At 47.3% G+C, this 43776-nt stretch carries 37 protein-coding genes and 1 riboswitch; of the genes, 30 read left to right on the top strand and 7 right to left on the bottom strand.

All coding sequences use genetic code 11. The features are described from left to right. Window positions 1–137: 137 nt before the first annotated feature. A complete protein-coding gene (locus P5G61_RS31020) occupies window positions 138–719 on the bottom strand; it encodes an NADPH-dependent FMN reductase (RefSeq protein ID WP_301249972.1) in 582 nt (193 codons plus the stop codon). Window positions 720–1014: 295 nt separating this feature from the next. Here P5G61_RS31020 and P5G61_RS31015 point away from each other — a divergent pair, with 295 nt between their 5' ends. Continuing rightward, window positions 1015–2025 (top strand): ketoacyl-ACP synthase III, encoded by a 1011-nt coding sequence (locus P5G61_RS31015; protein WP_301249971.1) that lies wholly within the window; start codon window positions 1015–1017, stop codon window positions 2023–2025. Between the two features lie 238 nt (window positions 2026–2263). Here the strand turns inward: P5G61_RS31015 and P5G61_RS31010 are convergent, their stop codons facing one another. Further along, a complete protein-coding gene (locus tag P5G61_RS31010; protein ID WP_301249970.1) occupies window positions 2264–4201 on the bottom strand; it encodes an amidase family protein in 1938 nt (645 codons plus the stop codon). Window positions 4202–4585: 384 nt separating this feature from the next. On the opposite strand from P5G61_RS31010, the gene P5G61_RS31005 reads away from it, so the two are divergent. The 12 genes from P5G61_RS31005 (at window position 4586) to purF (ending at window position 18059) form a co-directional block, all read left to right on the top strand. Then, window positions 4586–6715, top strand: coding sequence for a DNA topoisomerase III (locus tag P5G61_RS31005; RefSeq protein WP_301249969.1), 2130 nt, complete (start codon window positions 4586–4588; stop codon window positions 6713–6715). Between the two features lie 149 nt (window positions 6716–6864). Further along, entirely contained in the window at window positions 6865–7002 is a 138-nt protein-coding gene (locus P5G61_RS31000; RefSeq protein WP_173405256.1) for a hypothetical protein, read from the top strand. 130 nt (window positions 7003–7132) lie between these two features. Then, window positions 7133–7396, top strand: a complete 264-nt coding sequence (locus tag P5G61_RS30995) for a DUF1294 domain-containing protein (protein WP_024633550.1) — start codon at window positions 7133–7135, stop codon at window positions 7394–7396. 190 nt (window positions 7397–7586) lie between these two features. Further along, a complete protein-coding gene (locus P5G61_RS30990; protein WP_024633549.1) occupies window positions 7587–8021 on the top strand; it encodes a universal stress protein in 435 nt (144 codons plus the stop codon). 271 nt (window positions 8022–8292) lie between these two features. Continuing rightward, window positions 8293–8394, top strand: a riboswitch (purine riboswitch). 187 nt (window positions 8395–8581) lie between these two features. Then, on the top strand, window positions 8582–9067 hold the full coding sequence (purE, locus tag P5G61_RS30985) for a 5-(carboxyamino)imidazole ribonucleotide mutase (RefSeq protein ID WP_285080832.1): 486 nt from the start codon (window positions 8582–8584) through the stop codon (window positions 9065–9067). Beyond that, complete coding sequence (gene purK, locus P5G61_RS30980) at window positions 9064–10266, top strand: 5-(carboxyamino)imidazole ribonucleotide synthase (protein ID WP_301249968.1); 1203 nt, start codon at window positions 9064–9066, stop codon at window positions 10264–10266. The genes purE and purK overlap by 4 nt, the downstream gene beginning before the upstream one ends. Then, window positions 10263–11561: an adenylosuccinate lyase gene (purB, locus tag P5G61_RS30975; protein WP_301249967.1), complete on the top strand. Its 1299-nt coding sequence runs from the start codon at window positions 10263–10265 to the stop codon at window positions 11559–11561. Before purK ends, purB begins: the two co-directional genes overlap by 4 nt. Window positions 11562–11794: 233 nt before the next feature. Beyond that, window positions 11795–12670 carry a phosphoribosylaminoimidazolesuccinocarboxamide synthase gene (locus tag P5G61_RS30970; RefSeq protein WP_301249966.1) on the top strand — a complete coding sequence of 292 codons (876 nt, stop codon included), beginning with the start codon at window positions 11795–11797 and terminating at the stop codon, window positions 12668–12670. A gap of 765 nt (window positions 12671–13435) precedes the next feature. Next, window positions 13436–13681, top strand: coding sequence for a phosphoribosylformylglycinamidine synthase subunit PurS (gene purS / locus P5G61_RS30965; protein ID WP_017690695.1), 246 nt, complete (start codon window positions 13436–13438; stop codon window positions 13679–13681). Between the two features lie 4 nt (window positions 13682–13685). Next, window positions 13686–14375 carry a phosphoribosylformylglycinamidine synthase subunit PurQ gene (gene purQ, locus P5G61_RS30960; protein WP_062329968.1) on the top strand — a complete coding sequence of 230 codons (690 nt, stop codon included), beginning with the start codon at window positions 13686–13688 and terminating at the stop codon, window positions 14373–14375. After that, entirely contained in the window at window positions 14353–16596 is a 2244-nt protein-coding gene (gene purL / locus P5G61_RS30955) for a phosphoribosylformylglycinamidine synthase subunit PurL (RefSeq protein WP_301249964.1), read from the top strand. The genes purQ and purL overlap by 23 nt, the downstream gene beginning before the upstream one ends. Continuing rightward, window positions 16581–18059, top strand: a complete 1479-nt coding sequence (purF, locus tag P5G61_RS30950) for an amidophosphoribosyltransferase (protein WP_301249963.1) — start codon at window positions 16581–16583, stop codon at window positions 18057–18059. Before purL ends, purF begins: the two co-directional genes overlap by 16 nt. On the opposite strand, the gene P5G61_RS30945 is transcribed toward purF, so the two are convergent. Next, a complete protein-coding gene (locus P5G61_RS30945; protein WP_301249962.1) occupies window positions 18056–18259 on the bottom strand; it encodes a hypothetical protein in 204 nt (67 codons plus the stop codon). The genes purF and P5G61_RS30945 overlap by 4 nt on opposite strands. A gap of 142 nt (window positions 18260–18401) precedes the next feature. Between P5G61_RS30945 and purM the strand changes: the two genes are divergently transcribed. The 10 genes from purM to P5G61_RS30895 all read left to right on the top strand — a co-directional run bounded on the left by purM (window position 18402) and on the right by P5G61_RS30895 (window position 30723). Further along, complete coding sequence (purM, locus tag P5G61_RS30940; protein ID WP_301249961.1) at window positions 18402–19442, top strand: phosphoribosylformylglycinamidine cyclo-ligase; 1041 nt, start codon at window positions 18402–18404, stop codon at window positions 19440–19442. Then, the gene (purN, locus tag P5G61_RS30935; RefSeq protein ID WP_301249960.1) at window positions 19442–20059 is read left to right on the top strand and encodes a phosphoribosylglycinamide formyltransferase; all 618 of its coding nucleotides are present in this window, start codon (window positions 19442–19444) and stop codon (window positions 20057–20059) included. The genes purM and purN overlap by 1 nt, the downstream gene beginning before the upstream one ends. A gap of 332 nt (window positions 20060–20391) precedes the next feature. After that, window positions 20392–21939 carry a bifunctional phosphoribosylaminoimidazolecarboxamide formyltransferase/IMP cyclohydrolase gene (purH, locus tag P5G61_RS30930; protein WP_301249959.1) on the top strand — a complete coding sequence of 516 codons (1548 nt, stop codon included), beginning with the start codon at window positions 20392–20394 and terminating at the stop codon, window positions 21937–21939. Window positions 21940–22058: 119 nt separating this feature from the next. Beyond that, on the top strand, window positions 22059–23330 hold the full coding sequence (gene purD / locus P5G61_RS30925) for a phosphoribosylamine--glycine ligase (RefSeq protein WP_301249958.1): 1272 nt from the start codon (window positions 22059–22061) through the stop codon (window positions 23328–23330). Between the two features lie 659 nt (window positions 23331–23989). Beyond that, window positions 23990–25327 (top strand): hemolysin family protein, encoded by a 1338-nt coding sequence (locus P5G61_RS30920; RefSeq protein ID WP_301249956.1) that lies wholly within the window; start codon window positions 23990–23992, stop codon window positions 25325–25327. Between the two features lie 83 nt (window positions 25328–25410). Further along, a complete protein-coding gene (locus P5G61_RS30915) occupies window positions 25411–26493 on the top strand; it encodes a hemolysin family protein (RefSeq protein ID WP_301249955.1) in 1083 nt (360 codons plus the stop codon). 297 nt (window positions 26494–26790) lie between these two features. Then, entirely contained in the window at window positions 26791–27741 is a 951-nt protein-coding gene (locus P5G61_RS30910; protein ID WP_301249954.1) for a ring-cleaving dioxygenase, read from the top strand. Between the two features lie 14 nt (window positions 27742–27755). Continuing rightward, a complete protein-coding gene (locus P5G61_RS30905; protein ID WP_301249973.1) occupies window positions 27756–28361 on the top strand; it encodes an alpha/beta hydrolase in 606 nt (201 codons plus the stop codon). A 467-nt stretch (window positions 28362–28828) separates the two neighbouring features. Then, window positions 28829–30121, top strand: coding sequence for a threonine ammonia-lyase IlvA (ilvA, locus tag P5G61_RS30900; protein ID WP_301249952.1), 1293 nt, complete (start codon window positions 28829–28831; stop codon window positions 30119–30121). After that, window positions 30121–30723, top strand: coding sequence for a GNAT family N-acetyltransferase (locus tag P5G61_RS30895; RefSeq protein ID WP_301249951.1), 603 nt, complete (start codon window positions 30121–30123; stop codon window positions 30721–30723). Before ilvA ends, P5G61_RS30895 begins: the two co-directional genes overlap by 1 nt. Window positions 30724–30846: 123 nt before the next feature. Here the strand turns inward: P5G61_RS30895 and P5G61_RS30890 are convergent, their stop codons facing one another. Next, a complete protein-coding gene (locus tag P5G61_RS30890) occupies window positions 30847–31818 on the bottom strand; it encodes a hypothetical protein (protein WP_301249950.1) in 972 nt (323 codons plus the stop codon). Window positions 31819–32111: 293 nt separating this feature from the next. Here P5G61_RS30890 and P5G61_RS30885 point away from each other — a divergent pair, with 293 nt between their 5' ends. After that, the gene (locus P5G61_RS30885; RefSeq protein ID WP_301249948.1) at window positions 32112–35309 is read left to right on the top strand and encodes a copper amine oxidase N-terminal domain-containing protein; all 3198 of its coding nucleotides are present in this window, start codon (window positions 32112–32114) and stop codon (window positions 35307–35309) included. A gap of 295 nt (window positions 35310–35604) precedes the next feature. Here P5G61_RS30885 and P5G61_RS30880 read toward each other — a convergent pair whose 3' ends face one another. Further along, window positions 35605–36441, bottom strand: a complete 837-nt coding sequence (locus P5G61_RS30880; protein WP_301249946.1) for a DUF1129 family protein — start codon at window positions 36439–36441, stop codon at window positions 35605–35607. A gap of 413 nt (window positions 36442–36854) precedes the next feature. Between P5G61_RS30880 and P5G61_RS30875 the strand changes: the two genes are divergently transcribed. From P5G61_RS30875 to P5G61_RS30865, 3 genes are all read left to right on the top strand, one after another. Then, window positions 36855–37091 carry a hypothetical protein gene (locus P5G61_RS30875; protein WP_301249944.1) on the top strand — a complete coding sequence of 79 codons (237 nt, stop codon included), beginning with the start codon at window positions 36855–36857 and terminating at the stop codon, window positions 37089–37091. 238 nt (window positions 37092–37329) lie between these two features. Next, entirely contained in the window at window positions 37330–38160 is an 831-nt protein-coding gene (locus P5G61_RS30870) for an alpha/beta hydrolase (RefSeq protein WP_301249942.1), read from the top strand. A 180-nt stretch (window positions 38161–38340) separates the two neighbouring features. Continuing rightward, window positions 38341–39126: a DODA-type extradiol aromatic ring-opening family dioxygenase gene (locus tag P5G61_RS30865; RefSeq protein WP_301249941.1), complete on the top strand. Its 786-nt coding sequence runs from the start codon at window positions 38341–38343 to the stop codon at window positions 39124–39126. 186 nt (window positions 39127–39312) lie between these two features. Here the strand turns inward: P5G61_RS30865 and P5G61_RS30860 are convergent, their stop codons facing one another. Continuing rightward, a complete protein-coding gene (locus tag P5G61_RS30860; RefSeq protein WP_301249939.1) occupies window positions 39313–39525 on the bottom strand; it encodes a hypothetical protein in 213 nt (70 codons plus the stop codon). Window positions 39526–39697: 172 nt separating this feature from the next. Then, window positions 39698–40237 carry a DoxX family protein gene (locus tag P5G61_RS30855; protein ID WP_301249938.1) on the bottom strand — a complete coding sequence of 180 codons (540 nt, stop codon included), beginning with the start codon at window positions 40235–40237 and terminating at the stop codon, window positions 39698–39700. Between the two features lie 339 nt (window positions 40238–40576). On the opposite strand from P5G61_RS30855, the gene P5G61_RS30850 reads away from it, so the two are divergent. From P5G61_RS30850 to P5G61_RS30840, 3 genes are all read left to right on the top strand, one after another. Beyond that, window positions 40577–41644: a DUF3048 domain-containing protein gene (locus P5G61_RS30850; protein ID WP_301249937.1), complete on the top strand. Its 1068-nt coding sequence runs from the start codon at window positions 40577–40579 to the stop codon at window positions 41642–41644. A gap of 216 nt (window positions 41645–41860) precedes the next feature. Continuing rightward, window positions 41861–42478 carry a DUF47 domain-containing protein gene (locus P5G61_RS30845; RefSeq protein WP_062327047.1) on the top strand — a complete coding sequence of 206 codons (618 nt, stop codon included), beginning with the start codon at window positions 41861–41863 and terminating at the stop codon, window positions 42476–42478. Window positions 42479–42492: 14 nt separating this feature from the next. Next, complete coding sequence (locus P5G61_RS30840) at window positions 42493–43482, top strand: inorganic phosphate transporter (protein ID WP_091000889.1); 990 nt, start codon at window positions 42493–42495, stop codon at window positions 43480–43482. Window positions 43483–43776 lie beyond the last annotated feature (294 nt).

Below are 43776 nucleotides of genomic sequence, written 5' to 3'. Positions count from 1 at the left end.
GCGTCTTTAGGCGCAGTTTGGCAACAGGGGGTTATACCCCAAGAGCAAACCACCCGTTGGACGGGTGGTCATGATTTTATTTCAATTTACGTGAGTGTGTTAAATCTGTTTATGCTGTTCCTTTCTCTATAGTCAGTTTAATGAAGCAGCCTCTGTCTTGTGTATTCATTCATTGCTTGCATGCATGCATTCTCTAGGTGTAAAAGGGAACTCTCCAGTGCATGCTGCGTCTCTGAATCAATGACGACACCTTGTTTGTTCATTTTCAATGTAATATGAGGAATGGTTAAGGAAGCCTCACGTAAGATTTGTGCATTAATCATGTTTAATGTCAGCAATAGTGAAGCATGGGCCTTGTCACCGCCCATGGGGCTTGGAGAAGCAGCGATGGCGACGGTGGGTTTATTGAGCCATTCTCCAGACGAGACGATCCAATCTAATGCGTTTTTCAAGGCACCCGGTACCCCATTCCCATATTCCGGCGTGCAGATCAAAACTCCATCTGACTGCTGCAGCTGAGCTCTGAGATTCTGCACGGCCAAAGGACCTTCCTGGATATCGAGGTCAGGGTTAAAATGCGGTAGGTCATTTAATCCATCGTATACTTCAAACTTAAGGTTAGCAGGGGCCAGCTTCATCATGGCGTGCATTAGTAACGTATTGGAGGACTGGTTGCGCAGACTTCCGGAAATGGCAAGGATATTTAGTTCTTTCTTCAACGTAGCATCATCTCTATTCTTTAATAATGTAGGCGATTTGTTTATTTTCCTCCTGTAGGACTAGACTGTCTATAGAGAACGGTTTTAATTAAGGCATTCTTCATGTTAAACAGGAGATATCCACCATTCTTCATCAATACTACATGCGAGCTTGTATGACTCTGGGTAAAAGGATGAAGAGATCACTAATGATAACAACAACTGACAATGAAGATCATAAATATTTTTAAAAATTAGTACCAAGTACTAATACTTAGTGCTATAATGATAAAAAACAAACGAGGTGATTACCGGTATGAATCAATCAATGGCAACCATTACCGCAATGGGTACGTATGTACCGGATCGAATATTAAGTAATGCTGATTTGGAGAAGCTGGTCGATACGAGTGATGAATGGATTGTACAGCGTACAGGGATGAGAGAACGGCGCATTGCTGCTACTGATCAGTTTGTGTCTGATCTGGCTACGAAGGCTGTAGAAGATATGATGCATCGTTATAATGTTAGCGTAGAAGATGTGGATATGATTTTGGTTGCTACCAGCACACCTGAATATGCATTTCCCAGCACAGCATCCAGAGTACAGGCGAATCTTAACATTCCACATACGGGAGTGCTTGATTTGAATGCGGCATGTGCAGGGTTTACGTATGGATTGCAGCTGGCTGACAGCCTGGTAACGAGTGGCATGTATCATAAAGTGCTGGTTATTGGAGCGGAGACGTTGTCCAAGATTACCGATTACACAGACCGTACGACATGCGTATTGTTTGGAGACGGGGCAGGAGCATTTTTGGTAGAGAGAGCTGCCGGAAAAGGCGATTTTATAGCAGCAATCTCAGGTACGAGTGGAGAAGGTGGTATTCATCTCTATAAGAGTGGCCTATCTTCGGAGATGAATGGCGTACCTCTGCAGGGTGAGGGATGCCTTGTCCAGAATGGGAGAGAGATCTATAAGTGGGCAGTACGCACGATTCCAGAACAGTTAGGCAAGCTTATAGCCAAAGCTGAACTTGAACCAGAGCAGATCGATTGGTTTGTTCCGCATAGTGCAAATCTAAGAATGATTGAAGCGGTATGTGAACGTGGTCCCATTCCGTTGGAACGTACTTTAACAAGTGTGGAGTACCGAGGAAATACATCTGCGGCTTCCATTCCTCTTGCTTTACAGCTTGCAGTAGACGAAGGGAAATTGAAGCACGGGCAACAGGTGGCCCTGTTTGGTTTTGGGGGTGGCCTGACTTACGCTGGTCTGGTGCTAAGATGGGGCGTACCAGATACCATTTTAACGTTTGAATATTAAGCCATTCTTCTTGAACTGAGATACCATCCCAAAAAGTACACCCCTTTCATGAACTCATGAAAGGGGTGTACTTTTAATGTGAGCAGATCGATTAAATTCAATAAGCTATGCAATTCGAAAGTGATTAGCTTGGCAAGGGGAATACCTGATAACCCGCATAGAGTTAGATATTTATTATGATTACAGTAAGCAAGGTGGGGTTATTTTGATCAACAGCTTAATTAACCTCATTTAAGATTTATGGCGTGAGCTTAGGTGCTTGGCGATGATGAGTTCCTTGCTCGTAGCTGTACGCCAGCTTAATCAGGGTTCCTTCGTCAAAGGCGCGTCCCAGGAATTCCATGCCTACAGGCAAACCGTCGGTAGTGAAACCGGCAGGAACCGTGATGGCCGGGAAGCCGGAGAACGGACTCAATCGGTTGTTACCACCAGAGTTCTGGCCTTCGCCAATGACACCAGCGGCTTGCGTCGATGTAGGATAGATGATGGCATCCAGATTGTTGTCGGCCATGACCTTCAACAGGGACTCACGTGTAACTTGGGTACGTTTCAGTACAATATCTTTGTACTCGGTTGTCTCCAGTGTTTCTCTTGCATCACGCGTCTTCATGGATTGTTCCTGTGATTTGTCAAACTGTCCGGACGCGATAATCTCCGACAGGCTGTGATATGGAGCATCTTCTCCCAAGGAATCGAGGTAGTCATTCAGTTGGAATTTGAACTCGTATCCACTTAAGCTCGGATATTTATTGATTTCCGCCAGGTTTGGAATGCTGATTGGAACTGCCGTAGCTCCTAACGTTTTGAGTTCTTCTACCGCGTTGTTAATCACGTCAGCGACAGCTTTTTCCTCAGCTTTGGTACTTGGGATGAGTTCGGTGGCCACACCGATCCGTGCACCTTTCAGTCCGTTTACATCCAGGAAGTCTGTGTAACTGGAAGGGATTTTGCCTACGGCATAGGCTGTAGCAACATCATTTTTATCATAACCTGCTGTAGCGTCCAACATGATAGCTGCGTCACTCACGGTACGAGCCATCGGGCCGCCGACATCCTGGGTCAAAGCGAGAGGGATAATTCCTTCACGGCTGGACAGTCCGATCGTTGGACGAATACCCACAAGACTGTTGAAGCTGGATGGAATGCGGATCGATCCGCCCGTGTCTGTGCCCAAGCCTGCAGCTGCAAAGTTTGAGGCGATGGCGGCACCTGTGCCACCACTTGACCCGCCTGGATAGTGATCCAGCGCATAAGGGTTGAGCGTTTGTCCACCCAATGAGCTGGAAGTGGTGATGCCGAATGCGAATTCATGCAGATTGGTTTTGCCCAAAATAATGGCCCCTGCTGCTTTGAGCTTCTTCACTTGTTCAGCATCATGAGCAGGAACAGAATCCTTGAGGCAGATACAGCCTGCGGTTGTAGGCATATCGTTAGTATCAAAGTTGTCTTTGACCAAAACTGGAATGCCGTGCAAAGGTCCACGGGGTCCTTGAGCTGCACGTTCTTCGTCCAAAGTTTCAGCGATTTTGAGTGCTTCCGGGTTCAGTGTAAGGACTGCATTAATACTCACACCTTGATCATCGTATTTTTCAATACGATCCAGATACTTCTGCACCAACTCTTTGGATGTCAGTTTTCCTTGCGTCATGGCAGCCTGGAGTTCGGTAATGGTGGCTTCCTCCAGAACAAATGGTTTTATGTAGTTATAAATGCGGTCTTTCAGTATGGCGACATCATTTTGTGTAAGGACAGCATGAGGAAGGAAGAGAGAGTCCGTGTATCCTTTCATCAATCCGGCGGTGTTCAGAGCACCAATGGCACCGGCAAAGCTGGCCTGATCCGGAACATCCTTGAAGGACTCGACAGTAGACTCCAGCTTCAACCATGTTTGCAGGGCTACAACAGCATCTTTACGCTGTACTGTTGTTGTACCGGAAAGCTTGTCCATGGAAAAAGGAACACCTGCAAGTGTAGCCGCTTCTTCCATGGCTTGAACAAATGCCGTTGCAGTGACAGGAGCCTTACCAGCTGTTACGGCTGCAACCGTAGTTTTGCTCGAAGGCGTTGCCGTTGCGGCTGACGCCAATGGTACAGTTCCTCCCCATGTTGTGGCGATAACAGCCCCTGCCAGCAACAAGGCCCCACTTTTTTTCAATACAGATCCATGATAAGTCATGCATCCACGCTCCCTTCCTGTGTATCAATGATGTGTGTTAGCGAATCTGGTATAGTTGCTTTTGTCACATTCTAAATAGATGTAAGGTATTATTACAACACTCATATATATCCAATAAAACGTATACATCCTATATATTCGCTATACATACTTCCAGATGCTTCTCATTCCATGCGTGGAAGAAACTTGTCGAAGAATATTGTGTTAAGTAATCTAACATATAGGGAGCGGTTAAGTATTATTTCATGAAATAAATCGCTTTTGAAAGCTAAAGCAAACCAATACCATGAAATGATATAATAAAAGGATAGAAGTAGAAGAATGCTCATAATCAACGATAGAAGCAAGAGAGTCGTAGGTTCCATTAAGAAAGGAAGAGATTGAGTGAAAACATTGGTACTCGCAGAAAAACCATCTGTGGCACGTGAAATTGCCAGAGTCATGGGTGCGCGTGATAAACATAAAAGTTATATGGAAGGCCCGAAATATATCGTGACTTGGGCGCTAGGACATCTTGTTGGGCTGGCTGAGCCGGAGGATTATGACAAAAAGTATGCAACGTGGAATTTGGAGGATCTGCCGATTCTGCCGGAGCGTACCAAGCTGAAGGTGCTCAAAGAGACAAACCATCAATACAAAGCGGTTGCACAGCTGATGAAACGCCAGGATGTTGGTGAACTGGTTATTGCTACGGATGCGGCGCGAGAAGGAGAGCTGCTGGCCCGTTGGATTATGCAGATGGCCCAGTGGAAGAAACCGTTCAAGCGACTATGGATATCATCCCAAACGGACAAGGCTATCAAGGATGGATTTGCAGCGCTGAAGCCAGGCAGCCAATTTGATCGACTTTATGAATCGGCCCGTTGCCGGGCAGAAGCAGATTGGATGATCGGACTTAACGTGACTCGGGCACTGACGGTCCGGTTTAATGCGCAACTGTCAGCTGGACGGGTACAGACCCCTACACTAGGCATGATTATGGACAGGGAAAATGAGATCAACAGCTTCCGCTCGCAGGAGTATGAGACGTTAACGGCGGATTTGGGAGGTTTTCAGGCAGTATGGCGGGCTGCAGGCGGTGATTCACGCATCTTTGATCCCCAAGAGACACAGGCATTGAAGAAACGGATAGAGGGTCGCAAGGGTACAATTGCCCAAGTGAAAAAAAGTGAAAAGGTTGAGCCGCATCCGCTTGCTTATGATCTGACGGAATTACAACGGGATGCCAACCGGAAATACGGTTTTTCCGCGAAGCAAACATCCAATGTTCTGCAACGCCTGTATGAGCAGCACAAGCTGGTAACCTATCCACGTACAGATAGCCGTTATCTGACTTCAGATATGACAGGAACGTTGAAAGAACGGTTGGATAGTGTAGCTATCGGACCTTATGCAACTCTGGCCCGTCCTTTGCTGCGTAAAAATCTGAATATCACCAAACGTATCGTGGATGACAGCAAGGTAACCGATCACCACGCGATCATTCCAACAGAACAGACGGTTCTCCTTAATCAGTTAAATCCAGAGGAACGTAAGCTATACGATCTGATCGTGCGCCGATTCATCAGCTTGTTCTATCCGGCTGCGAAGTACGATTCTGTCGCAATTACCGTTCAGGTGGGGAATGATTCATTTTATGTAAAAGGCACAACGGTAAAAGAAAGTGGTTGGCGCGAAGTGTATGGCGGAGAGTATAGCGATGAGGATGATGATCGGAATGACGATTCATTAGACCATGAACGTGCGCTTTTGCCAGATGTGCAGCAAGGACAGTCCGTGACGGTTCAACGTTGTCATATCAAAAGTGGACGGACGATGCCGCCCAAACGGTACACCGAAGCAGCTCTGCTTTCCCAAATGGAGAAGCATGGACTGGGAACTCCGGCTACACGTGCAGATATTATTGAGAAGCTGGTCAGTTCCGACACGATTGATCGTCAAGGCAACAGTATGCATCCTACGGGAAAAGGGAAACAGCTGATTGAACTGGCGGCTCCACAACTCCGTTCGCCTGAATTAACAGCCCGCTGGGAAGCTGAACTGGAACGAATCGCCCGTGGACAAGGGAAACCAGAGCCTTTCCTGGATAGCATCCGGTCGATGGCGAAAGAGCTTGTATCCACTGTGAAAGGCAGTAAAGCCGAGTACAAGCCGCATAATGTATCCAACAGTCACTGTCCAGATTGTAATGCCAGATTGTTGGAGAAGAAGGGCAAACGCGGCAAGTTTCTTGTGTGTCCTACAGAGGATTGCGGATATCGTCGTTCGGCAGAGAAAAGACTGTCCAACCGTCGCTGCGCGCAATGTCACAAAAAAATGGAAATCAAAGAGGGTAAAGCGGGTTTGTACGTGCAATGTCTGCCTTGCGGCATCACGGAAACGTTGGATAAAGACAAACAGCATGTGAACAAACGTGATCAGCAAAAGCTGGTTAAGCAGTATGCCAAACAGGAATCGATTGGCTCCAATCTGGGGGATCTGCTGAAGGCGGCCATGGAGAAAAAAGGGGAATAGATGGCTCTTAATTTTAAATGAAGAGAGCCAACGGATTAACCTGCTGCATGTGGCAAGTCCACAGAAGTTGTGAATTGCCTGTTCAGGAACAATGTGCCGTATAAGAACCTCCTTTTTCAGGCAACGTAAGCCTAGGAGGTGATACGCAGATGCCGCATAACAAGCCAGAGAAAATTCACAATCAGCAGAATAATGATAGCATCCGGGAAGAGCATATCGCTGTACGCCCGGAGAAAGCAGCCAAAAGAGCTCCCAATCTGAACGGTATTCCAAAACAGGAGTCCTAGTCTCAGAATGCGTGTTTCTTTCCTTCTGAAATGATACGCGGTCCCTACCCATGCGTTGAACATGTCTCTCTGGAGGTCTATAATGGAGATATAGGGAGATGTCCCGGGATAGGGGGACCGCTAAAACTTTATGCAAACCGGATTGATACTGTGGTTTTTATTTATTAATGTAGTTGGTTATCTGGTGATGTCAGACGACAAGAAACGAGCACAGCGACGTCGAGACCGTACACCCGAACGAACGCTGTTCCTGCTGGCCTTTATTGGAGGGGCGTTGGGAGTATGGGTTGCCATGTATCGTAAACGTCACAAGACCAAACATCCCAGCTTCACAATCGGCATCCCGTTGTTGTTATTCCTTAATGCGGTAATCTACGGTTATTTTCTGCAATGAGGTGGCGGGATAACTATGGATGCTAATCTGCTTGTTTTAAGAAAAAGTTATTATAATTATGTAAATTGTTTCGTATGATTCGTTCGTTTTGGTCCTGGTGCGTTTAAGGAGTTACATGGTTCTTGTATATTAGGTTAGACCGAAGCTGGCTTCGAATGTTCTACATATATAAGGAAGGGAAGGGATTTACATGTTATTCTCCAAAATACTAGTTGCTTATGATGGGTCGAAAGCTTCAAATAAAGCACTTGATCGTGCGATTGAGTTAGCCAAAGTTTCTCCGGGCGCTGTGCTGGATGTTATTCATGCTTTTGACTTTCCGCGTGTATTCATAGGAGAAGGATTGGCTCCATTGCCGCCATCTCTGAATAATGACTACTATAATCTGGCGGTGCAAACGACAGATGAGGCGAAGGAGCGGATTCAGGCTGCTGGCGTCACAGCCAACGTGGATCTGATTCAGGGGGCTGCTGCCGAGGTACTTCTCGATTACGCCAAAGAGAACGGGTCGGACATCATTATTATTGGTAGCCGTGGCCTTGGTGGAATCCGGGAATTTGTCTTGGGCAGTGTCAGTCACAACGTGGTGCAGCATGCACAGGTTCCAGTACTAATTGTGAAATAATTATAGAATGTGTGTGTACACATGAAAGAGCAAGAGCCGGCTGTCTTCGATGGGTTGAAGAGGGGCCGGCTTTCTTTTTTGGAATAAAAGGGATGGAGTCTCTCCAAATGATCGGTCATTTCCGAACATTAAATTTGTCAATATGTTAAATGTTCGTCTTTAAGTTGACATTAGCTGTAGGGGATTGTTAGAATGTTAGATGTGTCGATCAGTTATAAATAAGGTCGAGTAGGTTCGAAAGATGTGGAATCTTCATCATTATTGAAATAATTTGTTGAAATAGATATTTGCTCGTATAAAGCCGGGGATAGGGCCCGGAAGTATCTACCCGGGAACCGTAAATTTCCGGACTACGAGGAGATACGGCTGAGAGTCGCATGAAATCAGATGCGGACAGCAAGCCCACCTTTGGCATGCCCAAATGCGGGATACGTATTTCTTGGAGTCCGGTGTCCGAAGAAAATGTGATGTTTTCGCGGGTAGCGGATTTTTTCATTTCACAATTAAACGATATACAAGAGGATTAAACCAAAACGCTCAGACGGGAGTTGGATGTATTCATGTCAGTGCAGGTGGCTGTAATTATGGGCAGTAAGTCGGATTGGGAAACGATGAGGCATGCTTGTGAGGTGCTGGACGAGCTAGAGATTGGGTATGAAAAAAAGGTCGTATCTGCGCATCGCACGCCAGATTTGATGTTTGAATACGCGGAGCAAGCGATAGACCGCGGATTCAAAGTTATCATTGCTGGTGCGGGTGGGGCGGCACATCTGCCAGGTATGGTTGCTTCCAAAACGATGCTTCCGGTCATTGGAGTGCCCGTGCAATCCAAGGCGCTAAACGGTCTCGATTCTTTGTTGTCCATTGTGCAGATGCCTGGTGGCATTCCCGTCGCAACGGTAGCGATTGGCAAGGCAGGTGCAACGAATGCCGGATTGCTTGCGGCTCAGATCATCGGTGCTTTTGACCAGGATGTCCAACGTCGCAGCGAAGCCCGTAGAGAGCGAATCAAACAAGAAGTGCTCGAAAGTAGTGATGAACTATGAGTCATTCGGGAGTTCAATCCGGATCAGCGGGACAATTACAGCGTGTCTTGCTCCCAGGGAAAACAACCATTGGTATTCTCGGTGGTGGGCAGCTTGGACGAATGCTGACGTTGGCTGGAACAGCGATGGGTTATCAATTCGTTACACTGGATCCTGCTGCAGACGCTCCTTGTGGACAAGTTGCCCACCAGATTAAAGCAGGGTATGACGATGAGACGGCTGCGCTGGAACTGGCCCGGCAGTGTGACGTAATCACCTATGAGTTCGAGAATGTAGATGCCGATGTGGCTTCTCTTCTGGAACGGGAATCCTATGTACCGCAAGGGAGTGCATTACTGTACACAACCCAGCATCGTTTGCGTGAGAAACGGGCAATCGAAGCGGCGGGCGTACGCGTTGCTCCTTATCGTGAGATTACAAGCAAGGACACGATGCAAGCGGCCGTCAGTGAGCTTGGTGTTCCTTGTGTACTGAAGACGGTGACTGGCGGATACGACGGTAAGGGTCAACGGGTTATTCGAGAAGCAAATCAGGCGGTAGCTGCTTATGAAGAACTCGCAGCTATCGGTGCTGAACTGGTGTTGGAGCAATTCATCAAGTTTGACTGCGAGATTTCAGTCGTTGTTGCACGGAGTACCAATGGGGAGATTAAGACGTTCCCGCCTGCCGAGAACATTCATGTAAACAATATTTTGCATGCTTCCATCGTACCGGCAAGAGTACCTACAGACATTCAGATTGAAGCGCAGAAGTTGGCGGCGGCAGTGGCGAAATCGATGCAAGCCGTTGGATTGCTGGCGGTGGAACTGTTTGTTGCGGCAGATGGAAGACTGTATGTGAATGAGCTGGCACCAAGGCCGCACAATTCGGGACATTATACAATGGAGGCCTGTGCCACATCACAATTTGAACAGCATATTCGTGCGATTTGCGGATTACCGCTTGGAGATACTTCATTATTAAGTCCGGTTGTTATGGTTAATGTGCTTGGAGAACATCTGGAAGGTATTATTGCCAGAACGGGTCAGGCTGACGCGGAAGCGCTGGAACTCGGTGTGATTCCCAAGCTTCATATATATGGTAAAACCGAAGCGAAGACAGGACGTAAGATGGGGCATGTCAATCTGCTCTGTCAGGATGTAGAAGAAGGTTTACAATGGATTGAACAAACTAATCTTTGGAGGAATACAAATTCATGATCGAACGTTATAGCAGGCCCGAAATGAGAGCTATCTGGACTGAGGAGAACAAATTCAAGTCATGGCTGGAAGTTGAGATTTGTGCATGTGAGGCGTGGGCCGAACTCGGTGTGATCCCTAAAGAAGAAGCAGCATTGCTTCGTCAGAACGCTTCTTTTGATATCGACCGCATTTACGAGATTGAACAGGAAACACGTCATGACGTGATTGCTTTTACACGTACAGTATCTGAAAGTCTGGGTGCAGAGCGGAAATGGGTGCACTACGGACTGACTTCCACGGATGTTGTTGATACTGCTTTGGGATATGTACTGCGCCAGGCGAATGAAATTCTGGAACGCGATATTGTGAACTTTATTGAAATTTTACGTGAAAAAGCACTGACTTATCAGCACACGCCAATGATGGGACGTACACATGGGGTACATGCGGAGCCAACGACGTTTGGTCTGAAAATGGCACTTTGGCATGAAGAAATGAAACGGAACCTGGAGCGTTTCCGCCACGCAGCAGACAACGTACAATACGGTAAAATCTCTGGAGCAGTTGGCACATATGCCAACATCGATCCTTTTGTTGAAGAGTTTGTCTGCGAGAAGCTGGGCACGAAGCCTGCACCAATCTCGACTCAAACGCTGCAGCGTGACCGTCATGCAGAATACATGGCTACACTGGCATTGATCGCAACATCGCTGGACAAGTTTGCTACAGAAGTACGTGCGCTGCAAAAGAGTGAATTCCGTGAAGTGGAAGAAGCATTTGCGAAAGGTCAAAAAGGATCTTCGGCAATGCCGCACAAACGTAACCCCATTGGCAGTGAAAATATCTCTGGTCTGTCCCGCGTCATTCGCGGACATATGGTATCGGCCTATGAGAACGTAACACTGTGGCATGAGCGTGATATCTCACACTCTTCCGTAGAGCGTATCATCCTGCCGGATGCGACCATGCTGCTGAACTACATGCTGAACCGTTTCGGTAACATCGTGAAGAACCTGACCGTGTTCCCTGAAAATATGAAACGCAATATGGAGCGCACCTTCGGCGTGCCATTCTCCGGTCGCGTTATGACAAAGCTGATCGACAAAGGTTTCAGCCGCGAGCAGGCATACGATACCGTTCAACCTCGTGCGATGCAGGCTTGGGAAGAACAACGCCAGTTCCAGGATATCGTGGAATCCACGCCAGAAATCACCGAGGTGCTGAGCGAAGAGGAAATCGCCGATGCGTTCAACCCATCATGGCACCTGAAGCATGTGGATACGATCTTCAAGAAACTCGGTTTGAACGACTAATACTTCAATAAGGCTAGAGAACAGAATGATGGGTTAGCAAGGAACGCAGAAGACAGAAATAAGCTGAAGAAGCGAAGCGTTCGCCTTTATCCCCGGATTTTCACTTTTGGGAAAGTGAGATCAAAAAATCTGGGAATAACAGCGATCGAAAGGTTGTTCTGCATTCGAAGTGGTTAGCGTGATAAGGGAAATGGAACTTATATTTTACATCTCCTGAAAGAAGGTGAGCCTCCATGGCGCTGTCCACTGCGGCAGATCTCGTTAAAGCTCCTTTGTTATATAAGGGAAAAGTACGTGAGTTGTACGATCTGGGTGAACATTTTCTCATTGTAGTTACGGACCGGATATCGGCATTTGACTATGTGCTTGACCCAGCCGTTCCTGAGAAGGGCAATGTGCTTAATAAACTGAGCAGCTTCTGGTTTGAACTGACGGGCGACATGATGGACAACCACGTGGTTCATACGGATGTAAGCCAACTGGGCGATATCATCACCGACCCTGCACTGCTTAAAGACCGCATTATGGTGACCCGCAAAGCGGAACGCATTGATATTGAATGTGTGGTGCGTGGATACATTACAGGTGGCGGATGGAGACAATATGAGAAAAGCGGAGAGGTCAACGGCATCAAGCTGCCGGATGGACTTCGCAAAAACGCCAAGCTCGATGTTCCCATCTTCACCCCGGCGGCCAAAAACGATGTCGGTCACGACGAAGACATTCCAATGGATCGAATGAAAGAACTCGTTGGGGACGCTCTGGCGATTGAGTTACAGGAAAAGAGCCTGCGTCTGTATGAATTCGCTCGCGACTATTGTGATCAGCGCGGAATTATCCTCGCAGACTGCAAGTTCGAATTCGGTATCGTGGATGGCAAAGTCATCCTAATTGACGAGATATTCACTCCAGACGCTTCGCGCTTCTGGGCCAAAGAGAATTACGCACTCGACATCGAGATTGACAGCATGGATAAAGAGCCGGTACGCACCTATCTTTTAGGGAGCGATTGGGATAAGAACAGTAAACCTGACCCGCTGCCACAAGAGGTTGTGGAGGCAACAACCGCAAGATATGTCGATATTTATAATCGTTTAACGGAAAAGTAAGTTTGATTATGGGACGTTTGAGTGTAGGCTACGGGAAAGTTTGGCTTTCGATCGCTGTTGCCCCCGGAATGTTTTGATTGGAATCCTTTTTTTTCAAAAGGAAACATTCCGGTTGCAAAGGCGAACGCTTTCGCTTCTACAGCTCAAATCTTCCCCTCCGCGAGAGTTCAAACTGGTGGATGAGGCAATTAAGAGCGGTGGCTTCCGATAGGTAGGGAAGCCTGAAAAAATTACGAGAATTAAATTCATTGATTACTAAAGTATTTTATAGACCATTTATTGTTTTAACGTAATGGTCAGGCTCGACCATTACCCACCGTGCAACGTAAAAGGTTTAGGCCTTTAAAAAAACGTCGCATGGACTAGCGGAGGGGCGGAATTGTTCTTAAAGGAGCGAAGCGTTCGCCTTTGTCCCCGGGTTTTGACCGCACAGCGGTTCAAAACAATCAAAAAACCTGGGGACAACAGCGACCGGAAGAACATCCGCCCCGAAGCAAGCTTTACTATTACCCACCGTGCAACGTAAAAGGTTTAGGCCTTTAAAAAAACGTCGCATGGACTAGCGGAGGGGCGGAATTGTTCTTAAAGGAGCGAAGCGTTCGCCTTTGTCCCCGGGTTTTGACCGCACAGCGGTTCAAAACAATCAAAAAACCTGGGGACAACAGCGACCGGAAGAACAATCCGCCCCGGAGCGAGCTCCCAAGCCACCTTTTTAACAGCATAAAGCATTTATCCCGTTCATTACTGAGGAGGAACATAAGGATCATGATTAAAGCAACCGTCTATGTCACTATTAAGCAAAGCGTTCTCGACCCGCAAGGAGTAGCTGTTCAAGGTGCCCTGCACTCAATGGGATTCAATGAAGTGGAAAGTGTACGGATCGGTAAAGTCATGGAACTGAATCTGGATACAACAGATCGTGCGGAAGCGGAGAAACGATTGAAAGTCATGTGTGAAAAGCTGCTGGCCAACACCGTTGTTGAAGATTACCGCTACGAATTGGAGGGTTAATCTCATGAAATTTGCAGTTCTTGTGTTCCCTGGCTCCAACTGCGACATCGACTGTTACAAGGCAGTGGAAGATGCGATTGGACAAGAGGTTGATTATGTATGGCACACGGCTACAGATCTATCGGCTTATGATTGCATTCTGGTTCCGGGTGGTTTCTCGTATGGTGACTATCTGCGCTGTGGAGCGATCTCCCGTTTTGCACCTGTAATGAACGAGGTAGCGAAAGCTGCTGAACAAGGTAAATATATTCTCGGCATTTGCAACGGATTCCAGATCTTGACCGAAGCAGGATTGCTTCCTGGAGCACTGATTCGCAACACGTCCCTGAAGTTCCGTTGTCACGATACGGTATTGAAAGTGGCTAACGCAGATACGCCATTTACACGTGATTATGCACCGGGTGAAGAGATTATCATCCCGATTGCTCACGGTGAAGGCAACTATTATTGCGATGAAGAAACCCTTGCAAGTCTGCAAGCGAACAACCAAATCGTCTTCACATATGGCAGCAACCCGAACGGTTCCCTGGGCGATATCGCAGGAATCTGTAATGAGGGCGGAAACGTGGTCGGCATGATGCCACATCCAGAGCGCGCGGTGGACTCACTGCTCGGTTCGGAAGACGGCAAACGTATGTTTACATCTATTTTGAAAGCATGGAGGGATCGGCATGACGCAGCAGCTATCCGCTAAGGAACCGACGGCAGAACAAGTCGCAGAACATAAACTTTACGCACAAATGGGCGTGTCTGACAGCGAGTATGAGCTGATCTGTGAGTTCATGGGGCGCAAGCCGAACTACACGGAGATTGGTGTATTTAGTGTCATGTGGTCCGAGCACTGCGCGTACAAAAACTCCAAGCCGTTACTGCGCCGATTCCCTACAAGTGGACCGCGTGTTCTGATGGGACCAGGTGAAGGTGCCGGAATCGTGGATATCGGTGATAATCAGGCGGTTGTATTCAAAATTGAAAGCCATAACCACCCTTCCGCGGTTGAGCCTTACCAAGGTGCGGCGACAGGTGTTGGCGGCATTATCCGTGATATTTTCTCCATGGGTGCAAGACCCGTTGCGTTGCTGAATTCCCTTCGTTTTGGCAAGCTGGAAAGTGATCGTGTGAAGTATTTGTTTGAACATGTCGTAGCGGGTATTGCCGGGTACGGAAACTGTATCGGTATTCCTACCGTTGCAGGTGAAGTGATGTTTGATGAGAGCTACGAAGGCAATCCGCTGGTTAACGCCATGTGTGTCGGTCTGATTGATCATGACAAGATCCAGCGCGGCGTAGCAAAAGGTGTGGGCAACCCTGTGTATTATGTCGGACCGCCAACAGGCCGGGATGGTATTCATGGCGCTACCTTTGCATCGGTTGAACTGACGGAAGAATCGGAGTCCCAACGGACAGCGGTTCAGGTCGGTGATCCGTTTATGGAGAAACTGGTGATGGAATCTTGCTTGGAACTCATCGACACCGGCATTGTGCTGGGTATTCAGGATATGGGTGCAGCAGGTCTGACATGCTCCAGTGCGGAGATGGCAAGTAAAGCGGGTAACGGTCTGGAATTGTATCTGGATCAGGTTCCACAGCGTGAAGAAGGCATGACGCCTTACGAGATGATGTTGTCTGAGTCCCAAGAACGCATGTTGTTCGTCGTTGAGCCGAAGGATGAAGCGCAGGCGATGGAAATCTTTGAACGTTGGGGCGTTATCTGTGCAAAAGTTGGTAAAGTAACGGATGATGGACGTCTGAAATTGATTCACCACGGCGAAGTAGTGGGCGATATGCCGGTAACGGCACTAGTTGACGAATGCCCGGTGTATGACAAACCTTCTTCTGTACCAGCTTATTATGAAGCAAGTGCTTCCATCGACACGCTTCGTTACGACGAAGTGTCGGATCTCGGCGGAGCATTGAAGCAAGTGCTGGCTTCCCCAACCGTAGCGAGTAAAAAATGGGTTTATGATCAATATGATTACATGGTGCGTACAAGTACTGCGGTTCGTCCAGGTTCGGATGCAGCGGTTGTAACGATTCGTGGAACACGTAAGGGTCTGGCAATGACAACAGACTGTAACGGACGTTACGTGTATCTTGATCCAGAAGTAGGCGGACGGATTGCTGTCAGTGAAGCTGCGCGTAACATTGTATGTTCCGGCGCAGAGCCATTGGCGATTACGGACAACCTGAACTTCGGTAACCCGGAGAAGCCGGATATTTTCTGGCAGATGGAAAAAGCGGTAGACGGTATGGCAGAAGCTTGCCGCGTGCTGGATACGCCAGTTATCGGTGGTAACGTGAGTCTGTACAACGAAAACGCCAAAGGCTCCATCTACCCAACGCCAGTTGTCGGTATGGTTGGCCTGGTGCATGATACAGATCACATCACAACACAAGGGTTCAAAGCGGAAGGTGACGTTATCATCCTGCTGGGTGAAACGAAAGCTGAGCTGGGCGGCAGTGAGCTGCAATACGCCGTTCATGGCCAAACAGAAGGCCGTCCGCCAGAACTGAATTTGCAAACGGAAAAGGCATTGCTCAGCACCGTGTTGGAAGCCATTCAATCCGGTCTCGTTCGCTCTGCGCATGACTTGTCCGAAGGTGGTCTGGCAGTAGCATTGGCAGAGTCTTGCATCAGCGGCAATGTGGGTGCACAGGTCAATGTTGAAACGGCATTGCGTGGGGACCATGCACTTTTCAGTGAAAGCCAATCCCGTATTCTGCTGTCGGCTTCGCCGGAGCAAGCGGGTAAGCTGGAAGCCTTTGTACGTGAGCGTGGTGTGCCTGTAGCTGTTATTGGGCGTGTAGAAGGAAGTAATCTGACGATTGAATTGAACGGAACATCAGCCGTGAACGAACCCGTAGGAGGTTTGACACAGGTCTGGGAGGATGCGATTCCATGTCTCATGAACTGACGACAGGACCTTTGTGGACAGGCGATTATTATAATGAAGGGTCCGGCAAGGAAGGACTCGATAAATTAAAAGAAGAATGTGGCGTATTCGGGGTCTTCAAGCACCCTGACGCCGCATCGCTGTCCTATTATGGCCTGCATGCTCTGCAACACCGGGGCGAAGAAAGCGCAGGCATGTGTGTAAGCGACGGCAATGAGTTTCACTACCATCGTGGCATGGGTCTGGTGAAGGAAGTGTTCACCAAGGACCTGATGCAGACGTTGACCGGAGATATCTCCATTGGACACGTTCGCTATTCAACCAGTGGTGACAGTAAGCTGACCAACGCACAGCCCTTGGTATTCAAATATCGTGATGGCGATCTGGCTGTAGCAACCAACGGCAACATCGTCAATGCGCCAACAATCCGGCGTGAGCTGGAGCAGGGTGGGTCCATTTTTCAAACGACCAGTGATACAGAAGTTATTGCCCATCTGATCGCGAGATCGCCCAAGGGATTGGTAGAAGCCGCAAAGGATGCGTTCCAACGGATTGTGGGTGGTTATGCATTTCTGATCATGACCAACGATAAGCTGCTGGTTGCTTCTGATCCCCACGGTCTGCGTCCGTTGACGATGGGTAAATTGGGAGATGCGTATCTGTTTGCATCTGAGACATGTGCGCTTGAAACCATCGGTGCAGAGTTGATTCGTGACATTGAACCTGGCGAATTGTTGGTGCTGGATGCGGATGGTCTTCATGAAGACCGTTTTGATCATCACAAACACCGCAAGGCGCTATGCGCAATGGAGTATATCTACTTTGCCCGTCCGGATAGTGACATGAATGGTGCGAACCAGCACGCTGCACGTAAACGGATGGGTAGCCGGATGGCGATTGAGGCATTTGTGGATGCTGATCTGGTGACAGGCGTGCCAGACTCGAGTATTTCCGCGGCAATTGGCTACGCCGAGCAAACCGGGATTCCGTATGAGATGGGTATGATCAAAAACAAATACACTGGACGTACGTTTATCCAGCCAAGCCAGGAGCTGCGCGAGCAAGGTGTGAAGATGAAACTAAGCGCCGTGCGCCGCGTCGTCGAAGGTAAACGCGTGGTCATGATTGATGACTCCATCGTACGGGGAACAACTTCCCGCCGGATCGTGAACATGCTGCGAGATGCCGGAGCCACGGAAGTTCACGTTCGCATTACATCACCACCGTTCAAAAACCCGTGCTTCTACGGTATCGACACTCCCGACAGCCGCGAATTGATCGCCTCACAGCTGTCGGTGGAAGAAATCTGCCGTGAGATTAATGCGGACTCCCTGGCGTTCCTCAGCCCCGACGGGCTGATTACATCGATTCAGGGAGATAATCAGGATGACTATAAAGGCGGGCTCTGCCTCGCATGTTTTGATCATGATTACCCAACCCACCTTGACTTCGGTGGCGAAGAAAAATTCGGCTGCAGCTGTTAGCTTTTATTGGCGAGACAAACGTATCTCGCCGCCCCGTACGCAGCCCGAACGCCCTTAGCCCCGCCTTGCGGAGCAACAGGGGCAAGGGCAGCCAAGCGAAGCAGCTGCCCTGCGGGCGCAGCCCCGCAGCGCAGTCGAGCGGGGTTCGCCGACCGATGGCCTACGGCCAACGGGAACGGCGAACAAAACCGCGAGCACACGCACGAACGAACCATAGCAAGATCATACCAGCCACCCCAGCACCGCTTGTTTGGCGGGTGTCCAGAGGGCCTGCCAAGGTCCTTTGGGGTCCTCCCGGGCGGGAGGATTTAGGAGGGGCGAAAAAAAAGGAGCGGATTCCACTTGTCCGAAGCATACAAAAACGCCGGCGTCGATATCGCGGCAGGCAACGAAGCGGTTGAACGGATGAAAAAACACGTGAAACGTACCTTCCGTCCGGAAGTGATGACAGATCTGGGGGGCTTTGGCGCCCTGTTCGGTTTGAACAAAGATAAATATGATGAGCCGGTGCTTGTATCCGGTACAGACGGCGTAGGAACCAAGCTGAAAATCGCATTTGCCATGGACCGTCATGATACTATCGGAATCGACGCGGTAGCCATGTGTGTGAACGACATAGTGGTACAAGGTGCAGAACCGTTGTTCTTCCTCGACTATCTGGCATGTGACAAAGTCATTCCGGAGAAAATCGAAGCCATTGTTGCGGGTATCGCAGAAGGCTGTCATCAATCAGGTTGTGCATTGATCGGTGGCGAAACGGCTGAAATGCCGGGCATGTACAGTGAGGGTGAATATGATATTGCCGGGTTTACGGTGGGTATCGTGGACAAAGCGAAAATCATTAACGGTACAACTATCGCTCCTGGTGACACGGTGATCGGACTCGCATCCAGCGGAGTGCACAGCAACGGCTTCTCCTTGGTACGCAAACTTTTGCTGGAACAAGCCGGATTAGGATTACAGGATGAAGTCGCTGAATTGGGTGGCAAGCTGGGTGACGCACTGCTGGAACCAACGAAGATCTATGTAAAACCACTCCTGTCCCTGCTTGAAAAGGTAAACGTAAAAGGCATGGCCCACATTACAGGTGGTGGCTTCATTGAGAACATCCCGCGTATGCTGCCAAGCAGCGTGAATGTAGATATTGACTACGGTTCTTGGCCGATCCTGCCAATCTTCAACCTGCTGCAAGAAAAAGGATCTGTTTCGAACCGTGACATGTTCACCACGTTTAACATGGGGATTGGACTTGTGCTGGTTGTGAACGAAGCAGATGCAAGTGAGGCATTGGAACAACTGAAAGCATCCGGTGAAGAAGCGTACATCATTGGACGTGTGACCGAAGGAGATGCGCGAGTAACCTTCACGGGAGCGGATGTTTAATGGCGAACTACCGTATTGCTGTATTTGCCTCTGGTGAAGGGTCGAACTTTCAGGCATTGGTTGATGCAGCACGGAACGGAGGGCTGGATGCATCCATAGATTTGCTGGTATGTGACAAGCCGGCTGCACGTGTGGTGCAGCGGGCGCAGGATGCAGGCGTGGAATGCCATCTGTTTACTCCCAAAAATTATGATTCCCGCGAAGCCTACGAGGCTGAGATCGTGGAAGTGCTTGAATCCAAAAATATTGATCTGGTTGTTCTTGCAGGATACATGAGATTGCTGACTTCGGTGGTCGTGGATCGTTATGCAGGACGGCTGATTAACATTCATCCATCCTTGTTGCCAGCATTTGCAGGCAAAGATGCAGTAGGACAGGCACTGGAATACGGCGTTAAAATTACCGGAGTTACCGTACACTTTGTGGATGGAGGCATGGATACAGGGCCAATTATTGCCCAGCATCCTGTTCCGATTTTGCCAAAGGATACAGCTGAATCCGTTAGTCGCTCCATCCATGCTGCCGAACAGCAGCTGTACCCTGAGGTTGTATCCTGGTTTGCTCAGGGACTGGTTAAACTCGAAGGTCGCCAAGTTACGGTGATGAAACCGGATTAATATAAGGTGGATGACTTTTACACGTTAACGGAGAGGACAGAAATAAGCTGGAGAAGCGGAGCGTTCGCCTAAAAGCTTTCTGAAAGAAAGCTGCATCGGAAGCATACGCTTTATTCATGGATTTTCACTTTTAAAAAGTGTTCAAAAAATCTAGGAATAACAGCGATCGGAAGATTGTTCTGACCTCGTAGTGGTCCAGTGTAAACTCATTCGTTCAACTTATATAGTAGAGTCGAAAATTGGTACGCATTTTGTGATATTTCTCGGGAAATAAATCGGTTGTTTTTCGCCATGAAACGCGAAGCCATGGGACATTAAAGGAGGAGCATATTGTGAGTATCAAAAGAGCGCTGGTCAGCGTGTGGGATAAAACAGGCATCGTGGACTTTTGCCGCGAGCTGTCGCAAATGGGTGTGGAGATTATTTCGACAGGAGGTACAAGCAGCCTGTTGTCGAAGGAAGGCGTACCTGTCATCGGAATCTCGGATGTGACCGGATTTCCGGAGATTATGGACGGACGTGTCAAAACATTGCATCCGGCAGTTCATGGTGGCTTGCTAGCTGTTCGTGACAGCGAAGAGCACAAGCGCCAAATGGAAGAGAACGGGCTGGATTATATTGACCTCGTTGTTGTGAACCTGTATCCATTTCAGGACACCATCGCCAAACCGGACGTAACGTATGAAGATGCAATTGAAAACATCGATATCGGTGGTCCAACCATGCTTCGTTCTGCTGCTAAAAACCATGCTTATGTTAGTGTCGTTGTGGACACAGCAGATTATGGCAAGGTGCTTGAAGAAGTCCGCAGCAATGGGGATACCACTCTGGAAACACGCAAACGGCTTGCGGCAAAAGTGTTCCGCCATACAGCGGCTTACGATGCAGTTATTTCCGATTATCTCTCCAACCTGAACGGTGATCCGCTGCCAGAGCGACTGACGGTTACTTACGAGAAACTTCAAGATTTGCGCTACGGCGAAAATCCGCACCAGCAGGCGGCATTCTACCGCAAACCGCTGGCAGCTCAAGATACGTTGACAACAGCCGAGCAATTACACGGCAAAGAATTGTCCTACAATAATATCAACGATGCGAACGCAGCCTTGCAGATCGTTAAAGAATTTGAAGAACCGGCAGTTGTGGCGGTTAAACATATGAATCCTTGCGGCGTTGGTACTGGCGAAAGCATCTACGAAGCTTATGGCAAAGCTTATGCGGCTGATCCAACTTCCATCTTTGGCGGAATCGTGGCAGCGAACCGCATTATCGACAGCGATACAGCAGCCAAACTGAGTGAAATCTTCCTGGAAATCGTGCTGGCTCCTGACTTTACACAAGAAGCACTCGATATCCTGACCAAAAAGAAAAACATTCGTTTGCTTAAAACGGGTGAGCTGAACGCTGCCCGAAATCGGGAGAGCCAATTCGTAGTCACTTCCATCGACGGTGGCATGATCGTGCAACAAAGCGATGTGCATTCCATTGAAGCAAGCGAGCTCAAGGTAGTAACAGATCGTGCACCATCCGAAGAAGAACTGAAACAGCTATTGTTTGGCTGGAAAGTGGTTAAGCATGTGAAATCCAATGCGATCGTGCTGGCAGCAAACAACATGACTGTAGGTGTGGGCGCTGGGCAAATGAATCGTGTCGGTGCAGCCAAAATTGCGATTGAACAAGCAGGAGATCAAGCCAAAGGTGCCATTCTGGCATCCGATGCATTCTTCCCGATGGGCGACACACTGGAGCTCGCAGCGAAAGCTGGAGTTACGGCAGTGATTCAACCAGGCGGCTCAATCAAGGACGAAGAGTCCATCAAAGTGGCTAATGAATACGGTATTGCCATGGTATTCACTGGCGTTCGTCATTTCAAACACTAAACGACAACTATAATGCTTCCAAACGATGAACAAGCGAATAGGCTTGTTCATCGTCATTTGAAGCTTTTTTAGCAAAAGAATAGAAAAAATCCTGAAATTCATGGAGGGGAACAACGCTAATGGATATTCTGGTAGTGGGCGGCGGTGGCCGGGAGCATGCAATCATATGGGCACTGGCGAAAAGCCCGAAGGCAGGCAAGATTCACTGTGCGCCGGGAAATGCAGGCATTGCACAGCTCGCCGATTGTCATCCGATTGCAGTAAATGAATTTGATAAACTTACGGCGCTTGCGGTGGAGCTCAACGTGGGCCTGGTTGTTATTGGGCCAGATGATCCGCTAGCGGACGGCATTGTGGATGCTTTTGACAAGACAGGCATCCCGGTTTTTGGACCACGTCGTAATGCAGCAGAGATTGAAGGTAGCAAAACGTTTATGAAGGACCTGCTGCACAAATACAAAATTCCGACCGCAGCCTATGAGAAATTCGACAATTACGAGCAGGCGCAGGCTTATCTGAATGAGCAAGCCATCCCTGTGGTGATTAAGGCCGATGGACTGGCAGCTGGTAAAGGCGTTACCGTAGCCTATTCCCGTGATGAGGCAGACCAGGCACTCCGTAGCATTATGGTGGACAAAGTATTTGGGGAAGCCGGAGCCAAGGTCATCATCGAAGAATTCCTGGCAGGTCAGGAAATGTCGATTTTGGCTTTTGTGGATGGGGAGACCGTTCGTCCGATGGCCGCTGCACAGGATCACAAACCGGTATTTGACAACGATCAGGGGCCAAACACAGGTGGAATGGGAACCTACTCGCCACTGCCGCACATCCCGGCATCCATCATTGAAGAAGCAGTGGAGACAATTATCAAACCAACGGCCAAAGCGATGGTATCCGAGGGGCGTCCGTTCCGCGGTGTCTTGTTTGCCGGACTAATGATCTCACCGGATGGCAAACCCAAAACAATTGAGTTTAACGCCCGTTTCGGTGATCCCGAGACGCAGGTCGTATTACCTCGTCTCAAAAGTGATCTGCTCGACATTTTCTGGGCAACCGTGCACGGCAAATTGGCCGACATCAAGATCGAATGGAGCGAAGAAGCTGCTGTATGTGTGGTACTCGCGTCTGGCGGATATCCGGGTCCTTATGCGAAAGGTGTAGCCATTGAGGGACTGGATCAAGTCGATGAAGCAGTGGTATTCCACGCTGGAACGGCACGCAATCAATCTGGAGAATGGGTCACCAATGGTGGACGGATTCTAGGTGTTGTAGGTATTGGTGCCGATATCGCCGAAGCAAGAAACAAAGCTTATGCTCAAGCGGACCGAATCCGCTTTGATGGCAAACATCAGCGGTCTGACATTGCCGCCAAGGCTTTGGTTAACCAATAACTCGATCAACGTATGGGCTCGTAAGATGCTCGCCTGAAAAAGGTGTTTGCATCCTGCGAGCCTTTTGTTGCGTATACATGACTATGGGATAAAGCTAGTTCTATTTTTCTCGACAGGTTAAGGAAAGAAAGCCAGACTCTTATGTTGTTTGAGTATTCTTGGCAGGGGGTATTATTTTTGTAAAACCGTCTAGTCTAACAATAATGAATGAAAACTTCATACATAAAGACTATTTTGTGAACAATATAATATGTAGTATTCCAAACCATAACGTGCAACTGGATGGTTTGGTGCAAATTGTGCTATACTTTTCTGAAACAGGAATGAATAAGAGGGGAGGTGGATATCTATTGGGAAGGCGATATTGTAAACTGTCCAAATGGAGAATTTTGGTGGAGTAAATCGGAGAAACAAGCGACAGCATGAGGGGCAACCCTGGTTTTATTGAAGTAGTTTCTGTAGGTGATTAACTTCATCCTGAATTCCTGTTTTGCAATTTTACAAGGTCAGAGTATAACTTATACAAACTTTATCATTAATCGATTTCATATAAGGCATACGCCGTATTGAACGTCAATCAGCTGTTGAATAGTTAACCAAGTTAACGGATCACGCTGTAACTATCTCTGGAGGTGAATCCCTGAGAAGCGGGGAAATCATTGGACATAATTACCATATTAAATATTGCATTACTCATTATCTTGATTGCGTTGACCGCATTTTTCGTTGCATCGGAGTTCGCTGTGGTCAAGATTCGTACATCAAGAGTGGATCAGCTTATTGCCGAGGGCAATAAGAAGGCCATATTGGCCAAGAAAGTAGTCACGGATCTCGATTATTATCTTTCTGCCTGTCAGCTCGGTATTACCGTCACTGCCCTGGGATTGGGTGCACTCGGTAAGCCAACTGTTGAAAGGCTCCTATATCCGGTATTTGAGTATCTAAACGTATCGGCTTCCGTATCATCCGTCGCATCCTATGCGATTGCGTTCATACTTGTCACGTTCCTGCACGTTGTTGTTGGTGAGATGGCTCCCAAAACGCTGGCGATTCAATTTTCCGAAAAATTGACGCTGCTGCTCTCGCCGCCGCTTTACTGGTTCGGGAAAATTATGTACCCGTTCATCTGGGCGCTGAATGGTGCATCTCGCGTTATTCTTCGTGGTTTTGGCGTTAAGCCCGCAGGGCATGAGCAGGCGTACTCGGAGGATGAGATCAAAATCATCATGAACCAGAGTTATGAAGGGGACGAAAACAACAAGACGAAGCTTTCGTATCTGGAAAACGTATTCGTGTTCGATGAGCGTGATGCCAAAGACATCATGGTTCCGAGGACAGAGCTGGTAACACTAAATCAAAATATGACCTACGACGATATCATCCCGATATTGGATGAGCATAATTATTCACGATATCCCGTCATTGAGGATGGGGACAAGGACCGAATTGTCGGTGTCGTGAATGTGAAAAAGATTTTGCCTGATATGGTTGCCCTTAAGGAGCACCAGCTTGTCGATTTTGTTCGTGAAATTCCTTACGTTTCTGAAGTTACAAGTATTCAGGATGCCATGATCAAGATGCAGCAGGAACGTGTGCACATGGCTGTGGTCGTGGATGAATACGGAGGTACCTCGGGAATTATTACAATGGAGGATATTCTGGAGGAGCTTGTCGGCGAGATTCGGGATGAGTTCGATGCCGATGAAGTTGCTGACATTCAGGAAACTGGAGAGAACCAATATCTCATTAACGGCCGGGTGCTGCTGGATGAGCTGGAGCGGCAGTTTGGGCTTGTATTTGAAGGTAATGAAGAGATGGATACCGTGGCCGGATGGATTCAGTTCCAGAAGGGTGTCGGTGTGGAGCAAGGCGATACGATAGAACACGGTGATTACGTCTGGACCGTTGTGGACGCAGAAAATTTTCACATTAAGCAGGTCCTGCTTGAACGTGTAAATGGTGCACTAGTCGATGAATCTACCAGTGAACTGACTTAATCTAATTACCGGAGCGTCACTCGTGCTTCACTTAAATAATATGATCAACTTGGAGGTGAATCCCTCATACTTGAGGGAAATCATTGGACGGAATAATAGCCTTAAACTTATTTTTAGTAGCCGTATTTATCGGTCTGACCGCCTTTTTCGTTGGAGCGGAATTTGCCATTCTGAAAGTACGGATGTCTCGATTAGATCAGTTAATCCTGGAAGGTAATAAAAAAGCGGTATTGGCCAAAAAAGTGGCTCACAATCTGGATTATTATCTATCTGCGTGTCAGTTGGGTATCACCATTACGGCGCTGGTATTGGGTGCACTGGGTGAACCTACTGTTGAGAAAATGCTGCACCCGCTGTTTGAACGACTTGAGGTTCCTGCGGCTTTATCTACGGTACTATCGTATGGTATTGCTTTGGCGATCATCACGTTCCTGCATGTCGTGATTGGCGAATTGGCACCGAAAACGCTGGCGATTCAGTTTGCTGAGAAAATGACTCTATTGCTCGCACCGCCGCTGTACTGGTTCGGTAAGATCATGAATCCGTTCATCTATGCGCTGAATGGGGCTGCTCGTCTGTTGCTTGGCATATTTGGTATAAAGCCAGCAGGTCACGATACAGTTCACTCTGAAGAGGAACTGAAGCTGATCATGGCGCAGAGTTATGAGAGTGGGGAGATTAATCAAACGGAACTGGACTATCTCAAAAACATTTTTGCTTTTGATGAGCGTCTGCTTCAGGAGATTATGATTCGCAAAGAGAAAATTGTCACGTTAGATAAAGAAATGCCGCTGGATCGTATGATTGAGGTTCTGAAGCAGCATGAATACACACGTTTCCCAGTGATCGAAAAAGGAAATCTGGACCACTTCGTTGGATTTATTCACACGAAGGAGATGCTCACGAGTGTTGCTGCTGGCCGTGCGTTCAATATGGATACGTTTGTTCATGACATGTTGAAATTCTCGGAGTTATCACCCATTAAGGATGTATTGATCCAGATGCAGCAAAGTCGTTCCCATATCGCAGCGGTTCATAACGCGGAGGGGGTAACGGTGGGTCTCGTTACAATGGAGGATATCCTAGAAGAAATTGTTGGAGATATCAAGGACGAGTATGATGGCAAAGATCTGGTACAACTGCCTAAGCGATTAAAATTAACCTAAAGCATAATGTAAAGTTATAAGGGTCGATATTATGCGGCGGCAATGAATATGATTCAAGGAAGACAGGTTTCCGAGTGATCGGGGCCTGTTTTTTTGTCCATATTATTATACTCAAGCAGCATTTCAGCAGGTCAAAGCCATGAGTATCTTAATTTTAAAACAAAAGCTTGCATATTGAGGCCCAATGGATTAATATAAATTTAAAGAATCTTAATTTAAAGATAAATAACAAAAAGCAATGCATAACAAACTGCTAAATATAACAATGCTACTAATAAAACCAAGGGAGTGGAGAGTATGTTCAGAACTTCAGGAATCCATCACGTTACGGCTTTTGTAGATGATGCACAGAAAAATGTTGATTTTTACGCAGGTGTATTGGCACTAAGATTGGTGAAAAAAACAATTAACTTTGATGCACCGGATGTGTACCATCTGTATTATGGCAATGAGGATGGGGCACCGGGTACCATTATCACATTCTTCCCGCAGCAAAATGCCAGAAGAGGTGTAATTGGATCAGGACAGACTGGCGTAACGGTATATGCAGTTCCGGTGGGAAGCCTGCCATTCTGGAAAGAACGTCTGACATCCTTCGATATTCCATTTGAAAATAAAACAAGATTTGGCGAGCAGTACATTCGCTTCTTCGATAAAGGCGGCCTGCTGCTCGAATTGGTTGAGCGTGAAGGAGGCCAGGCAAGTCAGTGGTCATTCAACGGCGTAACGCCAGAGCATGCAATTAAGGGCTTTGGTGGTGCTGTATTATTCAGCCATGTACCCGACAAAACAACGGATGTGCTGAAAACGATGCTCGGTTTGGAGCAGGTAGGTGAAGAGGATGGAATCATTCGTTTACAGGCGACGGGTGACATCGGTCAACTGATTGACATTCAATCCACCGGAATTCAACGGGGAATTGGCGGAGCAGGGACAGTACACCATATTGCATGGCGTGCCAAAGATTACGTCGAGCACGAACAAATGCAGCAGGATCTTCAAAAAGCCGGATATCATCCAACGCCGGTCATTGACCGCCAGTACTTCAACGCCGTCTATTTCCGGGAACCGGGAGGTATATTGTTTGAACTGGCTACAGATCCTCCAGGATTTGCACGGGATGAACCACAGGAGAGCATGGGCCAAAAGCTGATGCTGCCTGAATGGTATGAACCACAGCGTGAGCAGATTGAACAGCTGCTGCCACCTATTCAAGTACGTGAATGGAAAGGAGAGTCCAAATCATGACTTCTACCAATACAATGAAACATATTTATAAAGCAGGTGCACAACCGGATGCCCCTACACTGTTGTTGCTGCACGGAACAGGTGGAACGGAGAATGATCTGGTAGGTCTGGCCGAGATGATTGCGCCAGGAGCCGGTATTCTGGGGGTGCGTGGTAACGTATCGGAGAATGGGATGCCCCGTTTCTTCCGCCGCTTGGCGGAAGGCGTGTTTGACGAAGAAGATCTCATTGCACGGACAGCGGAATTGGGTGCTTTTGTGGATGCAGCTGCTGTGGAGTATGGCTTTAATCGTGCGAATGTCTATGCCCTTGGTTATTCCAACGGAGCTAATATCGCAGCAAGTCTGATCTTCCATCAGGCTGACGCATTTAAAGGAGCGATTCTGCACCATCCGATGGTACCGCTTCGTGGTCTGGAATTGCCGGACCTGAAAGGGCTGCCTGTGTTTATAGGAGCAGGAGAGAACGATCCAATTGTGCCAAAACGTGAAACGGATGAACTCGCTTCACTGCTTAGCGGTGCTGGTGCCGATGTGCACATGCACTGGGAGCGTCAGGGGCACCAGTTGACCCGTACGGAGACAGAAGCCGCGGCAGCTTGGTATAAAACTCAGGTTTAAAAATTCTGCCTGGATGCTTAAATTCTTCTTTTAAAAGGGTTGTCCCATAAGTCATTAAAATGACGGGGCACCCCTTTTTTGGCGTTTTACAGTTTAACGAACCGAGTAGCATGCCGCTAGTGCCAATTTCCAACGATCTACTTTTTAATGGATCAGAGCCACACTATGCCTTGTCCAAAAGAGTGGAATAATCTATAATCAAGTAATTGATAATCATTTTCAATTAGATTCGGTTTTTTAACCCTCTTGATCTTGGTAATCTGGAAGTTAGCGTCATTTCAGGTATGAAACAGGCATGGGAGAGCGTAAAATAAGGCCCGATATCATACAAGCACTTTATTAATGAGATTGTGCGAATGGTACATGAGGCGAGCTCAGGCGCAAGAACAGAATAAAAGTGATACAATAAAGAGAGAAAAAAGCAATGCTTGCATTGCCAACCAAGATAAGCGGAGTGTGGAGAAGAGATGAAACCAGTGGAACAGGAACCAACGGGAACGACCAATTCCGGCCGTGCCATTGTTGGCATGGAAGATATCGTGCGCGCACATCATGTGCTGCGAGAAGTCATTGTAAGAACGCCGCTGCAGCGGGATGCTGTATTGTCGGCCAAATATAACTGTAATGTGTATCTTAAACGGGAAGACCTGCAGGTAGTACGCTCGTTCAAAATTCGTGGAGCCTACAACATGATTCGTAGTCTGACTCCTGGTGAGCTGGAGAAAGGTATTGTCTGCGCGAGCGCGGGCAACCATGCGCAGGGGGTTGCTTTTTCCTGTAACGCGCTGGGCATCCACGGCAAAATCTTCATGCCGAGTACAACTCCCAATCAGAAGGTGAAACAGGTACGTCGATTTGGTGGGAGTAATGTTGAAGTTGTGCTGACAGGTGATACGTATGACGATGCTTATGAAGAAGCTATGCGTGCGTGTAATGAACAGGGCATGACGTTTATCCATCCGTTCGACCAGCCGAAGATTATTGCAGGTAATGGTACGGTGGCGATGGAAATCATGGAGAGTCTGGATGAAAAAGCGGATTATGTGTTCGTCACGATTGGTGGGGGCGGTCTGGCTGCCGGAGTCGGAACCTACATGAAGACGGTTAGCCCGGAAACACGCATTATTGGCGTAGAACCACTTGGCGCGGCTTCCATGAGTGAGGCTATGTTCCGCAAGCAGGTTGTCACGCTGGATGATATCGATAAATTTGTGGATGGTGCTGCGGTGAAACGCGTTGGTGATCTTACCTTTGACATCTGCAGCAGTACGCTGGATGACATTGTGAAGGTGCCTGAAGGCAAAGCCTGCACCACCATTTTGGAGCTGTATAATGAAAATGCGATTGTTGTGGAGCCTGCTGGCTCACTGGCGGTTGCTGCACTGGAGCAGTATCGCGAGCAGATTGCGGGTAAGACGGTAGTCTGTGTAATTAGCGGTGGTAACAACGATATCGACCGGATGCAGGAAATCAAAGAACGTTCTTTGATCTACGAAGGTCTGAAATATTATTTCATGGTCAATTTCCCACAGCGTGCGGGAGCATTACGTGAATTCCTTGTGGAAGTATTGGGACCCAATGACGACATTGCCCGTTTTGAATATACGAAGAAACATGATAAGGAAAACGGGCCTGCCCTGGTGGGCATCGAGCTGATGTATAAGGAAGATTACCAGCCGCTGATTGAACGCATGAATCGTAAAGGCCTTGCGTATACGGAGCTGAACAAAAATCTCAATCTGTTCAACATGTTAATCTGATGAATCATTCCCATGTGAAGTCGGACCGTAGTGAGGCACAGCCTCTGCTCAGACCTGCTCGTAAGGAAGATGCCGCACAAGTGATTTCTTTACTCTATCAGGCGATTGATGATATTGCCTATGCTCTTGCTGGTGAAGGAGATCATGAGAAAGCGATGCAGATATTGCAGCAATTTTACATGCAGGAAGACAATCGAATCAGCTACCGTAACGTAACGGTCATGGAACAGGATGGGCAAGTCGCAGGAATATTGGTGGCCTATGATGGCGGCGAGGCAGATTGTCTGGATCAGCCGATTCTGGAGCGACCTGGTCGGAGCACGGATCAGAAATATGCATTGGTCAAAGAAACCCGTCCCGGGGAGTATTATCTGGATACTCTATCCGTAAGTGAAGCATATCAGGGGCAGGGCATCGGCAGGGCACTGATGGCTGCTTTTGAACAGCAGGGAAGGGAACTCGGACACTCGCAGGTATCCCTCATTGTTGAACGTGACAATGGCCGGGCCTTGATGTTGTACGAACGGCAGGGCTATATCAAGGATGAAGTGATTGTCATTGCTGGACATGAGTATAGTCATATGGTCAAGCCAATTGCTTAGTTTATGAATCTGCGTTAGTCTAGTGTAGGAGATGCAATTCAACGATAGAATCAAAAGAAGACCGACTTGGGAGCGAATCCTGTGTCGGTTTCTTTGCGTTCATTAGGAGATTAATCGGATGAATCATTGCATGCTGGCATCTGCCCCAGTCGGAACATTCTGTTCCAGCCATTTCTCCACCGCAGCTGTTTGCTCATACTTCGCTTCCTTAACCACATCCATAAAGGCATCCAGCTTGGTGAGAAATTCACTATCGACGGATGCAAGGCGCTGTAAGACACCATTGTATCCTCTCTGGGCGTTCGTAACCATCTTGTTCGTTTCATAATCAAACAGCGGTGTATTGTTCAGCCCGTAAAAGGTATACAGGGTATAACTGTGCAACAGAGCCTGCACCTGCTTGGACCGATTAGATTTTGGATATAGCTCCAGGAATTGTTCCTGGCTAAGTGCTCGAAGGAGAATTTCCTGATAGCCAATGACCAGAGCTCCGTCATCTGCAGGCAAGTTTTTCGTTTCCTTCGTCATGATCATGATGTAGTTTGAGATATCCTCTTTAATTTCAGAGGTATATTTCACGAGTGCCGCATAGTTCATAATGGGATATATGGAGCCTTCGAGCATGACGAGGCGATAGCCGCTGTCCCGGGCTTCTTTTAACAATGCACGCAGATCTGTGTCCTGGGTACGCTCCATGAGTTTGGTGAAGCTGTCGTTCGTTTGATATGCCTTGAGCATCTTGTCCTGACTGTTCGGCACGAGCAGGCGGTCCGTCATGGAGGTTAGAGCCTTCAGGCGCGCATTCTCTAATTGAAGCACCATCAGGGTAGCGTGATGCGTTGTTACCTTTTTGATATTGGATTCCAGATAGGTGTCAGCTGCGGGCAAGCCGTTCTTTTTTTTGAGCATGGACTGAAATGTCTTATATATGGCGTTTGAACTACTGGTAGTTACTTTGGTATCCGCGCTCGACGGAGCTGCAATAGCGACCCCTGATAAAGGAGCGGAACCAGTCTGAAGCAGCATGGCGACGGCAGTTGCTGTAATGATGGTACGGATGACGTTACGTTTGGAAAAAAAGAACGCTGGTGTCATAAGGGTGAACCTCCCGTAGTTTAGAGATGATAGGTTGCAATACACTAGTCACTTTTACATTAAACGAATTCGAGAAGGATGTTGTTTCGGAATAATGACAAATTCTTCTGTTATTTTTAACCTTTGGAGGGTAGATGGAGGAAGGGCATTTCTGCGAAAATATTTTTTGTGGGATTGGAAACTTTTACTCCTATTCATACGTCTTAGATGTGCACAGGAAATTACAGGAATAAAATGAAATTCAAAACGATCACATTTTAACTTAAACAATGAAGAGAATGGGGATATTGGATATGAAGAAAGCGGGAGGACGTCAAGTGAAAAAGGTGATGTCAGCACTGGCCGTATCGGCCATGTTGATGTCTGCACTTCCAACGTCAGTTATGGATGCAGCTGCAAGAATCAGTATTTATATTAACGACGCCGAGTTATCCTCTGCACAGGCTCCTGTCATGAAAGGTGGACGTGTACTGGTTCCATTACGCTCCATTTTTGAAGGCTTGGATGCCACTGTAGAGTACACCAACAGAACCAAAACCATTAAGGCTAGTCGAGGTGACCAAGAAGTCTCGCTGACGCTGGGTTCCAAAACGGCTTACATCAACGGTGAAGCGATCGCACTGGATGTGCCTGCGAACACAATCAAAGGAAATACGATGGTTCCGATTCGTTTTGTTAGTGAAGCTTTTGGGGAGAAAGTATTTTGGAATTCCCGCAATCAGCGGGTAGATATCAAAACAACATCCACACCTCCTGTGGATGAGACGAAATATGCGGCATGGAACATTTATGGTTCTGTATCCGGAAGCAATGGGGATGGTCGTGACCTGACTGTAAGCTTCACACGTCCGACGTCCGAGAAGGCTGTATCCTCATATCGGATTATGCTGGTAAAAACGCGTGATGTGAATAGCTTCAATGAGTCTGCGGCATCGGTCGTGCCTGCTGCGAACTATACATCCGTTACTCCAAATGGCACTGATCCAAGATTGACGTTGAATGCCCAGACACGCGACGTGAACGGGGATTTGTTAAATACAAGTGAAACGTATCGTCTGTATGTCCTTACGATGGGGAACAGCAACAACAGCTACAAAAATCTGCTGGCTTGGTCGTCCCAGTCCTTGAAACTAAACAATGTGAAAACGACGGTTCAACCTGTCACAAGCCTGCGGATCGCAGATATCAGTGACTATGGCGATGGACGTGATCTGGAAATTAACTTCACACAGCCGAGTACCACATCCAATATCACTTATTACCGTGCTTTTGTAGTCAAGGCGAAAGACTCTTCTTCATTTAATCTGACTACTGCAAATAATGTGTCCAGTTCTAATTCAACCATTATTTACAAAGGTAACAGCACAGCGGTCAAAACCCAGCTCAGTTCCTCGACGCGTGATACATCCGGGGAATTAATCAAAAACGGCACATCCTATGTCGTCTACATTGTATCCGTGAGCTCCAATGCGGCAACAGCAGACAATAAACTGTCCACAGTATCCTCTTCACTCACGCTGGGCGTAAATACAGCAACAGCACCTGTTATCACGTCAGTGAGAGACAATTCGGATTATGGAGACGGTCGTGACATTCAGGTGAGCTTCAACCGTTCATCCGATGAGTCTAAAGTTGCTAATTATCGAATTTTCGTAGTGCGCAACTCGGTATCCAGCAGCTTTAATCTGACTACGGCGAGTAACCTGTCTTCCAGCCTGTACTATAATGTGAACAAAACAGGCAACAATATTACAACCACACTGCCATCCTCCATGAAGGATACAAGCGGTTATAACGTAACGAATCTGCAAGATTATCGGATCTACGTTATGGCTGTAGGCAACCAGCAGAACGGATATACCAATGCGCTGTCCTCGTCGTCGACGCTTTTGAGACTGACAACGAATAGTAATGCTGGAGTCGCAAGCAACATTGGGGTGGCTGATGTAAGTGACAACGGTGATGGACGCGATCTCCGGGTTTCGTTTAATAGAGCTTCGGATGAATCTAACGTTTCCGCGTATCGGGTATATGTGGTCCGTTCCGCCTATGCAGGCAGCTTCACACTGAGCGCGGCGAATGCATCGAACAATTATTATCAAGTGAACAAGACGGGTGGAAATCAGTCATTTACTCTTCCTAGCAATGCGGTCGATACTAATGGCTACACATTGTCCAATAATGTTAGCTATCGCGTGTTTGTCCTGTCGGTAAGCACAAGTGGAAATTCCAGTCAGAATGCTTTATCTTCTTATTCTTCACAAATTACGCTGACTGCCAATGCAGCTGTGACTGCACCAAGCAATGTGGCGGCTACGGATATTGGGGATAACCAAGATGGACGCGATTTGCGTGTGACGTTCAATCGTTCGACGGATGAGACGAATGTGAATCACTATCGGGTGTTTGTGGTGAAGTCTGGAACCAGCTTTAATCTTTCATCTGCTAATGCAGTCAGTGCAAATTATAGAACGGTTAACAAGACAGGATATAACCAAACCGTTGAATTATTCAGTAATTCAAAAACCGTAGATGGCAGCAATATTATTAATGGAGTAGCCTATCAGGTTTATGTGATGGCAGTGAATAATAACGGCTCTCTTGCCAATGCATTGTCTTCTAGCTCAAATGTCATCACATTGGCTTCCAATACGGCTGTAGCCGCAGTGAGTAATGTAGATGCAACGGTGAAAGATGCAACGCAAGCTTCGGGTAATGCCACTGATATTCTGGTGAATTTCACGAAGCCTCAGAATGTAACTGGAATATCAAATTATGCATTAATGATCGTGCCGTCAGGTCAGATCAATTCATTTAATCTGGCTTCAGCTAAAGTTGTTTTGTCATTAGGTAATTATTTGAATATATCTAAAAATGGATCAAGTACGGACGTACAACCTTTTGCGTTTACACCCGATGTTAACGGAACTCCAATTGATTCCAGCAAAACATATCAGGTAATTATCGTATCTGTATCTGACAGCAATACACGCGAGGCGAGTTTGTCCGGGGCTTCCAAAATCATTAAAGTGAATCCGAAACAGCAGCAGCCTGTTGATGTTAAAGTAGCGAGTCTTACTGCCAAAGATGCCACTTCGACACAAGGACCCATTCTGAATTTCAATCCCGCTTCTAACGAGACAGGAATTTCCGAATACAGAGTCTTTGTAGTCAAAGATGGTCAAAGCTTCGATGTGAACAAAGCGACTGAATTAAGCAATTCTTCTGACCGCTCCCAAAAAATTAATCAAGGAACACCTGCAGGAGATATCAATTTCAGTATTCTGAATGATACAGATGGAGCTTCAATCGCAGCTGGGTCGAAGTATCAAGTGTATATTCTGTCTGTTGCTAAAACTAATTTCAAAAATGCACTATCTGATGGCTCTAATTCAGTAACATTAAAAGCACCAGATTCTGCATCAGTGACTCCTGAACCAACCTCATCAGGTGCGACAGAATCCAATCAAGGTAGTAATGTAACTCCATAATTTTAAATATATTTAATCTCTATCTAAGGATAGCTTTAATTGTATCCAAAAAACTCCCTTCTCTGTTCTGGAAGGGAGTTCTTTCTATTAAATCCTGTCGCCATGTCACGGTCCATCCTCACGGTCTGAAAATAAAAATAGCTGTCGAGACTTTCTCAACAGCTTGGTAAGGGCCATACGGGGCCCTTTTTTGATACTCAATATGTTATCTCATCACCGAATGGTGTACTTCCTTTTCGTATACCATACACCTCTACGATATACCCAAATGCTGCTGCCAAGGGCATCAGCATCCTTACGCTTTCTTTTGTCCGAAAAGTGGTCTCAACGTAGCCAATCCCACAATTCCGATCACAAGACTGATCCATGGAGCCAGCGTAAATACGGGAAGGCTGTCACGCAGTGGATATCCTACAAACAGGACAAGCACAACGATAACGATATAGATGGCGATCCCGCGAAGATTGACCTGTGGTCTGGCAGTCTTGTCTGCTCCCTGATCATCTGGACGCTCTGCAAGGCGACGAAGCATTTCAACCAGTGCAATCCCGCCAACCGCCGCAACGATAAGGGAGAACAGGCTGATATGGCTAAACGGTTCCATATCTCCGCCGGTCCAGCCAATAAATAGCCCAACAGCCCCCTGAATCAGCATCACAAAAGACAAAGCTGCCCAGGAAATCATGAAGTACCATTTGGGTGTCCGTTTAACTTGATCTGGAGTCTCTGCTGGTTCGGCTTCAACTGCTTCTGCCTTCTTGGCTGGCTTACTGCGTTTATTGGAATTGCTTCCGGAGCCCGATACAGCCGTATTTGAAGCTGTGGATGGGTCGATATTAGACCCAACTGCAACAGCATCCTCATTATTAGTTGCCACGCCTAGCTGTGAATAGATATCCTGTTCCAGATCAGGCCCATATAACTCGCGCGCAGGTTTACCGTCACGCTGAGCTTGTACGATAGCTCTCCCGGCAGAAAGAATCCATTCTTCTTGCGTTCTCTCATCGGCTGGTGCTTGGCGCGCAATGGTGCTGATCTGGTCAAACAGTTTGACATGTTCCGGTGTCATCTTACTCATTTCGGTCATTTGCCGATTCTGTATTTCTTTCAACTTCTTATAGGAAATCCCCAATGATTGCTCCCCCTGTCTACACACGTTCTGATCCCCGGTGATCTGGAGACCCTGACGGTATTTTAGTATACGGGAAGGGCTCTCGTTTCGCAAAGTCATTCCTTATAAAACAATTGTTTACGATTCGACCATAGCCCTGCGCAGGCCAGAATGACACAGGTGCATAGCAGCACCAGTTTACCGTGAATACGAATCCATTCCAAGATGTGTTCCATGATTTCAACCCTTTCGCCAGAAGGAATCGGAGGCAAATGTTGGCTATGATATATTGTTTAGGTTCTCCTTGATTCGCCGTTAATATGCGTAAGAGAGAGTTCAGTTCCAACGATTGTGTGAAGAATGAATAAAGTGCAGCCGAATCCACCACAATAGTAGCATTTCCAACAGAAACCAGGGATTGGAGTGTGGCAGATATGGATCAACAAAAGGAGCAATTAACAAGGAAGCTGCTGCTGAATAGCAACTCCCGCGGCGTAACGGATGAAGTTGTGCCGATGGAAGAGACGTTGGAGGATGCTGAATATGCGGAAGAGTATACAGAGGGAACCTTTCAGTCGGGGAGCTTCTGGGAAAGCTCAACTTCGGTTAATGAAAACGATTGGCAGGGTCGAGTGGAGACCCATGAGATGTTTCGTCGCAGTTATGAGTAATGGCTTTAAGCATTAGGAATAATTCGAGTCAGCTGTTGTCAGCTTGGCTCATTTTTTTCGCGTTTTTGCCGATAAAATGTAGATAAGATATGTCTGAATATGGACATTTCCTCACGTTGACTTGAGGTTCACAGGATGATAATATACTAATATATCTTAATACACATTAAACTTATCGGATTTATATATAATTAACAAAATGGACAAGAGCAGGGAAGAATGGAAAGGGGAAATGGGCATGGAGCGTCAGATTAGTATTCGTCATGGGCAGGAAGAATTAACAGCCACGATTCATTATCCGGTCGTCAAAGACATCAAGGAGGGAAATCACCAACAGCGCGTGCCTCTTGCTGTCATCTGCCACGGATTCGTAGGAAGTCGGATCGGTGTGGATCGTCTGTTTGTGAAGACCGCCCGTGAGCTGGCCGAAGATGGGTATTTGGTACTGCGCTTCGATTATATCGGCTGCGGGGAGAGCAGCGGTGAGTACGGAGCTGAAGGACTTGAATCCATGATTACCCAAACACGTTCTGTGCTGGATTATGCCGTAAATTGCAGTGATGTAGATCCAACCCGTGTGACGCTGATAGGTCATAGTCTGGGTGGAGCTGTTGCTCTGCTGACTGCTGTCCGTGACAAACGAGTCAAGAATCTTGTCATGTGGTCATCCGTAGGATATCCTTTCAATGATATTGTGAAGATTACGGGACGTAATGTGTACGATGAAGGGGTGAAACTGGGATCTGCTGATTATCTCGGCTACAAGTTTACACCCGCATTCTTTGAATCACTGGCTGAACATCAGCCGTTCCAGGAAGCCGGTAAATTTAACGGGGATGTTCTGGTGGTGCATGGCACGTCGGATGAGATCATTCCTGTCGACTACGCGTTTCTGTATCAAAAGGTATTCTGGATGCGCCAGGAAGGCCGCTGCGACAAGGAGATTATTTTCCAGGGCGATCATACCTTCTCTTCCGGTAAAGAGCGGGAACAGCTGATCACACGTACGAGAGAATGGCTGGGAGAGCGTCAGAAGATCGAACAGGATTGGCAGCATTGGATGATCTAAAGTAGTCTTATGCCAAGCTTTTTCGTTGGTCTGGAGCATGGCATGGTCAACATGAGCTGATTCAAAAGGCAACATGCGCGAACGGAATGCATCCTGATTGGGATGATAGCTTGGAAAAGCGCCTTCTTCGGGGTAAAATAGAAGGGTAAGCATCCTATCCGTGTCTGGAGGTTGGCAGCAATGACATTACCCGCATTATTCATTGCGCATGGTTCTCCCGCTCTGGCGGTGGAGAGCAATGACTACACTCACTTTTTGAACCAGCTTGGAGACAGGCTGCCGGCTCCGAAAGCCATTGTTGTATTTACGGCGCATTGGGATTGTCCCGAACCGTCCGTGACAATGGATGATACACATCAGACCTTGCATGATTTTTACGGATTTCCCCCTAATATGTATACAATGAATTACCCAGCATCTGGTCAGCCAGACCTGGCGAATGAGATCTGTGCTCTGTTCACTCGTAGTAATCTTGCACATCAACCGGTTCGAGGCCGAGGATTGGATCACGGTGTATGGGTACCGCTATTACACATGTATCCAGAAGCCAATATTCCTGTTATTGCGGTATCTGTTGATTCATTGCGATCTCCGCAGGAACAGTATGATATTGGCCGGATGCTGGAACAGCTGCGTCATGATAATGTGCTGATCATTGGCAGCGGCGGAACAGTCCATAACCTGCGCATGCTTGGTAGCCATGATGAACCACAAGACTGGGCAGTGGAATTTGATAACTGGATTGGCGAGCGGCTTGAGCAGTGGAACACGAGAGAGCTGTTTCAATATGACAAAAAAGCACCCCACGCCCGCACGGCAGTTCCATCTTATGGAATGGAGCACATTGCGCCTTTGTTCTATGCCATGGGTACGGCTGACATGTCCCGATCTGCAAAACGACTATTCCAGTCGTATCCTTACGGTACGCTCAGTTTGAACTGCTGGCAGTTTGGTGACGGCGTATAACTTGGAGCAGACAACAGAACGTGAACAGGTCTATAGGTCACATATTATGCCAAATACACGGTAGACATTGACCGCCAGACTTAGGTTAATAAATCGTTGAACAAAAAAGGTTTCTGCTGCCAGCATGATGGCTTCAGAAACCTTTTTCTATGACTTATGACTTTAGCATTTTGAAAGTTAATGTAGCTACTTCCTAATCTCAAAAAGCTCACATGCTGTACGCGAGTGATACGCCAGCTCACTTACACTGGACTGCACAACAATGGTATTGCTGTCAAAACGGATAATGACGCCACCGGAATCAATCTGATGGTTATCTTTAAAAACACGAACCTTATGCTTCATGTCCATGGCTTCCTGGAAGTCGGCATCGGTTTCAAGACGGCGCTGGGTTGGCATGTCATGTACTCCTTTAATTATAATCGATCGATACGTTCATCATAATACGTGTTTCTGTAGATGGGCAAGTCAGATGAATGTGCAAGCATATAAAAAACAAAAAAAAGTCCCGCTCTCCAGGGGGAGGGGAGCAGGACCGATAATACTATTAATTTTTTCTACTTTTTAATAATTAGGCTGTTTTGTGCGTATGGTTTATCGTTGGTGTATCTTTAGGCTGGCTGCCTTTATTGCGAGTGAACAATCCGCGGAGGTAAGGCATTACCCAATGATCCAAACCGATTTTACCAGCGTTCGCACCAGCGACTACAAGGAAGATTTCCATCAGAACCAATTGAGCATTCGTGCTTACTGTTCCCGAGAAGAGGAACGCGAAGTTCATGACCATTGCCATCAGGGCTGCCAGTGTTGTGAAGCATCCAAGAATGAGGCCCAGACCTACAAGGAATTCACCCAGAGGGATAACGAAGTCGAACAGTCCTGCATTTGGTACTGCGAATTTCTCAAGGAAGGTTGCCCACCAAGCTTGAACGGCTGGATGATCACCTGTTGCTTTTTCTACAGCGCCTGCAAGGAAACCACCTGCCTCAAATCCGCCAGTCAGTTTGCCCCATCCGTGTGTCATCCAGTCGTAACCGATATACACCCGAAGTACTGTCAAAATCCACATTGCCACTTTGTTTTCTCTAAGCCATTGGTTGATGCTGAACATATAAACCACTCCTTCATGGAATCTAGTGTGTGTTGTTGTTTTTGTTTTTCTAAGTGATCACCTTTGATGTCTTTATTGTATAGTTCAAAAGTCATCTTGTTTGTGATTATTATCACAATCTAGTTCAAATTTTAAGTAAGGTTTGAGAAGTTCACATTTAGGACATATTTTTCATCCTGCCTCACGTTTCAAACGTAAAAGGAAGGGTAGAAAATGCTCTCCTTATCGAAGACAAATGGTGCTGTGTGTGATTAAATGGAAAGAAATACGTGAAATGGTCACCTACATAAGAGCAACTACAGCCTAGATTTCAGCCATATCGTTCAGGAGGTACATATATTGAAGCAATTGAAATGGAACAAAACAACGTCAGCGGCGTCGCTCCTTATTCTGGCCCTAAGTCTGGTCGCTTGCCAAAATAAGGAGATGGTCCAGGTCCCGAAGCCGGAGTCCGTTCCTACACCTGTACAGGAGGAACAAGTAACGGAAGAACCTGCCACGTCGCTCTACACAGCACCACTGACGGGTCTGCCTGTTGATGCAGCAATTACGCGTCGTCCACTGGCTGTAATGATTAACAATGCTCCTGCAGCGCGGCCCCAATCAGGTCTGAGTGCGGCTGATATTATTATCGAAGTGCTCGCAGAGGGAGGCATTACCCGTTTTATTGCCATCTTCCAGAGTGAAGGCGGAGCAGAGACGGTTGGACCCGTGCGCAGTATCCGGCCGTATTTGATCGAACTTGGTGAGAGCTATGATGGTGTATTGGTACATGCGGGTGGCAGCCCTGATGCGTATTCCATTTTGCAAAAGCAGCAGAAACAGCATATGGATGAGATATCGAATAGCGGCCCTTATTTCTGGCGTTCCTCGGATCGTAAAGCACCTCACAATCTGTACACGTCGGCGGACAAGCTAAGAGAAGGCGCAGATACCAAAGGCTATAGTCACGACTTCAAGTCCCCTGTGTATACGTATAACGAAGAAGGTGCGACATCTGCCGGAGAGTTGGCCAAGCAGTTTGAGCTTCATTATTTATTGGAGAGTTACCGGGTTACGTATGATTACGATGAAGTTAGTGGACGATATATGAGATTGGTGAACGGAAAGGCTGATCAGGATCTGGATAATGGCATTCAGATTGGAGCCGCCAACATTATTGTAGCCGGAGCGGATCACAAGGTGCTCGACAACGTGGGCAGACTGTCGGTTAATCTGGAGCAGGGTGGGGAAGCCATGTTGTTTCAGAAAGGTAAAATGGTTCGAGGACAGTGGGTCAAGAAACCGGGTGATATTATTCGATTTGTACAAAATGGGACTGAAGTTGCTCTTGTTCCTGGCAAGACTTTTATCAGTATCGTTCCGAATCAGCCTGACTTTGCAGGGCATGTCAAAATTCAAAATTAATCCAATTTGAAGAGAAATGTAAACGCAGTGTAAAATTTCATCATCATTTTTCCAGCCATTCCAAATAATTAAGATTCATTTCAGATTTATGTGATAAGAATATAAAAAAGGATCATGCCTTATGTACAAACCGTGAAACATTTATGATAAGATATCAAAGGTTGTCATTTCATGTTTCATCGGTTATCGGCAATTTCTCGTAAAGGGGATAGAGCTATGAAGCTTAAGAAGAAGAAGGATATATTTTTTGAGACACTAGAGAACATGGCAGATACGGTCGTGCAAGCGGCAGATTATTTCTCCCAACATGTTTCCAACCTTCAGGATGTGACTCTTTTTGCCAATGAAATGAAGAAGTACGAGTCCCAATGTGATGACTATGTACACACGATCATTACGGAACTCAACAAAACATTTATCACGCCGATCGAACGCGATGATATTATGGAGCTGACAACGACACTTGATGACGTATTGGACGGACTAGAAGCAACGGCTTCCCGTTTCTATATGTACCAACTGACTGACCCGGACGAATATATCGTTCAATTCGCTGAAATTTTGCGCCAATCGGCTTACGAAATTCAGAAGGCCATTCATTTGCTGTCTCAGAAAAAATTGCTGGCGATTCGCGAGTACACCATTCGTCTGAACGATCTGGAAAACCAGGGAGACGAAGTGCTACGTAACTGTATCAAGAACCTTTTCGCTACCGTGCCTGATCCGATTGAATTGATCAAACGCAAGGAAATTTACGAACGTCTTGAGACGACAACGGATGCTTGTGAACACGTAGCGAATGTGCTCGAATCCATCATCATGCGTAATTCTTAAGGAGCCAGAGAATAATGGAAACAACGATTTGGGTATTGGGTATAGTCGTCTTCCTTGCACTGGCGTTTGACTTCATCAACGGATTCCACGACACGGCGAATGCCATTGCAACTTCGGTCTCGACACGGGCACTGACCCCACGCCGGGCGATCCTTATGGCTGCCGTGATGAACTTTGTCGGTGCCATGATGTTTACTGGAGTAGCGAAGACGATTGGGGGAAGTGTAACAGACCCCACCACGCTGGATAACGGGATCGAGGTCGTCATAGTCACCTTGATCGCCGCGATCATCTGGAATCTCGTTACATGGTGGTTCGGCATTCCTTCTTCATCCTCGCATGCACTGATTGGCGCTCTTGCTGGAGCTGTACTTGTTGGCGCAGGAGCTGATAAAGTCAAATGGAGTGGATTTATTGACATCGTCGGAGGATTGTTATTATCTCCTCTGATCGCATTTGCCATCGGTTATGTGGTCATGACCATTCTCAAATATATTTTTGCCAAACGCAGTCCGCATAATGTGAACAAAGGTTTCCGTACGGTACAGATTTTCACAGCAGCGCTCCAGGCGTTTACTCACGGTACCAATGATGCGCAGAAGGCAATGGGGATCATTACTTTTGCATTGGTCGCAGCAGGCGTACAGGACCATCTGGATGTTCCGTTGTGGGTTAAAATCTCCGCGGCAACAGCGATGGCGCTCGGTACTTCCATCGGTGGTTGGAAAATCATCAAAACGATGGGAACCAAAATTTTTAAAATTGAACCGATTAACGGGTTTGCAGCTGATCTGTCAGCCGCGTCTGTTATTTTCACGGCAACGTTGCTCCACCTGCCGGTGAGTACAACTCACGCAATCACATCTGCCATTCTGGGTGTAGGTTCCGCGAAGCGTTTCTCAGCCGTCAAATGGGGACTTGCTGGACGTATCATTATTACGTGGTTTATTACGATTCCGATTACCGGGGCGCTGGCAGGATTGTTGTACTGGATCATTTTCTAATTAGAAGAAGTATTCAGGAACTAGTTCGGTGGTTCAGACAAACTGTTCATAACTGTGTGAATATCGGGATATGTGGACAATTATACAATCAAAATGAAGAGACGCCTGTGCATGAACGTGTGGACAGGCTGGATATGTGGATAGCCATCCGTGGAATGATAAACCAAAAGAAGATATTCCTGTGGATACAGGAAACTGTGGATAGGGAAATGAGAGAAGGGGCTGTCTCAAAAGCCCTTAAAAAGCGTATCAGCAAAAAAGAAATAACACTCCTACGTTCGAAAAAGGACAAAG

Origin of the sequence: Paenibacillus vandeheii, assembly GCF_030433635.1 — a bacterium.
GTDB lineage: Bacteria > Bacillota > Bacilli > Paenibacillales > Paenibacillaceae > Paenibacillus > Paenibacillus vandeheii.
The sequence above is the reverse complement of the archived record's forward strand: the minus strand, read 5'-3'. Positions and strand labels throughout refer to the sequence as shown.

Excerpts from the sequence above, each read along its gene's own strand:
- P5G61_RS31015 (WP_301249971.1), top strand. The coding sequence starts at position 1,015 with ATGAATCAATCAATGGCAACCATTACCGCAATGGGTACGTATGTACCG.
- P5G61_RS31010 (WP_301249970.1), bottom strand. The coding sequence starts at position 4,201 with ATGACTTATCATGGATCTGTATTGAAAAAAAGTGGGGCCTTGTTGCTG.
- P5G61_RS31000 (WP_173405256.1), top strand. The coding sequence starts at position 6,865 with ATGCCGCATAACAAGCCAGAGAAAATTCACAATCAGCAGAATAATGAT.
- P5G61_RS30995 (WP_024633550.1), top strand. The coding sequence starts at position 7,133 with ATGCAAACCGGATTGATACTGTGGTTTTTATTTATTAATGTAGTTGGT.
- P5G61_RS30990 (WP_024633549.1), top strand. The coding sequence starts at position 7,587 with ATGTTATTCTCCAAAATACTAGTTGCTTATGATGGGTCGAAAGCTTCA.
- purE (WP_285080832.1), top strand. The coding sequence starts at position 8,582 with ATGTCAGTGCAGGTGGCTGTAATTATGGGCAGTAAGTCGGATTGGGAA.
- purK (WP_301249968.1), top strand. The coding sequence starts at position 9,064 with ATGAGTCATTCGGGAGTTCAATCCGGATCAGCGGGACAATTACAGCGT.
- purB (WP_301249967.1), top strand. The coding sequence starts at position 10,263 with ATGATCGAACGTTATAGCAGGCCCGAAATGAGAGCTATCTGGACTGAG.
- P5G61_RS30970 (WP_301249966.1), top strand. The coding sequence starts at position 11,795 with ATGGCGCTGTCCACTGCGGCAGATCTCGTTAAAGCTCCTTTGTTATAT.
- purS (WP_017690695.1), top strand. The coding sequence starts at position 13,436 with ATGATTAAAGCAACCGTCTATGTCACTATTAAGCAAAGCGTTCTCGAC.
- purQ (WP_062329968.1), top strand. The coding sequence starts at position 13,686 with ATGAAATTTGCAGTTCTTGTGTTCCCTGGCTCCAACTGCGACATCGAC.
- purL (WP_301249964.1), top strand. The coding sequence starts at position 14,353 with ATGACGCAGCAGCTATCCGCTAAGGAACCGACGGCAGAACAAGTCGCA.
- purF (WP_301249963.1), top strand. The coding sequence starts at position 16,581 with ATGTCTCATGAACTGACGACAGGACCTTTGTGGACAGGCGATTATTAT.
- purN (WP_301249960.1), top strand. The coding sequence starts at position 19,442 with ATGGCGAACTACCGTATTGCTGTATTTGCCTCTGGTGAAGGGTCGAAC.
- purD (WP_301249958.1), top strand. The coding sequence starts at position 22,059 with ATGGATATTCTGGTAGTGGGCGGCGGTGGCCGGGAGCATGCAATCATA.
- P5G61_RS30910 (WP_301249954.1), top strand. The coding sequence starts at position 26,791 with ATGTTCAGAACTTCAGGAATCCATCACGTTACGGCTTTTGTAGATGAT.
- P5G61_RS30905 (WP_301249973.1), top strand. The coding sequence starts at position 27,756 with ATGAAACATATTTATAAAGCAGGTGCACAACCGGATGCCCCTACACTG.
- ilvA (WP_301249952.1), top strand. The coding sequence starts at position 28,829 with ATGAAACCAGTGGAACAGGAACCAACGGGAACGACCAATTCCGGCCGT.
- P5G61_RS30895 (WP_301249951.1), top strand. The coding sequence starts at position 30,121 with ATGAATCATTCCCATGTGAAGTCGGACCGTAGTGAGGCACAGCCTCTG.
- P5G61_RS30890 (WP_301249950.1), bottom strand. The coding sequence starts at position 31,818 with ATGACACCAGCGTTCTTTTTTTCCAAACGTAACGTCATCCGTACCATC.
- P5G61_RS30885 (WP_301249948.1), top strand. The coding sequence starts at position 32,112 with ATGAAGAAAGCGGGAGGACGTCAAGTGAAAAAGGTGATGTCAGCACTG.
- P5G61_RS30875 (WP_301249944.1), top strand. The coding sequence starts at position 36,855 with ATGGATCAACAAAAGGAGCAATTAACAAGGAAGCTGCTGCTGAATAGC.
- P5G61_RS30870 (WP_301249942.1), top strand. The coding sequence starts at position 37,330 with ATGGAGCGTCAGATTAGTATTCGTCATGGGCAGGAAGAATTAACAGCC.
- P5G61_RS30865 (WP_301249941.1), top strand. The coding sequence starts at position 38,341 with ATGACATTACCCGCATTATTCATTGCGCATGGTTCTCCCGCTCTGGCG.
- P5G61_RS30860 (WP_301249939.1), bottom strand. The coding sequence starts at position 39,525 with ATGCCAACCCAGCGCCGTCTTGAAACCGATGCCGACTTCCAGGAAGCC.
- P5G61_RS30855 (WP_301249938.1), bottom strand. The coding sequence starts at position 40,237 with ATGTTCAGCATCAACCAATGGCTTAGAGAAAACAAAGTGGCAATGTGG.
- P5G61_RS30845 (WP_062327047.1), top strand. The coding sequence starts at position 41,861 with ATGAAGCTTAAGAAGAAGAAGGATATATTTTTTGAGACACTAGAGAAC.
- P5G61_RS30840 (WP_091000889.1), top strand. The coding sequence starts at position 42,493 with ATGGAAACAACGATTTGGGTATTGGGTATAGTCGTCTTCCTTGCACTG.